Below are 56,927 nucleotides of genomic sequence, written 5' to 3' on the forward strand. Positions count from 1 at the left end.
GTCGACCTTGGCGCGCTCGAGGGCCGCCCTGATGGCCACCGCGCCGAGCTCATGGGCCGGCGTGTTGGCGAAGGCGCCGTTGAACGAGCCGACGGGGGTGCGCGCCGCGCCGACAATGACGATGCTGTCTCGGGCCATTCCTCTCTCTCCTGTGCTGATGATTTGACGTTGGAATGAATGTAGGGCTCGCCTGATCAAATCCCCAGAGGGTGGGATGTCAAGGATCGGATCGTGCAGCCCAGCCCCGCGTGCCTTAGACTTTTGGCGCTTTGATCGTTCGGCATAAGGCTTATAATTATTGAACGCTGGCATCCCGCGGATCGGGATGAAGGATGCTGGGCACGGTGAATCTCCCGGGAGTGTATCGGGCAACATGGCGACGGACAAACAACCGACTGTCATCAAGAAATATGCCAACCGCCGCCTCTATCACACGGGTACTTCGACCTACGTGACGCTGGAAGATCTGGCCGGCATGGTGCGCAAGGGCGAGGACTTCGTGGTCTATGACGCGAAGTCGGGCGAGGAGATCACCCGCTCGGTCCTGGCCCAGATCATCTTCGAGCAGGAGAACAAGGAGGGCCCGAACCTCTTGCCCGTCACGGTGTTGCGCCAGCTCATCCGCTTCTACGGCGACAGCATGCAGGCGCTGGTGCCGAGCTATCTCGAATTCTCCATGAACAACCTGTCTCAAGAGCAGCAGAAGCTCCGGGAGCAGATGGCCCAGGCCTTCGGCCCGGGAGCCTTCCAGGCCATGGAGGAACAGGTGCGCAAGAATATGGGCTTCTTCACGGAAGCCATGCGCATGTTCTCGCCGTTCCCTCAAGCCTCGTCGGGTGCGTCCGAGACGAAGTCCACTGCGAAGGGTGAGGAAACGAACGATCTCGATCATCTGAAGCAGCAGATGGCCGACATGCAGGCCAAGCTCGACAAGCTGGCGAGCAAGTAGCGCTGATTTTTAGCCGCGCGCCTTCTTCAGCATCTGATGCAGCGTCGAGGGCTGCAGCAGCGCCTCGGGCTTGCCGAACAATCCGCCCTGCAGATAATCCACGCCCCAGGACGTCAGCAGGCGGGCAGTCACCTCGTCGTCCACCCAATCCGCCGCGGTGGCGATGCCGAGATGCTGAGCCATGTCGATGAGAGTTCGGACGTGGAGGCGGTCATCGGTCGAGCGCTTGAGCGGCTGGATGAAGACGCCGTCGATTTTGAGAAGATCGATGGGCAGCACCCGCAACTGGGAAGGCGTCACATAACCTGCGCCAAACCCGGTCAGCGCGAGTCCGATGCCCAACGCCTTCATGGCATGGAGACGGCCCAGGGTCTTCCAGCACTCGGCCAGGGCAGCCTCTGGGATTTCGATGACGAGCCGCGACTCGATGCCGGGGCGAGCGCCGAGATGGGCCGCCAGCATGGGCAGCCATTCGGTATCCTGCAGGGTTTTAGCCGAGACCGGCAGCGCCAAACGCACGCCCGGGTGATCCTTCAGATGATCGGCCGCCAGCTCCAGCAGGCGCCCATCGACGAGGAGGGGGAGGTTTGCCTCCTTCAGCCCCGGCGCCGGGCCAAGCGGGATCGTATGGCCTTCGGAGCCGGAGAGCGAGGCGCAGGCCTGCATCAGGGCGGGAGCACGGCTTCGGGCCTCTATCATCGGCTGGCAGGCGAGGGTCAGGCTACGGCTGTTGAGGGCAGCGACCCAATCGAATGGCGCCTGTTCGGCCGCCGGTGAAGGCACTTTCGAACGCGCATCATAGAGTTTACAGATCTCTCCACACTCCAGGCCCGAGGCCAGAGCCTGCTCGGCAAAGCGCAGCAGCTTCGTGGCCTTGAAGGTGTGATCCGGGGCGCAGGCAGCGCCCAGATGGAGCGAGGCACCGGCCGGGTGATCCTTCACGAGACTGGAGAGCCGCCTCATGGCACTCACCGCATCCGAGGCTGGGCAGCAGGTCAGGGTCAGGGCAAAGCGTTGGGGGCTGAGAGCGGTGAAGAGATCGTGGCGACGCATCATTGGGCGCACCTTCCGGGCAATCTCCGCCATGGAATCGGCCTCGTCATCGTCGAGCGCGCCGACGATCAGGGTGCAGGTCTGGGATGCCCGCAGCGCCTCATTGATGCCGTTCTGAATGCTGCACAGAAGCTCCGAGCGCCGCTTCAGTATCTCAGGCAGCAGATCCCGTGCCCCCGAAGCCGGATCGAAACGCAGCTGGCCGCGGGCGAAGGCCGGGCGGCCCTGGACATCCGGCTGCCAGCGGCCCGCATCCTCGACCATCACCACCTGGTCCGGCTCGAAGCGCAGGGCATAGCGGGTCTCATAGGCGCCACCCGCGCCCTCGCCGATGGCATCCTGGCGGGACAGGCCGCAACCGGGCTCGACCAGTTGGGAGAAGGCATGTCCGGTCCTCGGCAGGTCTCTCGACGACAGGCCGAGCGCCTCGGCGGCACCGGGTCCCCAGATCAGGGCGTCGGAGAGCATGTCCCAGGCGTAGATGACGCCTGCAAGAGAGGCGCGGGGAGTGCGTGAGGCTTGGCGTTGGCGCGAGGATCGGGATACGCCCTTGAAAAGTCCCGTCCGCCCCTGCCCCTTCGTCGCCATCACTCTCACCCTTGATACGCACAGATCGGGCAGAGGCGTCAGTCGCAGCCAATCTCAACCCGGGACCCGAGGGTGCAGGATCGGCTTTCAGGCTTAATGAAGGGTAAAAAGCGATGGAAAATCAGTGCTGTTGGGGATTATGGGCATAAAAAAACCGGCGCTTGGGGCGCCGGTTCGGATCATTGCTCGTCGCGTCAGATTACGCGTCGGTCTTCACCTTCAGGACCTGACGGCCACGGTACATGCCGGTCTTCAGGTCAACATGGTGAGGACGGCGCAGCTCGCCGGAATCCTTGTCCTCGATGTAGGTCGGGGCCTTCAAGGCATCCGCGGAGCGACGCATTCCGCGCCGCGAAGGCGACGTTTTTCTTTTTGGAACGGCCATATCTCGTCTCCGGTTAAAATAGCGGAGCGCCCGCTCAACCGGGGAACGCTCACATCTCAAACTTGATGAGGTTGCGCCTCATACAAGGTCTTTGGGCAAATATCTAGCCCCTCAAAGCAATCCGAGGGTTTTTCATTGCCGCAGGGAGGTGTCTTCACGGCTTCAGGCAGTCGCTGAAGGGCGCAGCTCTCTCCATGCGCGCCTGCAACTGCCCCGCCAGGGCCCGATGGCCGGGCCTTGGGCGAGCCGGATTGCGGACCAGGGGATTGGGCAGGGCCCGCGCCATCAGGGCCGCTTCCTGGCGGGTCAGGTTCTTGGCCGACTTGCGGAAATACTTTTGGGCGGCCGCCTCGGCTCCGAACACCCCGTCACCCCATTCGGCGATGTTAAGATACACCTCCATCATCTTCCGCTTCGACCAGATCAGATCGAGGTAGAGCGCGACCGGGATCTCAAGGCCCTTGCGGACATAGGAGCGGCTCGGCCACAGAAAGAGGTTTTTCGCCACCTGCATGGGGATGGTCGAGGCTCCTCGGGACGGCCCATCCTCATCAGCCGCTTCCACCACGTCCCAAAGGGCATCCCAGTCGACGCCGTTATGGTCGCAGAAGCGACTGTCCTCGGCTGTCATGACGGCGAGCGGCAGGCTGGGCGAGATCTCGTCGAGGCGGACGAAATCCCGCTCGACCGGCTGCAGCGTGAGCCAGCGGCCGAGCATCAGCGTTGAGACCGGTGGCACGGCCCAGTACAAAAGGCCTAGCCAAAAGACCGCGCCGACCCATAAGAGGATGAGACCAAGACCGATCTGAACGAGGCGGCGGAAAATGCGGGTGACCGTCATCGGCTCCCGCGGCCGTCCCGACCGCAGCGTCCATTTCGGCTTCCATCGTTCACCGGCATTCCCCTCGGACGGGGCGGTAGCCCCTTCCGTATTCAGGCTCGTCATGGCGCCATCCACCAGCACTTTCACAACGCGGCTCTCTGACGCCGCGAGGATTGTCGAAGCAAGTCTTGAAGCCTTGCTATCAGACAAAGCCGCTCCCGGCGAGCTTGCCCGGCCGCCTCGCCTTATGGCGGCCATGCGTCATGCGGTCCTGGGAGGCGGCAAGCGCCTGCGCCCATTCCTGACCATTGAGGCGGCGCGCCTCTTCGGGGTGGAAGGACAGGGGCCCCTGCGGGCAGGCTGCGCCGTCGAGCTTCTCCATTGCTATTCCCTGGTGCATGACGACCTGCCATCCATGGACGACGACGATCTGCGCCGGGGGCAGCCCACCGTTCACAAGGCCTATGACGAGGCCACTGCCATCCTCGTGGGCGATGCCCTCCAGACCTTCGCCTTCGAGGCTCTCGCCGATCCGGCGACGGCCGGGGATCCTGCCATCCGCTCCGATCTCGTCCTCGGCCTCGCCCGCGCATCCGGCCTCGGCGGCATGGTCGGCGGCCAACTGCTCGACCTGACGGCGGAGGGGCGCTACGGAACCGCCGAGATGGACGAGGCCGATGTGCGTCTGCTCCAGATGATGAAGACAGGAGCGATCCTCACCTTCTCGGTCGAGGCGGGTGCAATTCTGGGACAGGCTGATCCAGCTGCGCGCCGAAAGCTGGTCGAATATGGACGTGCGCTCGGCGCAGCGTTCCAGGTTGCGGACGATATCCTCGACCGCGAAGCCTCTGCTGAGGCGCTCGGCAAGCGTACCGGCAAGGACCAGGACAAGGGCAAGGCCACCCTCGTGGACCTGCTCGGCATGGACGGCGCCCGCCGCGAATGCCGGCAACTCGTCGAGAAGGCGGAAAGCGCTCTCGATGATTTCGGACCGCAGGCGCGGACCCTGCGTGAGGCTGTGCACTTCGTCGTGGAACGGCAGGTTTAAGCAACGCTCTGATTTCCAGCATCTCACAGCGGGCAGGATTGCCGTTTTGCCAAATCATGCAGAAGCGAAAGTAGATGTGGCTCGGATTTCGCAGTCTCTCATCCGGAGACCATTTGCGTGCAATGACGCATTTGTCCTTTTGGGGGGAAGCCAAGCAGTTGGACTATTATGGATGATCACGTAGGCAAGTGTTGAAGCGATGTGTGTGGAAGGATCTTCATCGCCGCAATTTCTTGACCCGCTTCGGAATGGTGACGGCAATCGGTTCGGATGTGTTGTCACATGTATGAAAAGATCAGATCCACAAAGATTCATTGTGTAATAAGCGACTTCTTCGCACTGACTGCAACGATCCATTGTTTGCTGAAAGATAATTTCATTAAGTAACAGTAATCGCCATTTTGTTCTTTGATACAGGGAAATCACGATACTCAATCACTCACGACGAAGGCGTAACTCGAAAGCTTTCCTCTGTGAAAATCACACGAGTTGTTTCACACTCTTTTCGGCTCAGCACCAACACATAAGACGCGGTGGTGAGGTGCGTCCGAACGCCAACTAGACGCGTATTCGGGGGCAATGGGCTGGGCTTCTTACCCGGGGGCATGGATCAACGGGAGGAACAGATGGCCACAGCGTTCCGCGTAATCATGACCGGAAACCAAGAAGTGCCGCCGACGGGTTCAGCGGCAAGAGGCGTTGGCACGGTGATCTATGACAGCAATACAATCACGGCGCCCTACTCGATCAATATAACCGGACTGGACTTCGGGCCCATCACGGGCATTGGGCCACAGACGGCGGATACTGGCGACGATGTCACCAGCTTTCACGTCCATTTTGGCGTAAGGGGTGAGACCGGCGATGTCATCTTCGGTCAGATCAACCCGGACCAGGATCCCGATCTGCAGATCAGTCTCAACAGCGACGATTCTTGGACTTTGAGTGGACGATGGGATTCAGCTGATCCGGCCAACGTCTGGATCGTGGTATTCGGCAGCATCCTCAACTTGCATCCTCCTGGGTTGGATGCACCTTTCTATTTCAACGCCCACACTTCGGAATTTCCCTCAGGCGAAATCCGTGGCCAGTGGACCGTCATCTCCAACGATAACAGCAATACAGTCAGGGGAACGGCCAGTGCCGATTTCCTGCCAGGGCTCGGCGGCAGTGACCGTATCTTCGGCAGGCAGGGCGATGATCGGCTGGACGGGGCAACGGGCAACGACCGTCTGTTCGGCGAAAGCGGTAACGATACTTTGATCGGTGGTGCTGGGAATGACAGGCTCGATGGCGGGATCGGCGATGACAACTTGTCCAGCGGCAGCGGCAACGATCAACTGCAAGGCCGCAGCGGCGATGATCGGCTGAATGCCGGTGCAGGCCGCGATACTCTGAACGGTGGTCTTGGAGATGATATCCTGATCGGTGGCAGCGGCGCGGATGCTTTCACGTTCAACAGCACCTTGGGCAGCAGCAACATCGACACGGTCCGAGGCTACAACTCTGCCGCCGATACGATCCAACTGGACAATTCCGTCTTCACGGGGCTCCCAACGGGAGTTTTGTCGGCCGATGCTTTCCAGATCGGGACAACGGCCATCGATGCTACCGATCGCATCATTTATGATGATGCGACGGGAGCCGTCTTTTTCGATGCCGATGGCAATGGCACCGCGTCGGCTCAGATACAATTCGCCACGATCCAGGGAAGCCCGACACTGACTAGGTTCGACTTTCTTGTCATCTGAAGAGATGCCAGCCTTCGCCGCGGGGCTATACCGGCCTCGCGGCTAACCTTTGCTGATACCGGTCGTCAATCCGTCGGTACCCAGAACATGAGCTTCACGTGGCCAGGACGATGGTTGTGTGGGAGGGAGCCTGCAAACTCGCCGCCATTGGCGAGAATGACCTTTCGCGACGCTTCGTTGTCGTCGTCGCAGGTAATCATGACTCGTGAGAAGCCTTCCGACCGGCAGACGGGGAGGATCAGGCGCAGGGCCTGCGTGGCGTAGCCGCGCCGCTGCTTCCAGGGCACAACCGTGTAGCCGATATGGCCGTAGATCACCGTGGGCAGATCTTCCGTTCCCCGTTGGAAGCGAAAGCCGATGCGGCCGCAGAACTCGCCGTCGCTGATCCAGAAATCATGAGCGGGCAGGCGCGCCACCTCGCGTCCGTCCGGCAGCCGGACCATCGGGCTGTTGTAGAGATCATGGAGAAAGCGCTCGGGATTGCGCCGGAACTGCAGAAGCTGCTCGCGGCTCACATCCTGGTCAGTGTTGGGGGACCAGCCCCGCTCGAGGGCATGAGCATAGAAAGGAAGCCAATCGAGGCTCGGACGAATGAGGGTGATGTCAGTCATGGATCGCCAAAACTGACATCGAGTGAAACGGAGGGCAACAGGCTTACACCGTCACCTGCGTGCCCACCTCCACCACACGTCCGGTCGGGATCTGGAAGAAGTCCGTGGCGTCGCTCGCCGATTTCGCCAGGCCGATGAAGAGTTTGTCCTGCCAGAGCGGCATGCCCGACTGGCTGGCGGGGCGGATCGAGCGGCGGGAGAGGAAGAACGACGTCGCCATGATGTCGAACTTGAAGCCCTGCTTGCGCAGGATCGCGAGGCCGCGCGGGATGTTGGGCGTTTCCATGTAGCCGTAGCTCAGGCGGATGCGCCAGAACGAATCGCCCACATGCTCGATGGCGACGCGGTCATCGTCCTCTACGCGGGGAACATCCGCGCTGTTGACGGTGAGGATCACGTTCTTCTCGTGCAGCACCTTGTTGTGCTTGAGGTTGTGCAGAAGCGCTGCCGGCGCGGTATCCGGATCGCTCGTCAGGAAGACGGCGGTGCCCTTGACCCGGTGCGGCGGGCTCTTCTCGAGCATCTGCACCAGTTCGAGGAAGGGCACGTCGATCTTGCGGGTCTTCTCGAACAGGATCCGGGTTCCCTTCACCCAGGTCCACATGAGCACGAAGAAGACGCCTGCGATGACCAGCGGGACATAGCCGCCGTCGAGAAGCTTGACGAGGTTCGAGGACAGGAAGGTGAGATCGATCAGCAGCAGGGGCACCATGACCAAACCGGTCTTCACCGGACCCCAGCCCCAGCTCCGGCTGATCACCAAGCAGGCGAGCAGGGTGGTGACGACCATCGTGCCGAAGACGGCGATGCCGTAGGCGCTGGCCAAGCTGCTGGAAGAACCGAAGAGCAGCACGAGGCCGACCACGGCGGCGAGCAGCAGCCAGTTCACGCGCGGCAGATAGATCTGCCCCTGATGCGTCTCCGAGGTGAAGCGGACTTCCAGGCGAGGCAGGAGGCCGAGCTGCACCGCCTGCCGGGTGAGGGAATAGGCGCCGGTGATGACGGCTTGGCTTGCCACGATGGTCGCGAGCGTGGCGAGGATCACGAGCGGCAGGAGCAGCCAGGGCGGTGCCAGCAGGAAGAACGGATTGGCGATGGCATCCGGGTTCGACAGGACGAGGGCGCCCTGACCGAGATAGTTCAACGCGAGAGCCGGGAACACGACGGTGCCCCAGGCCATGCGGATGGGCTTGCGGCCGAAATGGCCGAGATCCGCGTAAAGCGCTTCAGCGCCTGTGACGGCAAGGCAGACGCTGCCGAGGATTGCGAATGCCGTGCCCGGATGGGTGACCAGGAAGGACACGCCATAATAAGGGTTGAACGCGAACAGAACCTCCCAATCGTCAGCGATATGGAGGAGACCGAGGCCCGCCATGGTGATGAACCAGAGGAGCGTGAGGGGTCCGAAAAAGGCCGCGACCCTGCCTGTGCCGTGGCTCTGCGCAGCGAAAAGGGCAATCAGGATCGCCAGGGCGCCGGGGAGAACATAGGCCTCGAAGGAGGGGGCGACGAGCTTCAGGCCTTCGAGGGCCGAGAGAACGGAGATGGCGGGCGTGATGGCGGCGTCGCCATAGAACAGGGCCGCTCCCGCCATGCCCATCATGAGCACCGGGAGGCTCCGCCGTCCAAGAGCACGCTGGGCGAGTGCCACCAAGGTCAGCGAGCCGCCTTCGCCCTTGTTGTCCGCGCGCAGCAGCAGGACCACGTATTTGACGGAGACCGTCAGGATCAGCGCCCAGATGAGGAGCGACAGAATGCTGATCACCAGTTCGCGCGTGAGCGGGACGGGGGTTCCGTGGTGACCGCCAGTGGCGGCGGCGACCGTCTCACGCATCGCGTAAAGCGGGCTGGTGCCGATATCGCCGTAGACGACGCCGATGGCTCCAAGGGTGAGAGTCCAGAAGCTCGCCTTGAAATGGCTGTCCGGTAAGGTGGCCTCGGGGGCTGCGGAATCTGCATGTCCCGGCGCGACGGCGTGCTGTTCTGCCATGTGTGCTTTTCTTTGCGGATGTGCCCGCGGACGGCCCTGGTTGAAACTCTCTATAAACGACAAAGGGCGGCTTCTTCTCCGCCCCTTCTTCAAGAGCGCAGCGGCCGTCATCGCCGGCGCGGCGGGCTCTCTAGCACATCGCGCTTTAGCTTAAAAACGGAATTTCGCTTGGGGTTCCATGGTCACGCTTGCAGCCTCATTCGGCGGCATCGCGTCCGGGCTGGCCGTAGTTCTTGTCGATATAGTCGAGGACGATCTTCTGGAAGTCCTGGGCCAGCGTCGGGCCGCGCAGGGTCATGGCCTTCTTTCCGTCGATGAAGACGGGGGCTGCCGGCTGCTCGCCGGTGCCGGGCAGCGAGATGCCGATATTGGCGTGCTTCGACTCGCCCGGGCCGTTCACGATGCAGCCCATCACCGCCACATTCAGGTTCTCGACGCCCGGATGGGTGCGGCGCCACTCGGGCATGGAGGTGGAGATCCAGCCCTGGATGTCCCGTGCCAGCTCCTGGAATACGGAGGAGGTGGTGCGTCCGCAGCCGGGGCAGGCAGCCACCAGCGGCACGAAGGTGCGAAAGCCCATGGTCTGGAGCAGCTCCTGGGCCGTCTTGACCTCGAGCGTCCGGTCGCCGCCGGGCTCCGGGGTCAGGGAATAGCGGATCGTGTCGCCGATGCCCTGCTGGAGCAGGATGCCCATGGCGGCGGATGAGGCCACGATCCCCTTCGTGCCCATGCCGGCCTCGGTGAGGCCGAGATGGATGGCGTAGTCGGAGCGGCGGGCGAGGTCCTGATAGACGGCGATCAGGTCCTGAACTGCGGAAACCTTAGCCGAGAGAATGATACGATCTTTCCCCAAGCCGATTTCCTCGGCGCGGGCGGCGGAGAGAAGCGCCGACTGGATCATGGCCTCGCGGGTGACCCAACGCATGTCGCGCGGATTGGCCGAGGCTGCGTTCTCGTTCATCAGATGGGTCAGGAGCTCCTGGTCGAGCGAGCCCCAATTGGCGCCGATGCGCACCGCCTTGCCGTGCCGGATCGCCTGCTCGACGATGGCGCCGAACTGCCGGTCCTTCTTTTCCTTGAAGCCCACGTTGCCGGGATTGATGCGGTACTTGGCCAGCGCCTCGGCGCAGGCCGGATGATCGGCGAGGAGCTGGTGGCCGATATAGTGGAAGTCGCCGACGAGCGGCACCTCGACGCCCAGCCGGTCGAGGCGCTCGCGGATCTTTGGCACGGCGGCGGCGGCCTCGTCGCGGTCGACGGTGATGCGCACGATCTCAGAGCCCGCCCGGGCAAGCGCAGCGACCTGTTTCACGGTCGCGTCCACATCCGCCGTGTCCGTGTTGGTCATCGACTGGACCACGATCGGAGCGCCGCCGCCGACCATGACGGCCCCGACGCGCACGCCCACTGTCCGATGGCGCGCGGCGGGGCCGGCGAGGTCCTCGGAAGCGGAAGCGGTCTCGGAAGGCGAAGTGAAGGACATGCTGCAATCCACGACGGCAGCTCCGGGCTGCCGCCGTTTAGCTGATGCCAAAAGCCCTCGTCGTCAAGCGCGGCTTAATGGAACGGAGTTGGGGGCGGTCAGTGAACGTCCCGGCAATGGGCGCAGCGGCCGGTGATCTCCAGAATTCTCGTGCGCGGCTGATAACCCTGCTCCTGCAGGACCTTGAGCACCGTATCAGCCACATCCGGGGACGTGATCTCGTTCACGTCGCCGCAGCCCTCGCAGATCAGGAAGGCCGTGGTCTTGCGGCTGCTCGAGACATTGGAACTGGCGATATAGGCGTTCCGGCTGGCGAGCCGATGCACCAGACCCTGCTCGATGAGGAAGTCCAGGGCGCGATAGACGGTGATCGGCGCCATGCGCCTTCCCTGCGAGCCGAGCAGGTCCACCAGATCGTAGGCGCCAAGCGGCTTGTCGAAGCCATGGAGCACTTCGAGCACGCGGCGGCGGATGGGAGTCAGACGTGCTCCCTTGGCCCGGCAGAGGGCCTCCGACTGGGCAATGGCCTGTTCCGTCTTCTCAGAGGCTCTGGGAGCGCGGATCAGGGCGCCCTCGTTGGGAAGTCTGTGCTGAAGAGACGGTGTATGAGCCATCGGATCACTCCTCGATTAAGTTGCTTCTTGTGCCCCCGTCGTCTTCGCGTCCGGCATGCACGGCGCGAATCCACTTCGTTCATGTAGGTTATAACGCTACATATTTGAAGAGGGAAAAATTGCAAGGGCTGCAGGAAATCGATGCAGATTTGCAGAGGAGTTCGGTGGCTCAAGAGGGCCGGAAGCGCCAGACGCTGGATTTCTTGATGTCCGAATCCTCGAGCGTCCGGGCGACGGGCACCTCGTAGACGGCCAGGTTTTCCAAGCGATCCTTCGGCAGATAGCTGCGGCCCGGATCGCCGATCAGGACCGTGGCGCCCCTTTCGCTCAGGTCGAACAGCCAATGGATGACCCTGTCGGCGAGATCGCGCTCATAGCAGATGTCCCCGGCGAGCACCGTGTCCCAGCCCCCACCCTGCCCGACGATGTCGGCCTGGAGCGGAGTGATCAAGACGCCGTTGGCCTCGGCATTGAGGCCGATGGCCGCGATGGCGAACGAATCGATATCGCAGGCGACCGCCTCCGCGGCACCGGCCTTCATCGCCGCGATGGCGACGAGGCCTGAGCCCGAGGCGAAATCCAGCACGCGCCGGCCCCGCACCGTTTCCGGATGGTCGAGAAGGTAGCGGGCGAGCGCCTGACCGCCCGCCCAGGCGAAGGCCCAGAAGGGAGGCGGCAGACCGATCTCACCCAGTTCCTCTTCGGTCTTCTGCCAGAGCTCCGTGGCTTCGTCCGCCACGTGCAAGGAGATCTCCGGCGCATGGGGCACAGGGCGAAGCCGGGTCTCGGATTGGACGAAGGCGGCGGGGTCGGGAATCATGAGGCCAAAAGGGAGCGGTACAGCTGTTTGACGCTCTCGATCACGTCCCGTTCCGTGAAACCGTCGAGAATGCGGGCGCGAGCCGCCTCGCCCATGCGGGCCACCTCGTCCGGCTGGCGGGACAAGGCCAGGAGTGCCTCAGCGAGGCTCGCCGAATCGTTGGCCGGGACGAGGCGTCCCTCGATGCCCTCCCGCACCAGGGTGCGGCAGCCGGGAACATCGGTCGTGACGATGGCGCGGCCGCACGCGGCGGCCTCCAGAAGCGTCCGCGGCAGACCCTCGCCCCCGCGCGAGGGCAGGCAGGCCACGTGATGCGCGTGCCAGACGGCGGCAACATCCCGTGTCGCGCCATGCCAGGAGATGCCAGGCTCGGCGCTCCAGGCTTTCAAAGTCTCTTCCGGAATCGCCTTCGGATTCGACGGGTCAGGGGCGCCGTAGAGGGACAGTTCGATGGCAGCACCCCGGGCCCTCGCTGCCCTCGCCGCCTCCACCGCCAGATCAATGCCCTTGGACCACAGCATCCGGGCCACCACCGCGACCTTGAGCGGCGGCTGGTGGGGCAGGGGGGCAGGCTTGAGAGCGTCCGGATCGATGCCGGCGCCGCCAAGGATGGTGACGCGGTCGCTTGTGGGATCGAGGCCGAGAAGCTTGGGATCGTCCGTATTCTCGAAGACATAGCGGGTCTGGCGGGTGTCCAGGCCGCGCACGAGCAGGCGCACGGCCCGCTGTGACAGCCGTGCGACCGGATCCGTCCGGGCACCCAGGAAGCCGGAGCCGGTCAGGGCATAGACCCGGCGCCCGATGCCCGCCATGGCGGCCGCGAAGCCCCCGACCAGGATGCCCTTGAGGGCGATGCAATGGACAAGATCCGCCTGCTCGGCCTTGAGAATCGCCGCGAGTTGTCCAGCGGCATAGCCGGCCGCCATGGGATTCAGGCTGCGCCGCTCGGCCTCAAGCGGAATCACTCTGGCGCCCGTGGCCTCGATGACCTCCCGGTGAGAGCGCACGCGGCACACGACCGTGACTTCGAACCCGAGCTCGCGGGCGGCTCTGGCCATGGGCAGGAAATGGGAGGCGAAGAACCAGTCTTCGGTAATCACGAAGACGAGCTTGCGGCCTTGGACGTCAGGCAGGGACAAGGAAGACAAGGGATCATCCGGGTGGAACGGTTGCGCTCTTGTAACCTCGGCATGGGGCGAAAGGGAACTCCCCATGCCTGCAACCGTTGCCGTCATCTCGAAGCATGGGAGACTCTCCCAGGGAACCCGGGATGGCGCAGCCCGGTTGACGTCTTGCTTTGTCAAAGGCCGCTCATGCTGGAACCGAACGCCACTGCCGAGAATATCATCGATCCGCGCGATGCCGCCGAGACGGCGGGCCTGCGCTATGTCTCCGACGAGGAGCCCGGCATCCGGCGCAAAAAATCCGGCAAGGGCTTCACCTACACGGGACCTGACGGCAGGAAGGTGGATGACAAGGCGACGCTTGAGCGCATCAAGTCACTGGCGATCCCGCCTGCCTATACGGATGTCTGGATCTGCACCAAGGCGAACGGCCATATCCAGGCGACAGGTCGCGATGCCAAGGGGCGCAAGCAGTATCGCTATCATCCGGCCTTCCGCGAGGTCCGCGAGAGCACGAAATACGAGCACATGCTCGAATTCGCCCGCGGGTTGCCGGCCATCCGCAAGATCATCGACGAGCATATGAGCCTGCGCGGCCTGCCGCGCGAAAAGGTGCTGGCGACGGTGGTCAATCTGCTCGAGAGCACGCTCATCCGCGTCGGCAATTCCGACTACGTCAAGCAGAACCGGAGCTATGGCCTCACGACATTGCGCGATCCGCACGTGAAGGTGGATGGCGGCGATCTGCGCTTTCAGTTCAAGGGCAAGAGCGGAAAGACCTGGCGCCTGCAAGTCAAGGATCGGCGCATCGCCAAGATCGTGAAGGCCTGCCAGGATCTGCCCGGGCAGGATCTGTTCCAGTATCTCGACGAGAATGGCGAGCAGCAATCGATCACGTCGGCCGATGTGAACGCCTACCTGAAGGAAATCACCGGAGGCGAGATCACGGCGAAGGATTTCCGCACCTGGGCCGGAACGGTGCTGGCGGCATTGGCGCTCTCCGAATTCGAGGAATTCGACAGCGAGGCCAAGGCCAAGAAGAACATCCGCGCGGCCATCGAGACGGTCGCTTCACGGCTCGGTAACACGCCGAGCATCTGCCGCAAATGCTATGTGCATCCGGAAGTCTTCGCCTGCTATCTCGACAGAGGCCTGCTTCTCGATATCAAGGAACAGGTCGAGGCGGAGCTGCGTGAGGATCTGTCCAGCCTCAAACCCGAGGAGGCTGCCGTTCTCGCGCTGCTGGAGCAGCGCCTCTCCCGCGAGGTGGAAAAGCAGGCGGAGAAGAAGCCGGCAAAAAAACGCCGTGTGTCGTCGGGCAGGAGGCGGGAGAAGGCTCCGCCTGAGATGCGGGTTTGAAGACACACGGTCATCCCGGACGGCACAGCCGATCCGGGATCGCGTGCAAACAAGGCGCTTGAACCTCAACGCTGTCATTCCCGCGGAGGCGGGAATCCATCGCCGCTGACGGTGCCGAACTGGTCGAAGGTCGTGGTTATGGATCCCGGGCTCAGCTTACGCGGCCCCGGGATGACAGTGCTTTACTCGTCCAACGATCCCGGATCTGCGCTCCGCTTCGTCCGGGATGACAGCCTGCATTGAGGGCCGCTTGACCCAACCCTCTCTCATGGTCCATCGCATCCGCTCCAAACAGGACCCATGTGAGATGCGACGTTTACTGACATCCGTCATCGCCATTGCAACATTGCTGGCCAGCAGTGTTGCACCCACTATGGCGCAAACCCCTCAATCTCAGAGCTGGCCCGAGGTGAAATGCGCTCGTTACAAGAAGGCGTGGTCGGACGCCCTCGCGCATCGCGGGACGAAAGGGTTGGGCCAGGAATTTCTCGACCGTCATGAAGCCTTCATCGCATCGGGCTGCACCACGCAAGGCGATGTCTGTCCTCGCTCCGCAGAGGAACTCGACCTCGCCAACATGATGGTGGTCGCGGCCATGAATGCGGGAACGGCGAGCACCTTTCCGCCTTTCGCCTGCCGCAGGTAATCTGAAGGCTTGTAGGCTCTCGCGCAGCGCCTCAGCACGCGATGGCACCCGCGTCGTTCAGAATATATTCTCGTCACGCAACCCCACCAGGATCCCAGGCCACTGGTCCAGGCCTCCGTTCCGCCCTAAAAGCAAAGCTGGTAGGTCGATGATGGGGAAGCGGATATGGAATTCGATGCCCTGATGCTCTCACGCATCCAATTCGCATTCACGATTGCCTTTCACATCATCTTCCCGGCCTTCACCATCGGCCTCGCCAGCTGGCTTGCGGCGTTGGAATTCAACTGGCTGCGCACGGGCAACCCGCTCTACCGCAATCTCTTCCGTTTCTGGGTGAAGGTGTTTGCGGTTTCCTTCGGCCTCGGCGTCGTGTCCGGTATCGTCATGAGCTACCAGTTCGGCACGAACTGGTCGCGCTACTCCGAATTCACCGGCAATGTTTTGGGCCCCGTCATCGCCTACGAGGTGTTCACGGCCTTCTTCCTGGAAGCGGCCTTCCTCGGCATCATGCTCTTCGGCTGGGAAAAGGTTGGCGACCGGCTGCATTTCTTCGCCACCTGCATGGTGGCCTTGGGCACGCTGATTTCCGCGTTCTGGATTCTGTCCGCCAATTCCTGGATGCAGACACCCGATGGGTTTGCCATCGAGAACGGCAAGGCGGTGCCGGTCGACTGGTTCAAGGTCGTCTTCAATCCGTCCTTTCCGTTGCGCTACGCGCATATGGTGCTGGGCTGCTACCTGACGACGGCTTTCGCGGTAGCTGGCATGTCCGCCTGGATGCTGCTCCGCCATCCGCACGACGCGCCGGCGGCGAAGCTCGCCGGATCGCGGCGCTCCATGTCGATGGCCTTGTGGTTCGCCACTATCTTCGTGCCTGTTCAGATCCTCATCGGCGATCTGCACGGTCTCGGCGTGCTCAAATATCAGCCGACCAAGCTCGCCGCCATCGAGGGCAACTGGGATCGCATGGACAACATGCCCCTGCGCTTCTTCGCCATTCCGGACGAAGTGGCGGAGACGAACCACTACGAGATCAGTATTCCGAAGATCGGGAGCTGGATTTTGACCCATGCCTACGACGGAGTCGTGCCCGGATTGAAGGATGTGCCGCCGGACGAGCGCCCGCCGGTCTGGCCCGTCTTCTTCTCCTTCCGCTTCATGGTCGGCATCGGTCTCGCAATGCTCGGTATCGGCCTGTGGAGTCTTTACCTACGCTGGAAGGGCACGCTCTTCACCAACAGGCTGTTTCTCACCGCTGCCATGATCATGACGCCCTCGGGTTTTGGCGCGGTTCTCTTCGGCTGGTTCGTCGCCGAGATCGGCCGTCAGCCTTACGTGGTGTACGGACATCTGCGCACGGCGGATGCGGTGTCTCCCGTCTCGACCGGAGCCGTGACCACATCGCTTCTGACCTTCATTGTCGTCTATGCCTTCGTGTTCGGCTTCGGCTCCTATTATCTCGCCAAGCTCCTGCGGCGCGGGCCCGATCCCGTCGAGGACATCCGCGAAGACGATCTCGGCAAGAAGCCGAAGCGCCCATTCTCGGTACCGGACGAAGGGCTCGAAGGCGAACCGGGGCACAAGGCGCTACCAATACGATAGGAGCTTGAAGATCATGTTCGGCTTCGGAATGGAATACGAAGGACTGGCCTTCTGGCTGCCGCTGATCTGGGCTGGGCTGATTGCGGTGGCGGTGGCCATGTACGTGATCGCCGACGGTTTCGATCTCGGCGTCGGCATTCTCTTCAAGGCGGCTGGCAGCGAGAACTGGCGCGACCGGATGATGTTTTCCGTCGCTCCCATCTGGGACGGCAACGAGACCTGGCTCGTCCTCGGCGGTGGCGGTCTCTTCGCCGTGTTTCACATCGCCTACGCGGTTCTCATGCCGGCATTGTATCTGCCGATCATCTTCATGCTCGTCGCCCTCATTTTTCGCGGTGTCGCCTTCGAATTCCGCTTCAAGGCGGAGCGGTCGAAATTCCTGTGGGACAATGCCTTCTTCTTCGGCTCGCTGCTCGCGACCTTCTTCCAGGGCATGGTGCTCGGCGCCTTCGTGCAGGGCTTTGCCACCGACGGACGCCAGTTCACCGGCGGCACCTTCGATTTCCTCACCCCGTTCAGCGTGCTCACGGGCATCAGCCTGATCTTCGGTTATGGCCTTCTCGGCGCGACCTGGTGCGTGATGAAGACCACGGGCGAACTGGAGATCTGGGCGCGGCGGATGGCGGTGCGCTTTCTCCTCGCCACCGTCCTTGCCATTGCCATCGTGTCGGTGTGGGTGCCGTTCCTAGGAAGGCAGATCGAGACGCGCTGGTTCTCCTGGCCCAACATTGCGTTTCTCGCGCCGATTCCATTGGTGACCGCGTATGTGGCCTACAGGCTGTTTCGCGATCTCGATGAGGGACGCCATTACCGCCCGTTCTTCCTGGCAATCGCCCTGTTCCTGCTCGGCTATCTCGGCCTGGGCGTCAGCCTCTTCCCATTCATCGTGCCGCCGAACCTCACGATCTGGGACACGGCGAACACTGTGAATTCTCAGCTCTTCGCGCTTGTTGGCTTCGCCATCGTGCTGCCGATCATCTTCGCCTACACGGCCTATTCCTATTACGTCTTCCGCGGCAAGGTGGCAGACGAGATCTCAGGCGGCGGCTACGGATATCACTGATGCAAGCAGAAACGCATCCTCCGCCGGAACGACGCTCGAAACGCCTGCTCTGGTTCGTGTTCCTGTATGTCGCAAGCCTCGCGATCTTCGCCGCGCTGGTCTATGGCTTGAGAGGCATCATTCCCCATTAACGATAGGTGCCGATAAAGCCTTTGTCGGTGACGACGACCCAGCGCGCGCCGCGGCGCTCGATGGCCTCGATACGGCCGACACCCGGGAGCACGCCGCCGGGCATGACCTCGTAGAGGCGCCGGTTCCGGTTCTCGACGAGAGCCGCACCGTCATAGACCTCGCGCAGCACCCATCCGTCGACGGGTTCGCTCTTGACCGGCTTGGGAGCCGGGGCCTCCTCGCGCGCGGCAGCCTCGGTGGCCGGAGGCGCGACCGGAGTTGCAGGTTTCGTGTTCAGTCCCGCCAGGGTGGTCAGGATCTGGCTCTCCATCCGGTCGAGCCGGCCTTCAAGAGCGGAGAGCTTCTTGCCGGGCTCATCGAGGCTGATGGCGAGGCGTTCGATCTTTTCGGTGAGCATCGTCCGTTCCGACGCAGACGATGTGGACGCGGTGTGCTCGATATCCTTGAAAGCGACGACTGTCTCTCTCAGCGCATCCAGATCGGTACTCAGCCGGGCAAGGATCTCCTGGCTGCGAGCCGTCTCGGTTTCCAGGCGTCGAATGGCATCCTGGTTGGCCAGGGTTCCCATATAGGAGGCCGACCAGCCGACTCCGACGAGGAGCAGGGCCATGGCGGCCTGGCTCAGGAGCGTGGTGGGAAAAGTTCGGCCGCGGGTTGCAATGCCGTCATTCGTCGCCACATCAGGGGAGGTGGACTTGAGGCCAAGCTTCGCGCTTTTGATGGCCTCTTCCAAGGCTGCGTTGGCCATGGGGTCGATCTGGACATTGCCGGCGGATGATGCGCCAGCCTGTTTCGCCGCTTCGCTGCGATCCTGAGAACGTATGTTGATGTCCATATTCCGACCTCATTTTCAGGTCAGAGACAGTTAACCCTAAAAGTTTACCAAAGCGTTATCTTTAAAGTTAAGTGCTTACGTTACATGCCCGCCCAAATAGAGGGGACATGTAACATTGCGCACATACAGCAAGAACTTTTTGTTGACATAGTTACATATAATAGGGTTACAAAAGGTGGCGTAACGGAAAGCGACCACCTTAGGGGCATCTCGATACCCATAAGAGTGCTGATAAACTTGGGCTCGCAGGCCTAACTATAACGAGATACTCTTGTGGGGCCATCCCCGACATCGCGCCATCGCCAGATGGCAAACGCTGTGATAAGGTATAACCTTTCGCAACGGCTCTACAACCACGACGGCGCCGGGTGACTGGTCGGCCTATGGAAAGAAGACATGAAGCAGGCATCGAGAAATCGGGAAGAAAGCACAGAGGTCCAAGACGCTCTGAAGTCCTGCCTTCCCTCCTTTACCGGGGTTGCCGTATTTTCGGCGGTGGTCAACCTCCTGGCTCTCACGGGCTCCATTTACATGCTCCAGGTCTATGACCGGGTGCTGTCGAGCCGGAGCATCCCCACTCTGATCGGCCTTTCTCTGATCACGCTCGCGGCTTTTGCCCTCTCGGGCGGTCTCGACATGTTGCGCGGCCGGATGCTGGCGCGCATCGGCGCCCGCTTCGACGAGCTGCTGTCGCACCGGGTCTTCGATCTCGTGGCCACGATGCCGCTCAAGGGCGCCAAGCAGGCCGAAAGCATGCAGCCGGTCCGGGATCTCGATACGATCCGCGGGTTTCTCTCGAGCCTGGGTCCCACGGCCCTGTTCGACATGCCGTTCATGCCGATCTTCCTCATCGGCTGCTTCATGATCCACCCCGGCATCGGCGTCATGTCGGTGGTCGGTGGCGTGGTCATCATCCTCCTGACGCTCTACACGGACGCCAAGAGCAAGGGTCCCTCCTACGAGGTGACCAAGAGTGGTGCCGAGCGCCACGCCATCGCCGAGACCAGCCGCCGCAACGCGGAAGCCATTCGCGCCAACGGCATGCTGGGCTTCCTCTCCAAGCGCTATGACGAGGTGCATGTCCGTCACGTCAATGACGGCCTGCTCGCCAGCGAATCCTCGGCCGGCATCAGCGCCTTCGCCAAGGTCTTCCGCATGGTGCTCCAGTCGGCCATTCTCGGCCTCGGCGCCTATTACGTGATCCAGGGGCAGATGTCGGGCGGCCTTATGATCGCCGGCTCGATCCTCATGTCCCGTGCGCTCGCTCCGATCGAGATCGCGGTTGCTCACTGGAAGGGTTTCACCGCCTCCCGCCAAGCCTATCGCCGTCTGCAGCACATCATGTCGCTCGTGCCGGCTCAGGGCCAGCGCATGCCGCTGCCTGCGCCGAAGGCTGCTCTGGCGGTGGAAGACGTCTATATCGGCGCTCCGGGCGTTTCGATGCCGATCGTCCAGGCCGCTTCTCTCCAGCTTCAGGCTGGTCAGGGCCTCGGCCTCATCGGTCCCAGTGCCTCGGGCAAGTCGACCCTCGCCCGTGCCCTCGTCGGCGTCTGGCCGACCCTGCGCGGCGAAATCCGCCTCGACGGCGCGGCCCTCGATCAGTGGGAGTCGGATTCGCTCGGCCGTCACATCGGCTACCTGCCGCAGGATGTGGAGCTGTTCGAAGGCACCATTGCCGAGAACATCTCCCGCTTCCAGCCGGACGCCAAGCCGGACGACATCATCGCCGCTGCTCAGACGGCCGGCGCCCATGAGCTCGTCCTCAACCTGCCGGAAGGCTATGATACCCGCATCGGCGAAGGCGGAGCCTCCCTGTCGGGTGGTCAGCGCCAGCGCGTGGCTCTCGCCCGCGCCCTCTACGGCAACCCGTTCCTGGTCGTGCTCGACGAGCCGAATGCCAGCCTCGACGGCGCCGGCGACGAGGCCCTGAACCAGGCCATCCTGTCGGTCCGCAAGCGCGGTGGCATCGTGGTCGTCATCACGCACCGCCCGGCTGCTCTCGGCCAGGTCGATCAGGTCGCCATCGTGGAAGAGGGCCGAATCAAGGCCATGGGACCGCGCGACGAGGTTCTGCAGTCCGTCATGAAACGCAATGCGACGCCAGCACCGGCACCGGTGCGGCAGCAGCAGGCGCCGGCAGCTCCGGCTACGAACCTGCGAGAGGTTGGTTAAATGTTAGTCGTTCAAGCTCCCCCGAAGAAACCCTCCGTCCACCAGCGGATCCTGCGCCAGTCGACCATCGGCGGCGTGGCCATGATCGCCCTCTTCGGAGGCACGATCGGTCTCTGGGCGGCCACCTCGACCCTGTCGGGCGCCGTCGTCGCCGGCGGTCAGTTCGTGGTCGATACCAGCGTCAAGAAGGTTCAGCACTCGACCGGCGGCATCGTCGGCGAGCTGAAGGTCAAGGAGGGCGACCGCGTCGCCCAGGGCGATCTTCTGGTCCGCCTCGACGAGACGGTCACCCGCGCGAACCTTCAGGTCGTGTCGAAGCAGCTCGATGAATATATCGGCCGCCAAGCTCGCCTGGAGGCGGAGCGCGACGGTATTTCCACGATCGACATGCCGGCGGAGTTCGCTGCTCGTCTCAATGAGCCGGCCGTTCAGAAGATCGTGTCCTCGGAGCGCACCCTGTTCATCGCACGTGCCGCCTCCCGCGATGCGCAGAAGGACCAGCTCAAGAAGCGCATCGCCCAGTCCCAGGACGAGATCGTGGGATTGAAGGCTCAGCAGACAGCGAAGACCCGCGAGGCCGAGCTGATCGTGGCTGAGCTGAAGGGCGTTCGCGACCTCTATGAGAAGAACCTGGTTCCGATCACACGGTTGAATGCGCTCGAGCGCGACGCTGCCAGCATCGAAGGTCAGCGCGGCCAGCTCATCGCTGCTGTCGCTCAGGCCGAGAGCCGTATCGCCGAGACCCAGTTCCAGATCATCCAGATCGACGAGCAGATGCGCGCCGAGGCGATGCAGGAGCTGCGCGAGATCCAGGGCAAGGTCGCGGAATACACCGAGCGCCGCGTGGCGGCCGAGGATCAGCTGAAGCGCATCGACATCCGTGCGCCCAGCGACGGTTATGTCCACCAGCTCAACGTCCACACGATCGGCGGCGTCATCTCTCCCGCGGAGCCGGTGATGAACATCGTTCCGGTCAACGACAAGCTCGAGCTCGAGGCCAAGGTACTGCCCAACGAGATCGATCAGGTGAAGATCGGCCAGAAGGCGACGGTGAAGGTCCATGCCTCCAATGCGCGCATGATGCCCGATCTGCACGGCTCGGTGAGCCGGATCTCGGCGGACGTGTCGCGCGACCAGCAGACCGGCACGACCTTCTACACGATCCGCATCGAACTGCCTCAGGAAGAGCTCAAGAAGCTTGAAAACCTGCATCTGATCGCCGGTATGCAGGCCGAGGTGTTCGTCCAGGTCAATGAACGCACGCCGTTCGAATACTTCTTCAAGCCCATGCAGGAGCAGATCGCCCGCGCCTTCCGCGAGCACTGATCTTTTCTCCTTGAGCGGCCGAGAGCCGCGGCCGGTGCTGACTGCACCGGCCGCGGTTTTCATTTGAATCCTCTCCGATGCCCTCTCGAGTCCGGTCAAGCCTGGAAAGTTCGACGCACAAGCCCATAACAGGGGCGAAGGCTACCTTTCTCGGTCGCTTTCCATCGAAGTTGAAATCTGACGTCTCGCCGCAAGGCCCGTTGCGCCCGCTTCGATGAAAGTGTTGATTTTTCTTGAGGAACTTAGCGTTTTGAGGATCATCTTCCGCTTTGGCGGTATCGCAATGCTCGTGGCGGCCATCGTCATCCTGGCCGTACTGCCCTTTGCTACATCCTTCGTGGAACAATGGTCGCGCCGTGATGTCGAGCTGCGATCCCGCCTCGTGTTCAATTCCGTCCGGGATCAGGTCAGCGGACTTCTGGCCCGCAACGACGCTCAGCAGGCCGGCATCCTGTTCGAGCGCATCGCCACCGACGAGCGTGTGCTCGCCATCGGCTATTGCGACGGGCAGGAACTGCGCTTCCCCACCAGCAACATGCCCCCGTCCTTCTCCTGCTCCGAGGCTTCCCGGTCCGATGCGGAAAGTTTTTCGGTTGTCAGGAGTCAGGATCGCAACATCCTGGTCAGCTCCTTCCCTCTGAATGCAGGAGGACGGCGAGGGCACCTCGTGGTGCTGCACGACCTGAGCTATGCCGACCAGCGCGGCGGGGAGGCAAGAAACTATCTCTTCCTGGCGCTTGCCGGCGTCGCCTTCGGGGCTGCAGCGCTTGCGGCGATGATCGCAGCCATCATCATGCGCCGATGGCTGGCCTCCATCCGGCAGGCGCTTGAGAGCGCCCGCGCCGGGAATGCCAATCCGCCCCCGGAGGAGAACATCATCCCGCTCGGCCAGGAAATCCGCGATGTGCTCCAGGAGCTTGAAGCCTCGAGGCGGACCATCGATGCGGCGCATACGGATTGGAGTCCGGAGACCCTGCGGGCGGCCTTGTCCAACGAACTGTCGGGCTCGGAGGTGATCGTGGTCTCGAACCGCGAGCCCTATATCCACAACCGCACTGAGGGCAGAGAGATTTCCCTGCAGATCCCCGCCAGCGGCCTCGTCTCTGCCCTGGAGCCGGTGGTGCGCGCCTGCGGCGGCACCTGGGTGGCCCATGGCAGCGGCACGGCGGATAGGGACACGGTCGATGCCTATGATCGGGTGCCCGTGCCCCCAAATCACCCCTCATACACCCTGCGCCGCGTCTGGCTCTCGGAGGAGGAGCAGGACGGATACTATTACGGGGCGGCCAATGAGGGTCTCTGGCCCCTGTGCCATATTGCCTTCGTCCGGCCGGTCTTTCGCGAAACGGATTGGCAGCTCTACCGGTCCGTTAACGAGAAGTTTGCCGAGGCGGTGGTCGCCGAGGCCAAGCGCGAGGATCCGATTATCCTGGTGCAGGATTATCACTTCGCGCTCCTGCCGCGCATGATCCGCGACAGGCTGCCCCGGGCGACCATCGTCACCTTCTGGCACATCCCTTGGCCGAATGCCGAAATCTTTGGGATCTGCCCCTGGCGGGAGGAGGTCATCGACGGGCTCCTGGGGTCCTCGATCCTCGGCTTCCACACCCAGGCCCATTGCAACAATTTTCTCGACTCCGTCGATTCCTACGTGGAAAGCCGCATCGACCGGGAGCGGGATTCGGTGATCTTCGGCGGCGAGGAAACCCTGATCCGTCCCTATCCGATCTCCATCGAATGGCCGCCCACGGCCATGGAAGGCCAGAGGCCCGTAGAGGAATGCCGCAGGATCGTACGTGAGCGTCTGGGACTGCCCCCGACCATGCGCATCGGCGTCGGCATCGAGAGGTTCGACTACACGAAAGGCATCATCGACCGCATGCAGGCCATTGACACGCTCTTGGCCGAGCATCCGGAATGGCGGGGCAATTTTGCTTTCGTTCAGGTGGCAGCGCCTACCAGAAGTAAGCTTTCCAATTATCGCCAGCTCCAGGAAGAGGCCGAGGCCTTGGCGCGCGACATCAACGAGAAACATGGCGGCAATGGATACGAGCCCATCAAGCTCCTCATTCGCCATCACGAGCCCCACGAAGTGTTTGAGCTTTTCCGTGCGGCGGATCTGTGCATCGTGTCGAGCTTGCACGACGGCATGAATCTCGTGGCCAAGGAATTCGTGGCAGCGCGGGACGACGAGCAGGGCGTGCTCATTCTGTCGGCATTCGCCGGCGCTTCCCGCGAGTTGTCGGAGGCACTGATCGTAAACCCTTACAATGCCCATGCCATGGGCGAGGCCATCAATCGCGCACTCACCATGCCGCAGCCCGAGCAGCGCGAGCGGATGCGGCTGATGCGCGATCAGGTCAAGGAACGCAATGTTTATCGCTGGGCCGGGCAGATGCTGCTGGCAGCCTCGCGCCTGCGCAAGCAGCAGAGGATCAGGCGGTTGATCGCCAGGGGACGGAGGCTTGCGCCGGCCAATGCGTGAAGCTCCTGCAGGACAGAGTCCGATGGCTGACGTGAATGAGGATTACGCTCTCTTTCTCGATTTCGACGGAACCCTCGTCGACATCGTCGAGCGTCCCGATGCGGTTGCAGTGGACCCGGCCCTGCCGGAAGTCCTCACCAGGTTGCAGGAGCGGCTCGGCGGTGCGCTCGCGATCATCAGCGGACGTCCCGTCGATTTTCTCGATGGACGTTTCGTGCCCCATGTTTTCGATATGGCGGGGCTTCATGGGCTCGAGCACCGCATCGCAGGGCAGCTCTCCATGTGTGACCAGGACGAGCATCCCGCCCTGCGCGAAATGGTCGAATGCCTGTCCAGGACCGTTGCCGACAAGGAGGGCGTCCTGATCGAGGACAAGGGGTGCTCCGTTGCCATTCACTGGCGCCTTGCCCCCCATGAGAAGGATTTCGCCCTGGCCATGGCCCATGCCGCAGTCGAGGCGCTGGGCGCGGATTACCGTGTTCAACACGGGAAAGCTGTGGCAGAAATCCTTCCTTCGGCGGCGGGGAAGGGGAAAGTGATCGAGAGATTTCTCCACGAATCTCCCTACAAGGGACGGCAACCGATCTTCGTCGGCGACGATCTCACCGACGAGAACGGTTTCAAGACCGTGAATGCACATGGCGGCCTGTCCGTCCGCATTGGCGCGGGAGAAACCATTGCCAAGGTTCGCCTTGGAACGCCCGCGGAGCTGCGACATTGCCTGTCCGCATGGGCTTTCGAAGGGGTATTGCCTTTCAAAGGGGATAATTGCTGACATGAGTTCATTAGACCTTGCCGTCATCGGCAATTGCACGATCTCGGCGCTGGTGGATCGCCGGGCCCAGATCACCTGGAGCTGCTTCCCGCGGTTCGATGCCGACCCGGTCTTCTCCGCCCTGCTCGACAGCCCCGAAGGGCGGAGTGACGCGGATCAGAAGGGCATCTTCGCCATCGACATGGTCGGCATAGTCAGCTGCGAACAGACCTATCTCGAGAACACGGCGGTCCTCGTCTCGCGCATGACGGATTCCTTCGGCAATATCCTCGAGATCACGGATTTCGCACCGCGCTTCAAGCATTACGACCGCACCTTCCGCCCGCCGATGCTGATCCGTCGCGTCTCTCCCGTGAAGGGCCGTCCGCGCATCCGCGTCCGCTTACGGCCTCATTACGACTGGGGCGGTTACACGCCAAACCTGACCCGCGGCAGCAACCACCTGCGGTTCGTCGGCCCTGCCTACTCATTGCGACTCACCACCGATGCGTCCGTGTCCTACGTACAGGAGGAGCGGCCTTTTGTCGTCGACCGGCCCTTGTCGTTCTTCTTTGGCGAGGACGAGCCGCTCCGGTCCGAGACGGACTCCACGGCCCGGGCCTTCCTCGACAGCACGGTCGATTTCTGGCGCGACTGGGTGCGCTCCCTGTCCATTCCTTTCGACTGGCAGGAGGCGGTGATCCGCGCAGCCATCACGCTCAAGCTGTGCAATTACGAGGAGACCGGCGCCATCGTGGCGGCGCTCACCACCTCGGTGCCGGAAGCGCCCCACACGCAGCGCAACTGGGACTACCGCTATTGCTGGCTGCGTGATGCCTATTTCGTGATCCAGGCCCTCAACCGTCTCGGCACCACCAAGACGATGGAGGAATATCTCACCTACATCACGAACATCGTCGACGACATGGAGGCCATTCCCGACCAGAAGGACATGCCGCCGCTCTTCAGCATCACACGATCGCCTTACCTCGAGGAGCGGGAGGCCACCGCTCTGGCGGGCTATCGCGGCATGGGCCCCGTGCGCGTCGGTAACGCGGCCTATACGCAGATCCAGAACGACGCCTATGGCAGCGTCGTCCTGGCCTCCGTTCACGCCTTCCTGGACAGGCGCCTGATCCGCACCGGCAACAAGGCGTTGTTCGCGCATCTGGAAAAGCTGGGGCACAGGGCCATCGAGGTCTTCGACCAGCCGGATGCCGGCCCGTGGGAGCTGCGCACCAAGGCGGCCGTGCATACCTTTCCGAGCGTGATGTGCTGGGCGGCCTGCGATCGCCTCGTCAAGATCGCCGAGGCCATGGGGCGCGAGGATCGCGCTGCCTTCTGGCGCGAGAATGCCGACCGCATGCACAGGGTCATCAACGAACGCGCGTACAATCCGGAGCTCGGCACCTTCGTCTCTTCCTTCGACGGCGAGCATCTGGATGCGACGCTCCTTCTTCTGGCGGAGCTCGATTTCGCGAAGGCCGACGATCCGCGCTTCATCGCGACGGTGGAGGCTTGCGGCAAGGCTCTGCGGCGCGGCGACCTTCTCCTGCGTTATGATGTGGAAGACGATTTCGGCCTCATGCATACGGCTTTCATGATCTGCGGCTTCTGGTACGTGGATGCCCTGAACGTCATCGGGCGCAAGGACGAGGCGAAGGAACTGTTCGAGCACATCCTGAGCTTGCGCAATTCCTTCGGGCTCTTCTCCGAGGATGCGGATTACACGACCGGGGAACTGTGGGGCAATTTCCCCCAGACCTATTCCATGGTCGGTCTCATCAACTCCGCCGTGCGCCTGAGCCGGAGCTGGGAGGAAGCGTTCTGATCGTAACTCTTCGGTGTTGCGAGAGGCAGAAAGGACGATAGGTTTCGATGTTCGCATTTCCTGTTCTGCTCGGGGATATCGGCGGGACCAATGCCCGCTTCGCCGTGTTGCCCGCGCCCGGTGCGCTGGTTCAGCTGTTGCCGCGCACGCTGACGGCGCAGACGCCCGATCCGGTCGGAGCCATCAGGATTGCGTTCGAAGCCTTTGAGGGACCGGCACCCCGTTCCGCCATCATCGCGGTGGCGACCCGGGTGGATGCTCCCGCGATCCGCCTCACCAACGCCCATTGGGTGGTCGATGCCGAGGCCATCGGCACGGCGCTGAACTTCGAGCGCGTGACCCTCGTCAACGACTACACGCCGGTTGCCGCTTCGGTGACGGTGCTCGACGAGGCCAAGGGCGATCTCGCCCCCATCGGCACGTTTCCGCCGGCCAAGCCCGGCGCGCGTGTCGTGCTCGGGCCCGGAACAGGCCTTGGGGCAGGGGCGCTCGTGCCGGTCGAGGATCGCCTGGCGATCCTCGCGACCGAGGCAGGTCACATGGAGTTCGGGCCGACGAATGACGAAGAAACCGCCATCTGGCCGCACCTGGAGCGGGTCGGCGGGCGGATTTCGGGAGAGGTCGTGCTCTCCGGCCCAGGCCTGTTCCGCATCGCCAAGGCGCTCGCGGCGCATCGCTGTGTCGATTGTCCCTTCACGATTCCCAACGACGTCCTGGCGGCCGCTCGTGAGGGCAATGAGCTGGCGATGGATTCGCTGACGCATTTCGCCCGCTTCCTCGGACGCTTCGCCGGCGATCTGGCGCTGACCTTCGAATCCTCCGGCGGCGTCTTCATCGCCGGCGGCATCGCGCCGCGCATGGTCGATATCCTCCAGGCCGGCGATTTCCGGGAGGCCTTCGACCGCAAGGCTCCGCACGATGCCTGGGCCAGGAAGGTGCCGGTTTACGCTATCGTCAATCCGGAACCGGCCCTGCAGGGGCTTGCCGCCATCGTCTCGAGCCCGCAGCGTTTCGTCTTCCAATCTCAAGGGTGGCAGGCTACCTGACAGGTCCTGCCTGAAGCATTTTTCGGCGAAGTGGATCCGGTTCGCCGTCAAAAAATGCGGAGAAATAAAGAAGAGGGCTGATTCCACGTCAGTGGAAACAGCTCTAAAACCTTGATTGACGGAACATGAGAACAGAAAATATCGCCCTTTCGCCTCTCGCTCCCGGAGCGAACCTGTCGCTGACGGTTCAGCGCTTCGGCGCGGAAGGTGCCCGTCCGCGCATCTATGTCCAGGCCTCGCTCCATGCCGACGAGATCCCCGGCATGATCGCGGCTCACCATCTGCGCGAGCGCTTGGCCGCCCTTGAGGCTGAGGGCAAGATCAAGGGCGAGATCATCCTCGTGCCCTCCGCCAATCCCATCGGCCTCGCGCAGCGGGTCATGGGGGACCATATCGGCCGCTTTCATCTCGCCGACGGGGTCAACTTCAACCGCGGCTATCCTCACCTCGTGCCGAAGGTCGCCGAGCGGATCGAGGGCAAGCTCACGAAGGACGGGGAGGCGAATGTCCGCCTGATCCGCGAAGCCCTGCGAGCCGAGCTCGAAGCCTGGAAGCCCTCGAACGCAGCCGAGGTCATGAAGAAGGCCCTGCTGGGCTTGGCCCAGGAGGCGGACATCGTGCTCGACCTGCACTGCGATTCCGAGGCCGTGGTCCATCTCTACACCCATACCCGCTCGGCGGAGGAATTCTCAGCCCTCTCGGCGTTCATCGGCTCCCATGCCTATCTGCTGGCCGACGAATCGGGCGACGAACCTTTCGACGAGGCCTGCAGCCGTCCCTGGGCGGAGCTTGCCGACCGATTTCCGGATTATCCGATCCCGTTCGGCTGCCATTCGACGACGCTGGAGTTCCGGGGCGAGCAGGACGTGACGCATGAGACGGGAAAAGCCGATGCAGCGGCGATGATCGATTACATGATCCTGCGCGGCGCGATAGCCGGCGAGGCTCCCCAGATCCCTGAGGCTTTCTGCTATGCAACTCCATTAGCGGCCTCCGAGCCGGTCCAGGCTCCAGCCAACGGCATCTTGGTGTTCAGGACCGAGGTGGGCGCGAAAGTGAAGGCAGGCGAGGTGATTGCCGAAGTGATCGATCCGCTGACCGGCGCAGTGACGCTGGCCGAGGCCCCATCCGACGGTACAATGTTCGCCCGGGTCGCCGTGCGCTTCGTCACCCAGGGCATGCGGATCGCCAAGGTCGCCGGCACCACAGCCAAGCGGACCGGCAAGCTGCTGGGGGCATAAAATCCTTTGAAAACAAAAAAGAAAGGCCGCCCCTGCGAGGCGGCCTTTCCATTGTCGGTTCCACGGCCCTTGAGGAGCCGCTCCTTGACGTGCGTTACGCACCAATCTCGGCAGAGGCCAAGATCCAGGTCACGGCAACCGGGGACCGTAGGGTATGACAATGAGACACTGGATCACCTCCTTTCACTGTTGACGGGAAACCCCCATATGGGGTGAGAAGAGCCCAGCAAAAGGACGGGGCGCTGCGGCGTTCTGTCCCCACCTTCGTTCCCAGAGAATTTTAAAAGCGCCATGACCGACCTTCCGGCCCCCGTGGGCCGCCGCCGAACCTTTGCGATCATCTCCCACCCGGACGCGGGTAAGACCACGCTGACCGAGAAGCTCCTGCTCTTCGGAGGCGCGATCCAGCTTGCCGGTGAGGTGAAGGCCAAGAAGAACCGCGTCTCGACCCGGTCCGACTGGATGGGCATCGAGAAGGAGCGCGGCATCTCGGTCGTGACCTCGGTCATGACCTTCGAGTATGGCGGCTGCGTCTTCAACCTGCTCGACACGCCGGGCCACGAGGACTTCTCGGAGGATACCTATCGGACGCTCACCGCCGTCGATTCCGCCATCATGGTGATCGACGCCGCGAAGGGCATCGAGGCGCGCACCCGCAAGCTCTTCGAGGTGTGCCGCATGCGCGACATCCCGATCGTGACCTTCATCAACAAGATGGACCGCGAGGCGCGCAATCCCTTCGACCTGCTCGACGAGATCGAGAAGACGCTGGCGCTGGACACCTCGCCCGTCACATGGCCGATCAGCCAGGGCAAGAGCTTTGCCGGCACCTTCGACCTGCACCGCAACATGGTCCGTCGCATCGATACGGACGATGAGCCGACGCCGGTCTCCGGCCCCGACGATCCGAAGCTCACGAGCCTGCTGCCGCCGGAAGAGGCCGATGCGTGGCAGGAAGAGGTGATGCTCGCGCAGGAGGCCTGCAAGCCCTTCGACCTTCAGGCCTTCCGCGAAGGCCATCTCACGCCGGTGTTCTTCGGCAGCGCCTTACGCAATTTTGGCGTGCGCGACCTGATCGATGCGCTGGCTGCCTACGCGCCGCCGCCGCGCGGCCAGGAGGCCGACAAGCGTCTGGTCGAGGCAGGCGAGCCCAAGATGTCGGGCTTCGTGTTCAAGATCCAGGCCAACATGGATCCGAACCACCGCGACCGCATCGCCTTCATGCGCATCTGCTCAGGAAAACTCCAGCGCGGCATGAAGGCGAAGCTCGTGCGCACGGGCAAGCCCATGAGCCTGAACTCGCCGCAATTCTTCTTCGCCCAGGACCGCGCCATCGCGGACGAGGCCTGGGCCGGCGATGTGGTCGGTATTCCCAACCACGGAACGTTGCGCATCGGCGATACGCTGACAGAAGGTGAGGACATCATCTTCCGCGGTGTGCCGAGCTTCGCGCCGGAAATCCTGCGCCGCATCAAGCTGCAGGATGCCATGAAGGCGAAGAAACTGCGCGAGGCCCTGCAGCAGATGGCTGAGGAGGGCGTGGTGCAGCTCTTCGTGCCGCAGGATGGTTCCGGCGCCATCGTCGGTGTCGTTGGGGCGCTGCAGCTCGATGTGCTGAAAGAGCGATTGGGCGCCGAATACGGCTTGCCGATCGATTACGAGCCGACGCGCTTTTCCATCTGCCGCTGGATCACGGCGGGCGATCAGAAAGAGCTCGACAAGTTCATCGACAGCCACCTGTCGTCGATGGCGCGCGATCTCGACGATGCGCCGGTCTTCATGGCGCCGAACATGTTCAACCTTCAGTACGAAGTCGATCGCTACAAGGCGATCCAGTTCTCCGACGTGAAGGATTATCAGAAGAAGGCGGCTTAACAGCCGCCTTTTCCTTATGACAGTTATATCTGAGGAAGATTACGCCGCCAGCTTGCGCTCGATATAGCGCTCCTGCACCTGCGCAATGTCCCCGATGGTCGGCAGGCTCGCCTCGTTGCCGAGATGCTGGATGGCATGAGCGGATGCTGCGCGGGCGAAGATGAAATGCTCGCGCCAGGGCAGGTCGGGTCGGGCCATGGCGGAATAGACATAGGCGCCGTGGAAGATGTCGCCAGCGCCGTTGGTGTCGACCACCGCCTCACTCGGGACGTTCAGAGCCGGCAGGATGCTTTCCTGGCCGGTCTCGTCGTACCAGACGAGGCCGCGCTCGCCCAGGGTCACGCCGCCGATCTTGCAGCCGCGGCTCTTGAGATAGCCCAGCATGCCGGCCGGCGTCAGGTCCATCTGCTCGCATAGGCGCTCGGCCACGATGGCGACGTCGATGAATTCCAGAAGCTCGTGCGTGTTGGAGCGTAGGCCGCCGCCATCGAGCGAGGTGAGGATGCCGGATTCGCGGCAGATCTTGGCGTAATGCATGGCCGCATCGGCCTGGTGGCCGTCGAGATGCAGGGCCTTGCAGCCCTGGAGGTTCAGCGGCGGCACAGGATGCAGGTAATGGTCGTCACGGCAGCGGACGATGGCACGCTTGCCGCCACGCGGCATGATGAAGGACAGGGACGATTCGTGGACCTTCCGGTGGTGGACCGAGATGCCGTATTTCGCCGCCATGTCGATGAACATGCGGCCGAGCCAGTCATCGGCGATCGAGGTCAGGAGATCGGGCGCTAGCCCAAGCTTGGCGCAGGCGAAGGCGGCCGTGACCGCGTTGCCGCCGAACGAGATCGCATAATCCCGCGCCACGGTCTTCTCATCTCCCGTCGGAAGCTCGTCCGCCAGGAAGGTCACGTCGATATAGGTCTGGCCCACGAAGAGAGCATGCATCGGAAAATTCGTCTTGGATCAGATTTCGCCGCTGAAGTCTTGGACGAGCGGGGCCGATTAGGCAAGGTCTTCCGGTCCCTCTGAGGGTCTGCCAGCCTTGACCGCTCGTCACACCTTGTTGAGCGTCGCCGCCAGCCGCGCTGCCGTGAGCGCGGCGTCGAGATCGGTGGCGATGAACTCCACGGGCGCCACCAGTTGCTTCCGGAAGGCATCGGACAGGACAGGATGGAGCCGCGCCGAGCCACCCACCAGGGCCACCGGCCTCGGGCCGAGTCGCTTGATAAGAGCGTTGGCGAGGCGGGCGAGCTCCTCGCCGGCTTCCTTCAGGATCCGAAGCGCGATTCCGTCGCCTGCCTGGGCCGCTTCGCCCACGGCACGGGCCAGCGAGCCGATCTTGCCGCGGTCGCCGCCATAGACGAAGGAGCGGACGATGTTCCAGTCCGTGCCGCCGAGCGCCTTGGCGAGGCAGGTGCCGAGCGTCGTGGTCCAGCCCTGGCCGGGGCTTTCCTCTTCGGTACGAAGGGTCGACTTCAGGGCCTCGCGGGCGATCCAGAAGCCGGAGCCGCCATCGTCGATCAGGTTGCCGCGCCCGCCGACCCGGATCACTTCCTTGTTCTCCGACAGGTAATAGCCGATGGAGCCGGTGCCGCTATAGACCAGGATACCTTCGCCAAGCGCAAAGTAGGACAGGTAGGCGATCCACATGTCCTCTGCGACGAAGACCTTGTCGGGCGCGAGCTCGAAGGTCTCCGCGAATAGGGAACGCATGGTGGCTTCCGCCGGCGTGTCGCGGGTCAAGCCCGTGATACCGGCGATGATGCCGAGAGGCCGCCCGGTCTTCATGACGGCCTGGGCCATGTCGAGAACGATCTGCCGGGCGCGCTCCTCGGCGGCGGCGGAGAAGAGGTGGCCGGTCAGCGGAGCGACGGAGCCTTGAGCGATGCATTGGCCGCTCGCATCCGCCAGCCGCCAGCGCGTGGCGGTGCCGCCCGCGTCGATGCCAAGCCCCAGCCCCATGACCCTTCGCCTTCTTCCTGCCAGCGATGCCGCCGGCTTTGTTATGACGTCTTCCTTGTTAGGGAGACTTGGAAAAGTCTGCCAGGGCTTTGCGCAGATTGCCACCGTTTCGCTCGAGCGCACTGCGTGCTTCCGCCGGGCTTGCGCCGAGCGCGATGAGAACGGCGGTTTTCAGGTCGCCGTCCGATTGCCGGATGGCCTCGATGGCGGTGGCGTCGTCGCAATCGGTGATCTGCGAGACCATGATCTCGCTGCGGCGGCGCAGCTTGGCGTTCGTCGCGCGCATGTTGACCATCAGGCCGCGATAGACCCGGTCGAGGCGCACCATGATCAGCGTCGAGAGGAGATTGAGGATGATCTTCTGCGCCGTGCCGGCCTTCATGCGGGTCGATCCGGCGATCACCTCCTCGCCGGTATCGGCGAGAATCGGGTGGGAGCAGGCGTCGAGAATCGGCGCGTCGGGATTGTTGGAGATGCCGATGGTCTGCGCCCCGCGGGAGGCTGCTTCCTTCAGGGCTGCGATAGTGAATGGCGTTCGGCCACTGGCCGCGACGCCGATCACGACGTCATCAGGACCGACCTTGTTGTTGCGGATACCGGCGATGCCTTCCTCGACCGAATCCTCGGCGTTTTCGACTGCCTGCATGATGGCGCCCGTGCCGCCGGCAATGAGATAAACCACCCGGTCGTCCGGCCAGTTGAAGGTCGGCGGCAGTTCCGTTCCGTCCTGGACGCCGATGCGGCCCGAGGTGCCGGCGCCCGCATAGACGAGCCGCCCGCCCCGGCGCAGGCGCTTGACCGCCTCTTCCGCCGCCGCCGCGATGGCGGGAAGGGAGGGCCGGACGGCGGCCACTGCCGCAAGCTGACCTTCATAGAAGGCCGAGAGGACGTCGAGGCTCGGCCAGGTATCGAGGTCTTGGTAGCGGGTACTGAAATGTTCTGTCGCCATTGTGCCAACTTTCTTCCAGACCAGTATAGGACCAGTTGAGAACCCTAACAATGGCCTGCAGAGAACCGGACGAGGGCAGCGGCCAACTTTCTGTTGGCATCCTTAAAGCGGCCGCCGCCGGTCGATCAACGCGATCACCTGCTCGCCCGTTGCACGGCGCAAGCTCAGGATTCCGCTGTCCTTGTGCCGGCTCGGATGGACGCGGTTGGTGAGCAGCGACCAGGCAAGACCGCGCTCGAAATCGAGCCATAGCCCAGTGCCCGTGAATCCCGTATGACCGATGGTATCTGGTGAGCAGGCATCGCCTCCATGCCAGCCGGGATAGAAGCCCTCCCAGCCCACCGTACGCTTTTCCGATTCGCGCGTGCGGATGGCCTTGATGGACTCGGGCGAAAGGCCGGAGCCGTCGAGAAGCGAATGGGCGAAATCGAGCACGCCGTCGATGGTGCCGAACAAGCCCGCATGACCCGAGGCGCCGCCGAGCGCATAGGCGTTCTCGTCATGCACCTCGCCGCGCATCACGCGCCCGCGCCAAGTGCAGCGCTCCGTTGCCGCGCAGAGCTTCGGGTCGGGCCGGAAGGAGAATTGTTCAGGCAACGGCTGATCGATCAGCTTCTGCCCGGTGATGCGCTCGATGGCGATGCCGAGCAGCTTGAAGTTGATGTCGGAATAGACCGGCGGACCGGGTTGCCACACGCGCTGCAGAATGAAGGCGCGCAGCGTCTCGGGATCCTGGCCATAGGTATAGAGCGGCTCGACGGCGGGCAGATGCGTCTGATGCGTAAGGCACTGGCGGAAGGTGAGGCGCCGCTCCGCCGCGTTCATGTCGTATTGGCGCAGATCCGGAATCACCTTCACGAGAGGATCGTCGAGCGAAATTTTTCCCGCTTCCACCAATTGCAGGATGCGCGTCGTCGTGAAGATGACCTTGGTGAGAGACGCGAGATCGAACCATGTTTCGCGGGAAAGAGGCTCGCGCTCCGGCTCGATCTGCGCGTGGCCGGCCCATTGCACGGCACGCTCGCCATCGGCGGTGACGATGCCGAGCACGGCACCGGGAATGTTGCCGTCTCGAACGGACGCGGCAGCGGGCGCGAAGGCCTGTTCGATCAAGGTCTTGAGAGGCATGGCAGGCTCAGGCGGCGCGATGCAGTTCGCCGCCGGGCATCGGATGCGGCACACCGGTCGTCGTGGGAAGGCTCAGCGGCAATCCGAGCGTGGAGCGCACGGCGAGATAGCCGAAGGCCTGGGCCTCCAGGAAGTCGCCGTCCCAACCGACCGCCTCGACCGGGTCGACGGCCACACTCAGTTCCTCGTGCAGACGCCTCATGAAATGCGCATTGCGCCGGCCGCCGCCAGTGACGAGCCAGCGCTGCGGCGCGCGCGGAACGTGGCGCAGGGAGGCGATGACGGATTGGATCGTGAACTCCGCCAGGGTTGCGGCTCCATCGGCATCGGGCAAGGCCTCGACGCCCTTGGCGCGGGCATGGAAGTCCTGGCGATCGAGGGATTTCGGGGCGGGGCGGTCGAAGAACGGATTGAGCATGAAGTCCATGACGAGCTTCGCGTCCGCCCTGCCGGAAGCGGCAAGCTGTCCGTTCTCGTCGAAGCTGAGGCCGCGGCGGCGCAGGATGAAATCGTCGAGCAGGGCGCTTGCCGGGCCGGTGTCGAAGGCAATCACCGTATCGCCGTCGATATAGGTGACGTTCCCGACACCGCCGAGATTGAGGATCATGACGGGTTGGGGGAGTTTGCTCGCGAGCGCGCGGTGATAGAGCGGAACGAAGGGCGCCCCTTCGCCGCCCGAGGCCACATCGGCATGGCGGAAGCGATAGACCGTATCGATTCCGAGCGCCTCGGCGACACGGTCGCCGAGGCCGAGCTGGCGCGTGAAGCGGACCTCCGGCCGGTGATAGACGGTCTGGCCGTGAAAGCCGATCAGGCTCACATCACCGGCCGGAATCCCCGTTTCCGTCATGAAGCGCTGGATCGCCGCGATATGCGCGTCCGTCACCGCCTGTTCGAGATCCTGCAGCGGCTCGCTCTGCGCCCGCTCTGGCTCGGCGATCAGCGCCTGGAGAGTTTTCCGCAAATCCTCCGGATAGGAGAAGGTCCGCCCCGGTCCCGGCCGCACGACGGTGTCGCCGTCCGTCTCCACGATGGAGACATCGATGCCGTCCATGGACGTGCCGCTGATCGCGCCGATGGCTTTGACGGGGGGGCGTTGCGACATCTGCTGCTCCGGGATGCATTGTTCGGAGCTGACCATAGCACAGGCGGTGAATGGGTCTAGAGTGGTATGATATTGGACCATGACAGGTCCGTGGCGATGGCCTATAAATCCCCTGCGGCTTCCAAGGGAGAAAAGACGCATGGTCAGGTCAGCACTGCGCAGCGCAATCGGTGCAGGTTTCATGGTGGCGGCGACGGCCTCCGCCTCGGCTCAGGTTCTGGAGATCGGGGCGGATAACAGCCCCACGGGTCTTGATCCGCATCTCATCACCGCTTTTCCGAGCTTCATGGTGGTGAACGGCAATATCTATGAGGGCCTCACGGCCATCGACAAGGACCTGAAGATCGTCCCCGGTCTCGCCGAGTCCTGGACCGCCTCGCCGGACGGCAAGACCTACACCTTCAAGCTGCGCTCGGGCGTGAAATTCCATGACGGCTCGGCCATGGAGGCCGAGGATGTGGCGTCCACGATCAAGCGCGTGCTGAGCAAGGATATCGCTTCGCCGCTGGCAAGCCGCCTGTCGGCCATCGACAGCGCCAATGCCGTCGATGCCACGACCGTGGAGCTGAAGCTCAAGGAGCCGTCCGCGGCGCTCCTTAGCTCGCTTGCCACCATCGCCATCGTGCCGAGCGCCATGGAGGCGAACAAGGACGCCCTGCAGAAGGCGCCGGTCGGTACGGGCCCGTACAAGTTCCAGGAGTGGCAGCCGAACGGCTTCATTCTGCTCGCGAAGAACGATGCCTATTGGGACAAGGGCATGCCGAAGCTCGCGGGGCTGAAATTCAACATCGTGCCTGAATCCGCCACCCGTCAGGTGGGCCTGAGCAACGGACAATACGCGCTTCTGCCCAATATCGACGCGGCCACGGCGCTGCAGCTCAAGGGCAAGCCGAACGTGAAGCTCTCCGAGACGATGGATCTGGCCTACACGCTCATTGGCATGAACGTGTCGAAGCCGCCTTTCGACAACCCGAAGGTGCGTGAGGCCGTAAACTACGCCATCAACCGCCAGGAGATCGTCGATGCGGCTCTCTTCGGTGCCGGCGTGCCCGGCGGACCGCTGTCGCCGGCCCTGAAATCCTGGGCGCTCGATGTGAACCAGTTCGCCTGCTACAAGCCCGATCCCGCCAAGGCGCAGGCGCTCCTGAAGGAAGCAGGCGTTGCCACGCCGGTTGCCGTCACCCTGAAAGTTCTGCCGCGCCAGGACGTCAAGGACATCGCCCAGGTGGTGCAGGAGCAGCTGAACAAGGCTGGCTTCAAGGTGGAGCTGATCAACCAGGAGCAGGGTCAGTTCATTCAGGACTGGCGCAACAGCAACTTCGACATGTTCGCCTCGATCAATGCCGGCCAGCCCGATCCGGATGATTATTTCTACCGCACCTTCCGCACGGGTGGCTCGACCAACGTGTTCAAATATTCGGATGCGGAGATCGACGGACTGCTCGATCAGGCCCGCACCCTGCAGGACCAGGCGGCGCGTAAGACGGCGTACGATAAGGTGCAGCAGAAGCTCGCTTGCTCGGGTCCCGTGGCGCACCTGACCTATGGCACCCTGTTCTCGGCCATGAACAGCAAGCTGCAGGGTTTCGACACGATGCCGAACCGGTCGCTTCTGACCCTGCGCAACGCGTCCTACTAATTCGCAACATTCGCCCTGGCGCCGCATTCGCGCGGCGCCAGGGCTTTTTTCAAAGAGCCCTTTTGCATGAACCGAGTCCTGCTCGCGCGCCTCATCGATCTCGTTATCGTCCTTTTCGGCGTATCGATCATCGTGTTCCTGATGATCCGGATGATCCCCGGGGATGCGGTTGCGATCATGCTGGGTGCGAACACCGAAATCACTCCTGAGCGCATGGCGGAACTCAACCGCCGCGTCGGACTCGACCGGCCCATCGTCGAGCAATATCTGGTCTGGGCCGGATCGGCTCTTCGCGGCGATTTCGGCACCTCTCTCTGGACGGGCCGTCCGGTCTCGACCGAGATCCTTCTGCATCTGTGGCCGACGCTGGAGCTCACCTTTCTCTCGCTTGTCATCGGTGCGGTATTGGCCGTGCCGGTCGGCTGCCTGATGGCGCAGACGCGCGGCGGTGCGGCCGATGTCGCCATGCGTGTGAGCGCTATCGCAGGTCTGACGATTCCCTCCTTCTGGCTCGGGATCGTGCTGATCCTTCTCCTTTCCAACTGGGCGCCGGGCTTCGCCTCGCTCGGCTATGTGCCCTTCTCGGAGGATCCCGTCGGCAATCTCCAGCGCATGGTGCTGCCGGCCTTTGCGCTGGCGTTGCCGATCCTGGCCAATCTCTCGCGTCTCGTGCGTTCGGCCATGCTCGACGCGCTGGGGCAGGATTATGTCCGCACTGCCCGCGCCAAGGGATTGCCGGAGCGGCGCGTCGTCTACAAGCACGCCCTGCGCAATGCGCTGATCCCGTTTCTCACCAGCGTCGGCATCATGACGGGCTATCTGCTCGGCGGCGCCATCGTGGTCGAGCAGGTCTTCGCCATTCCGGGTCTCGGCCGCCTGATCCTCGGCGCCATCGCCGAGCGCAACTATCCGCTGATCCAGGCCACGATTCTCGTGGTGACGGCGGGCTTCGTTTTCGTGAACTTTCTGGTCGACTTTCTCTATATCATCGTCGATCCCCGCGTGAGGGCTTGAGCCGTGTCGCGTCTGGCCAAGAACAAACTTCTGACTTTCGCCGTCATTCTGGTGGCGATCCAACTGATCCTCGCCATCGGCGCGCCGCTCGTTGCGCCTTATGATCCCATGGCGCAGAGCGTCGCGCGGCGCCTGCGCGCGCCATCAGAGTTGAACTGGTTCGGCACCGATCAGCTCGGCCGGGACGTGCTGACCCGCATTCTCTACGGCTACCGCACCTCGCTCATCGCCTGCCTGCTGGCCGTCGGCATTGCATTGTTCGCCGGTGGAGCGCTCGGCCTCGTGGCGGCTTACTACCGCGGTTGGCTCGACCGCATCATCATGCGCGTCATGGATGTTCTCTTCGCCTTCCCGGTGATGCTGCTCGCCATCGGAATCATCGCCGTTCTCGGGCCTCACACCTACAGCGCGGCGGCCGCTATTGCGGTGGTCTACACGCCGATTTTCGCGCGGCTCCTGCGCGGTCCGGCGCTGGTCCTGTGCGAAAGCGAGTACGTGGCGGGTGCCAAGGCCATCGGCGCCTCGGATCCGCGCATCATCTTCCTGCATATCCTGCCGAACCTCGCCTCCGTCATCCTGGTCCAGACGAGCCTGCTGCTCTCCGCCGCGATCCTGGTCGAGGCTTCGCTCTCGTTCCTCGGCCTCGGCACGCAGCCGCCGACGCCGTCACTTGGCCTGATGCTGTCGGAAGGCCGCAACTTCCTCATGCTCTCGCCGTGGAGCGCCATCTTCGCGGGCTTTGCCATCCTGTTCCTGTCCTTCGGCTTCAATCTCTTGGGCGACGCATTGCGCGACACGCTCGATCCGCGCCTGAGAGGGCAGCCGTGATCGTGCGACCCGCCAGGGTAGAGGATATTCCGGCCCTGGCCACGATTGCCGAGCGATCCTATCGGGCAGCCTTTGCAGATATTTTGGAAGAGAGCGTGCTCGCGGGTCGGGGCGTGGCGTTCTTTGCCGAGCGGTTCAATGCCTCATGGGAACGCATGCTGATCGCACTCTCCGGCGATACTCCCATCGGTTTTCTGCTCATGACCGACGGGCATATCGACATGCTCTTCATGGATCCCACCGCCAGCGGCAAGGGGGGCGGGGCGCTTCTTTTGCGGCAGGCGGAAGCGTTGGGAGCGAAGAGTCTCGAGTGCTTCCGCGACAATCACAGCGCCCGCCGATTCTACGAGCGTCATGGCTGGCGGGTGACGCGGGAATACGAGCGAGAGTTCTCGGGACGAAATCGCAGCTTCGTCTTCTACGAGAAGAACTGAGAGCTCTTTAAAGCGAGACGGCGCGGCCCGTCCGCACGGCCTCGTCGGCAGCCAACACGATGCGCAGAGAGCGGACCGCATCGTTCATGTGATCCGTCAGGTCCACATCTTCCTGGATCGCCTGCAGGAGGAAGCGCTGTTCCCGCTCGCAGAGGGCATCGTGGTCCGGCTCGTCCGTGGTGCTGATGCGCTCGTCCGGTTTCGCGAAGGTGCTGTCCCCTTTAAGCGCGGCATGATGGAGCAGGATCTGATTGGTCTTGGTATGGGCGTTGATGTCGTCCGAGCGAATGTCGCCGGCGGTCTCGGCCATGACGATGCTCACGCTGCCCTTCGGGCCGATCACGTCCTTCACGAAATAGGCCGTTTCGCTCATCATCGGCCCCCACCCGGCCTCGTACCACCCAACCGAGCCGTCATCGAAGGTCACATGCAGATGACCGTAATTGTACATACCGTCCGGCATGTCATTCGTCAGGCGCGTGCCTATCCCATGCACCTGCACCGGTTTGGCACGGGTGATCTGGCACATCACGTCGACGTAATGCACGCCGCAATCGACGATGGGCGAGAGGGACTGCAGCAGGCGCTTGTGCGCCTCCCAGGCCGCTCCGCTCGATTGCTGATTGAGATTCATGCGGAAGACGTGGGGCGCACCCAGGGTCCTGGCGATCTCGATGAACTTGATCCAGGAGGGATGGTGGCGAAGGATATAGCCGATGACGAGCTTGCGTTTCGTCCGGATCGCCGTTTCGACCACGCGCTCGGCTTCCTTCACCGTGTCGGCGAGCGGCTTTTCCACGAAGACATGCGCGCCTGCTTCCATCGCACGGATGGCGTAGGGAGCGTGCGTGTCGGACCATGTGTTGATCGACACCACATCCGGCCTCAAAGCGGCGAGGGCATCCTCGAAATCGGTGAAGCGCGGGAGACCCTGCAAAGCGGCAGGAAGCTCCATGCTTTCGATGTTGCGCGTACAAAGCCCTGCGATCTCGAAGCCCTCGATCCGCGTATAGGCGAGGGCATGGGACAGGCCCATGTTGCCGAGCCCGACCACGAGAACCCGTTGTGCGCCCATCGAAAGCCTCTCGCTCAGTTGCTGTCCCCGGCGATCCAAGTCTGCCGTACCTGCAGGCCGTCATCGAGCAGAACGAGGTCGGCGCGATAACCAGATGCGATCCGGCCCAATTCGTGATCGAGACGCAGGAACTGGGCCGGAATCAGCGATGCCATGCGCAGCACGTCCGGCAGTGCAAGGCCCAGCCTCTCAACGCTGTTGCGCACGGCGCTCGCCATGTCGAGATCCGAGCCGGCGAGGGTCCCGTCCGCCGTAGTGAGGCGGCCGTCCTTGCGGTAGATCGTCCGGCCGTGCAGTTCGAAGCTGGTGAGATCCGTGCCGGTCACCGACATGGCATCGGTCACGAGCATCATCCGTTCCGTACCTTTGGCGTCTATGGCAATCCGCAAGGCGGCATCGCTCACATGATGGCCGTCGACGATGAGGCCACACCAGGTATCCTTGCTGTCGAGCGCCGCGCCCACGGGACCGGGGTCACGCCCGGCCATGGGCGGCATCGCGTTGAAGAGATGCGTGAAGCCGCGAAGGCCGCGGCGGGTGGCGTCCATGACCGTCTCATAGTCGCTGGCCGTGTGGCCGGCGCAGATCAGTACGTCCGCTGCAGCAAGACGCGCGATCGCCTCCATGCTGTTTCGTTCCGGCGCCAACGTCACGAGCGTGCGGCCCTCGGTGAGGGAGGTCATGATCGCAATATCCTCCTCCTCCATCGGGCGCATGAAGGCGGGATTGTGCACGCCTTTACGCTCCGGACTGATGAAGGGGCCTTCGAGATGGATGCCAAGAACGCCGGGAACGCGTGCGGCGAGCGCCGCGCGCATAGCCTCCACGGCTTCGGCCATTTTTTCGCGGGTATCCGTGATGAAGGTCGGCAGCAGGCCCGTCGTGCCATAGGTCCTGTGGGCCTCGGCAATGGTCATGATGCCGTCGAGTGTGCGCACGTCGTTGTAGAGCACGCCGCCGCCGCCATTGACCTGTACGTCGATGAAACCGGGTGCCAGCAATCCCTCGATCCGGCGGCGCTCTACGCCGCTGCCTAGATCTCGTTCATGTGGCAGGCCGAGGATACGGCCGTTCTCGATGACGACGGCGCGGCCGTCGAGCATATGCGCGCCGTCGAAAACGCGGGCTCCAACGAGAGCAATGGACATCAGACGGTCTCCGTCACCTTGCGCAGGCGCGGAGGATTGTCCGGATTGCGGCCGCGCGCCAGGGCTGTGGCATTCACGAGAGGATAGAAGCTCTGGATGAGCGCGATGGGCGCGAGATAGGGATGAGCATCCTCGATCCCTGGCAGTGTGACGGAGGCGGGACCTTCCGCGGCGCCCGCGACGATGACAGGAACGCCCTGTTCATTCAGCTTCGTCACGAGATCGTTGACGCCGCTCAGGGTCTCATCCCGCTGGCTGAGAACCAGGATCGGGAAGTGATCGCCCGCAAGCGTCCAGGGACCGTGCATCAGCTCGGCGGCGCTCATCGCTTCCGCGTGAATGCCGGAGGTCTCCTTGAGTTTGAGCGCGGCTTCCTGCGCGACGGCGAAACCGACGCCTCGCCCGACGACGAAGAGATCATCGGCCTCCGTCAGCATGGGAAGCGCGGCCGACCAGTCGGTGGCCGAGGCCTTGGCAAGCACGTCGGGCAAGGTGTCGAGCGCGTCGAGAAGCTCTCGGTCCTGCGACCAGTGCGCCACAAGCTGCAGTCCTGCAGCAAGCGCCGCGATAAAGGACTTCGTGGCGGCGACGCTCTTCTCAGGCCCCGCATGCAACGGCAGCACGACTTCGCAGGTGGAAGCGAGCGGCGAGGTCGTGTCGTTCACGAGCGCCACCGTGAGCGCGCCATCGTCCCGACCGGCCTGGGCGAGGTTGAGAATGTCCGGGCTGCGGCCCGATTGCGACACGGCGAGGAACAGAGCATCGCGCATGCGCGGGCGCGCTTCATAGACGGAGGTCACGGAAGGACCGACGGAAGCCGTCACGAGGCCGGAATGGATCTCGAGCAGATATTTGACGAAGGTCGCCGCATTGTCGGAGCTGCCACGCGCGCAGGTCACGGCAAAAGGCGGCGGGGAGGCGCGCAGACGCTCGCCCAGTTCGCGGCACAGGGGCGCGTTGCTCTTGAGCAGGTGCGCAACCACCTGCGGCGCTTCCTGCGCCTCGCGCAGCATGGCCGTCAGGGGAGAAGCATTGGTATCAGGCATCATCGTTGTGCATCCGTTCGGGCTGGCTGATGGTCAGTTCGGCCACGAAATCATAGGCATCGCCCCGGTAATAGGACGAGGTGAATTCGACAACTTCGCCCGCAGCGGTGAACGAGCGGCGTTCGATGTAAAGGGCAGGACTCTGAGGCGCAACGCTGAGCAGAGAGGCCTGTTCCTCGTTGAGCAGAACCGCATGCAGTCTCTGCAAGGCGCGCGTGGGCATGAAGCCCTGGTCGTGCAGCACCGCATAGAGCGATTGCTTGACGAGAGAAGGGTCGGGCAGGACTTTTGATGGAATGACCGCGTTCTCGATCGCCATGGGAATGCCGTTGGCAAGGCGCAGGCGGTTGACGCGGCTCACCAGGTCGCCGGGCGAGAGGCCGAGTGCCATGAGCTCATCCGTGGAGGCCGGTCCCGTCGACTGGCTCAGCATCACGGCCGAGGATTTCAGGCCCCGGGCCGACATGTCGTCGGTGAAGCTCGAGAGCCGGGAGAGCGGCTGTTCCAAGCGCATCTGCGGCGCGATGAAGGTGCCCGATCCCCAGCGCTGGACGAGAACCCCCTTCTGCACCAGGCCCGTGATGGCCTTGCGGACGGTGACGCGCGAAATGCCGAGCTGCTTGGCCAGATCGCGCTCGCCGGGCAATGCGGCATCGGCCTTGAGCGCGCCCTTGCGGACAGCCTCCTCGATGGATTGCTGAAGCTGCAGATAGAGGGGAGTGGGATTGCCCTCGTCCAGGGGAAGGAATGACAGTGCCTCGCCGGAATGCTCGTTCATGATCGCCTCCCCTGGAGGGCCATGCTGGCAAGGAGGATGGCGCCATCGAGTGCGTCCGCCGCAGGGGGGACGATGGTTCGCTGAACGGGCGGTGGAAGCCAGGGCCGAAGCGGCTCCGCCAAGCCTCCGAACAGACAGATTGACGGAGCGCCGAGATCGAGCAGGCGCGTGGCGATTCTCCCCAATCCGGCAACCGCATCCTCGATGATCGCGATGCCGAGCGGATCGCGCTTCTCGGCATGCTGCAGAACGACCGGCGCATAGCGGCCATAATCTGCCGGGCGGGCCTTGCCGACCCAGTCCACGAGAATTTCGAGATCGTTGTTGAACTCGGCGAGAACCGCATCCGAGAGCGGCGTCGAGACTGCGCGCCCATCATGAGCCCAGATGCAGCGGCGCAGGAGCTCGCGCCCGATGGCGCCACCGCTGCCTTCGTCGGACACTTCGTAGCCCCAGCCGCCGACATAATGGCATTGGCCGCTGGTGCCACCATAGCCGCAGGAGCCCGTGCCGACGATCAGGATGGCGCCGTCGCCGCCCTTGAAGGCGCCGAGCCAGGCGGTATGTGCATCCGTCTCGATCTCGAAGGACGCGAAGGGATGATGACGCGACAGCAGACGCTCGACGGCGCTGGTCTGCCCGGCGCCGGCAGCTCCCATGCCGGCATGGATTCGCTTCAGGTCGCCCTCATGGAGCCCCGCTTGGGCGAGAGCTTCGCGGCAAGCTGTCAGAATCGAGTTCCAGACCAGATCGGGATCGAGGCGGATGTTGGAAGGTCCGCCCGTTCCCTCCCCGAGTAAATGTCCTTGAGCATCGCGGAGCCGGGCCCGGCACTTGGTGCCGCCGCCGTCAATGCCAAGGAACAAAAGGTCGGTCATGCGAAACGGATCTCGGGAAGTATCTTACGGACAGGCACCATGCCACTTAATGTCCAGTTCGGGAAGAGGCATGGACATGGAATACCCAGGCGCGTTGTCAACAGGCCGAGTGAGCGTCAATGGCAGAGAGAGCAACGAGTTGGAAAAAGGAAGCCGGCAAATTGTGGCGAGTGCCGTCAAAGAGGAGTTGTCTTTGAATTTTGCCGATACCAATATGAGGTCACTTGTCCAAAGCGCTTTCCGATGGAACAGTCAAGCTCGCCCGCTGGGATGCGCAAGAATGCAATAAAATCGGCACGGGACAATCAGAGGGCCACATTGTCAGGGGCGTTTCCAGACGCCTCTCGGTCACGGAGGAAAAAGACGATGACGAAACCCCATTCGAAAGCCGTCCTGCGCCGCGCAGGACAGTTGCTCGCGACCGCCTCGGTGGCCGCGGCAGCTCTTGCTTTCGCCAATGCCGCCACGGCCCAGACACTCACCATCGAGAGCTGGCGCAACGATGATGCGGATGTCTGGAACACCAAGATCATTCCGGCCTTCAACAAGACGCACCCCAACATCAAGGTGCAGTTCAAGGCCGATCCGCCGACCGAATACAACGCCGCCCTCAACGCGCGCCTTGCCGGCGGCACCGCAGGCGACCTCATTACCTGCCGCCCGTTCGATGCCTCGCTCGACCTGTTCAAGAAAGGCAACCTGGTTTCCGTCAACGACGTGAAGGGCATCGAGAACTTTTCCGACGTGGCTAAGAGTGCCTGGTCGACCGATGATGGAAAGACCACCTTCTGCATGCCGATGGCCTCGGTGATCCACGGCTTCGTCTACAACAAGGAAATCTTCGACGAGCTGAAGCTCACGCCGCCGAAGACGGTCGCCGAGTTCCACGCGGTGCTCGACAAGATCAAGGCCGACGGCAAGTACACGCCGATTGCCATGGGCACGGCCGACCAGTGGGAGGCCGCCACCATGGGCTTCCAGAATATCGGCGTGAACTACTGGAAGGGTGAGGAAGGGCGCAAGGCGCTCATCGAGGGCAAGCAGAAGTTCACCGATCCGGCCTATGTGGACGTGTTCAAGGAGCTGGCGACCTGGGCGCCTTACATGGGCGACGGCTACAAGTCTCAGAAATATCCGGATACGCAGAACCTGTTCACTTTGGGCCGTGCGGCGATCTATCCGGCGGGCTCCTGGGACGTTCCGATCTTCCGCAAGCAGGCTGATTTTGAGTTTGACGCTTTCCCACCACCCGTCGTGAAGGCCGGCGACAAGTGCTACATCAGCGACCACACCGACATCGCGGTCGGCATCAATGCCAAATCGAAGAATGTCGATGCCGCGAAAACCTTCCTGTCTTGGGTGGCCTCGCCTGAATTCGCCGAGATCTACGCCAACGAGCTGCCGGGCTTCTTCCCGCTCTCGAAGGCCAAGGTCGAGGTGAAGGATCCGGTCGCGGCCAAGTTCGTCGGCTGGCGCGGCACCTGCGAAAGCTCGATCCGCAACTCCTACCAGATCCTGGCCCGCGGCACGCCGGACCTCGAGACCGAGCTTTGGAATGTGAGCGCCCAGGTCATGAACGGCAGCATGAAGCCTGAGGAGGCGGCCAAGAAGGCCGAGGACGGTCTTGCGAGCTGGTACGAGCCGCACAAGAAGTAAGCGCTGAAAGCATCAAGGCGGGCCACCCATGGGTGGCCCGTTATCCCATTCTCCTTCTGCCTGGAGCAGCATGACGGATCTCACGGCTTCAAGCGCCCAGCCGGCGGATGTGATTCCCACCCGCTCGCGCTTTCCTGTCCATATCGCGGTGTTCCTGGCGCCGGCACTTGCGATCTACACCCTGTTCTCGATCTACCCGCTCGTCGATACGATTCGCCTGAGCCTTTATGCTGGCGACGAGACGGGCGCGCTCAGCTTCACCGGCCTCCAGAATTTTCATACTCTTCTGATGGATCCCAACTGGTCGAGCCGGTTCTGGAATGCATTCACCAACAACCTGATCTTCTTCGCCATTCACATGGTGGTGCAGAATGGCATCGGCTTAGGGCTCGCCATGCTGCTCAGCCTGCCGCGGCTGACCGGCGGCAGCCTTTATCGCACGCTCATCTTCCTGCCGACCATGCTGTCCGTGGTCATCATCGGCTTCATCTGGCAGCTCATCCTCAATCCGCTCTGGGGCATCGCGCCGAGCCTCTTGAAGGCTGTGGGGCTCGGCAGCCTCTTCGGACCCTGGCTCGGCCAGGAATCGACGGCCCTGCTGACTGTCTCCCTCATCTCGGTCTGGCAGTTCGTCGGCATTCCCATGATGCTGATCTATGCGGCACTGCTCAACATTCCCGACGACCTGCTCGATGCGGCGACCGTCGACGGGGCGGGGCCCTTCAGCGTGTTCTGGTTCGTGCGCCTGCCCCTGATCCTGCCGACGCTCGGCGTCGTCTCGATCCTCACTTTCGTGGCCAATTTCAACGCATTCGACTTGATTTACGCCATTAAGGGCGCGCTCGCCGGGCCGAATTTTTCCACCGACATCCTCGGCACGTTCTTCTACCGCACCTTCTTCGGCTTCCAGCTTCAGGTCGGCAGCCCGACCATGGGGGCGGCGGTCGCGACCGCCATGCTCATCATCATTCTGGTGGGCGTGCTGATCTATCTCTTCGGCGTGCAGCGGCGGCTGCAGCGGCATACGTTCTGAGGGTGCTATGGGAACAACCGTTCGGCCAAGCCGCATCGCCGTCCATATCGCACTGATCCTCTACACGATCCTGGCGCTCGGTCCGATCTTTCTGATCCTCATCAACGCCTTCAAGACAAGGCGGGCGATCTTCGCCGATCCGCTCGGCCTTCCCAACGGCCAGACCTTCACCACTATCGGGTTCGACCGGGTCTTCGCCAATGCGGATTTCGGGCTTTACTTCTTCAACAGCCTGACGGTGACAATCGTCTCTCTCGTGCTGATCGTCCTCATCGGCGCCATGGCCGCCTGGGCGCTGACCGAGTACAAGTTTCCAGGCAACACGCTGATCGCGCTCTATCTGGCCATCGGCATCATGGTCCCGATCCGCCTCGGCAGCGTCAGCATCCTGCGCATGATGGTGGAGTTGAACCTCGTCAACACCTTGACCGCGCTCATCCTCGTCTACGTGGCGCAAGGGCTGCCGCTCGCCATCCTCATCCTCGGTGAGTTCATCCAGCAGATCCCGAAGGATCTGCGTGATGCGGCCCGGTGTGACGGGGTGAGCGAGTATCGGATCTTTTTCAGCATCATCCTGCCCCTGATCAGCCCGGCCATCGCGACGGTCGCCGTCTTCACCATGGTGCCGGTCTGGAATGATCTCTGGTTCCCGTTGATCCTGGCGCCCGGCGACGGCAAGCAGACGATCACGCTCGGCGTGCAGCAATTCATCGGGCAATACGTGACGGATTGGAACGCGGTGCTCGCCTCCCTGACGCTGGCGATCGCGCCGGTCCTCGTCCTCTATCTTCTGTTCTCGCGCTATCTCGTGCGCGGCCTGACCGCCGGCGCCGTGAAGTGACGTCTTAATTCCAGGAATTGACCGCCATGGCCGACGTTTCCCTTCAAGGTGTTGCCAAATCCTTCGGAACGACCGAGATTCTGCGCGACATCAATCTCGCGGTGAAGGATGGAGAGTTCGTTGTCTTCGTCGGCCCATCGGGCTGCGGCAAATCCACGCTTCTCCGCATCATCGCAGGCCTGGAAAATGTGAGCGGCGGCGAGATCAGGATCGGCGACCGGCGCGTGAACGAGCTGCCGCCGGCGGATCGCAAGATCGCGATGGTGTTCCAGTCCTATGCGCTCTACCCGCATATGAACGTCTACAAGAATATGGCGTTCGGCCTGAAATTCGCCAAGACGAACAAGGCGGAGGTCGACCGGCGCGTGCGACAGGCAGCGGAGATCTTGAAGCTCACCCCGCTCCTCGACCGCAAGCCGCGGGAATTGTCAGGCGGACAGAGGCAACGCGTCGCCATCGGCCGCGCCATCGTGCGCAACCCGAGCGTTTTCCTGTTCGACGAACCCCTCTCGAACCTCGATGCAGCGCTTCGCGTCAACACGCGCCTCGAGATCGCCAAGCTGCACCGGGATCTCGGCGCGACGATGATCTACGTTACCCACGATCAGGTCGAGGCCATGACCCTCGCCTCCAAGATCGTGGTGATGAACCATGGCCGGATCGAGCAGGTGGGAGCGCCGCTGGAGCTCTATCGTTCTCCGCGCAATCTCTTCGTCGCCGGCTTCATCGGCTCGCCGAGGATGAATTTCATTAAGGGGCAGGTTCTGCGCATGGAGGGGGACAGCGCCACCATCGGCTTTGCAGGCACGGAAGCCGCTTTGACGGTGAGGCCCGGCAACCTGAAGTCGGGTGATGCGGTCACGGTCGGCATCAGGCCCGAGCACATGGAAGAGGGCGGTGCCGATGCCGCTTCGCTCAGAGGCACCATCGACGCCGTCGAGCAGCTCGGCGAGTCGAGCTATGTCTACATGAAGCTCGCGAGTGGCGACGACGTGATCGTCCGCGCGCCGGGAGAGACCAATGCCGCGCCGGGTGGATCCTACACCGCCCATGTACCGCGCAAGGCCTTGCATGTGTTCGATGCGGCGGGCGTGTCGGTTCTAGCTGAGCGGAGTTGATGCCCGCACTGTCATTCCGGGGCGCCGAAGGCGAGCCCGGAATCCATAACCATAACGTCTCAGGAAGAGACGAGCGGCGTCACGCTTCGTGCGGCTTCGCTAGCGGTTGTGGATTCCGGGCTCCGCTGCGCGGCCCCGGAATGACAGCGGCTGCCCCCCGCTCACGAATCCGACACGGCCGCCGCAATCCTCGGCGCGAGCGTGCTGTTGAGGATGTCCGAGGGGCGTCCCGACGCCACAACCCGTCCATCCGCAACGAAGGCCATCTGGTCGGCGACATCCGCCGCATCCTCCGGCGTATGGATCGTCATGAGAATGGTGACGAGGCGCCTGCGGCGCATCTCGTCGACGAGCAGGATCATGTCGCGGCGTAAGGACGGATCGAGGCTGCTGAAGGGCTCGTCGAGCAGGATTAGCGGCCGGCCGGAGATGAGCGCGCGTGCCAGTGCCACGCGCTGACGCTGGCCTCCCGACATCTCGCCAGGCTTGCGGTCATCGAAGCCCTCGAGGCCGACCGAGTCGAGCATGTCGCCCACGAGACGTTTCTCATCCGCGCTCAACCGCAGGGAAGGGCGAAGTCCCAGCGCTACGTTCTGCGACGCGCTCAGGTGCGGAAACAGGTTGTGATCCTGGAACACGATGGCGGCGGGGCGCTTGGCTGGTTCGAGCGGCAAGAGATCCTGTCCGTTGAAGGTGAGCGTGCCGCTTTCAGGCTTTTCGAAGCCGGCGATCATGTGAAGTAGAGTCGTCTTGCCGCCACCCGACGGGCCGATGATGGCACAGAGATTTCCCTTCTCGACCGTGAGCGAGTAATCGGCCGTGAAATCCGGCCAGGTCAGGCGGCAATTCTCAATCACCAGCATGGGACAGACGACCTGAAGCGTGTGCGAGGAGAACGGCGAAGAGGACGATGACGAGACCGATGCTTGCCGCCTCGTCGAGCCGGTACGCGCCGAGACGCTCATAGAGGAGATAGGGCAGGGTGACCAGTTCCGTGCCGCCAAAGAGAGCGATGATGCCGAAATCGCCGAATGACAGGGCCATCGCGAGGGCAAAGCCCGCAGCGAGCGGTCTCTTGAGAACGGGCCAGTCCATGATCGTCAGCTTCGACCAGCCGGTGATGCCAAGCGATGCCGCGACGCGACCATAGCGCTCTTCTGTGGTGAGGAGATGAGGCGCTACATAGCGATAGGCGAAGGGAACAGCGGCCAGTCCGTTGATGAGCGGCAGCAGGATGAGGCCTGCCGTCGAGGGATCGCCGAAGCGCTGGATCAGCAGGAACAGGCCTGCTGTCAGCGCGAAGGGCGGCACTGCGAGAAGTGTGTCGGGCAGGAAATCGTAGAAGGCGGCAATCCGTGGCGAACGCAGGACGATCCGCCGCCGCCGCGCTGCGGAAGCAAGCGCAAAGGTCAGGACGCAGGCCAGAATGGCCGCCGCGGTCGCGATCACCAGGCTCGTGACGAAAGCCCGAAGAAGATCGGCATCGATCACAGCGAGCATTGAGCGAAAGCCCGTCAGCACGCTGAAGGCGAGCGGTGCGATGAAGATAGCGCTGACAAGGAGCACGACGGCATCGAGGATCTTCAGACGCTCGTTCTTCGCATCGGGGCGCTGAATGAGGCTGCGGATCGTGTGGCCGACTGGCGGTCGAGTGAAGGCCCAATGGAGGAGTGCCGTCATCGATAGGCAGATCGCAAGCTGGATCAGGGCGAGCCATGCGACGCGGCCGAAATCGAGATCGATCTTGAGCGCTTCGAAAATCGCCACTTCGAGCGTGGAGCGACTAGGCCCCCCGCCGAGCGCCAGCACGATGGCGAAGCTCTTGAAGCACATGAGGAAGATGAGGCCGGCGACCCCGGGCAGTTCCGCGCGCAGAACCGGCCAGTCGAGATGGCGGAAGATCTGGAAGGGCGTGAAGCCGAAGGCGGTGGCGAGGCGCCAGTGCTCGGCGGGAACCTGGTTCAATCCGTCGAGTGTGATCCGCGCGACGAAAGGCCCATTCAGGAACACATGGGCGATCAGGATACCGGGATAGCCGAAGATGCTGAAGCCCTCGGTCCATCCGAGAAATGCGAGAAGTTCGGCGAGCCATCCACTCCGGCCATAGACGGCGAAGACCGCGAAGACGGCAACGATGGTGGGCATCACCATCGTAGAGCCCAGGATCGCCAGAACGATGTCGCGTCCCGGAAACCTGCGGCGTGCAAGCGCGAGCGCGAGGCCGATCCCAAGACCAAGAGACAGCACGGTCGAGAGCAGCGCCTGGATGACGGAGAAGGCGAGCACGCGCCAGAGATAGGGGCCGATGGAGAGAAGCGTCGGTGTCCCTCCATCGAAGCTGGCAAGAGCGATGAAGCCACCCGCGACCAGACTCACGATGGCCAGGGCCACCAGGCTTCCGGGATGGGGCAGCCTCACGATCATGCCGGGCGGTCAGCGCGCCGTGGCGTTGAGCCAGGCATCGGTGAAGGCGCGGCGGTTCTGCTGCACCTCCTCGGGGGTGAAGAGCAGCGCCTGGCTCGGCTGCACGAGATCCTTGAATGCGGCCGGCAGACCGGCGGCAGGGGTCTTCGCCGGCATCATCCAGTTGCCTTCCGGCATGGCCGACTGGAACGGCTCGCTGAGGATGAAGGCCATGAACTTCCTGGCAAGTTCAGGCTGCTTCGTGGTGCGGGTCATGCCAGCGAGTTCCACGTGAAGGTAATGGCCCTCCGTGAAGGCCGCAGCCTTGTAGTTGTCTTTCTTCTCCGCAACGATGTGATAGGCCGGCGATGTGGTGTAGGACATCACCATGTCGGCCTCGCCTTTCAGGAACAGGCCATAGGCCTCCGACCAGCCCTTAGTGAAGGTCACGATGCGGGGTTTGAGCTTGCCCCAGGCCTCGCCGGCCTTGTCGCCATAGACCTTCTGTATCCAGAGCAGCAGGCCGAGGCCCGGCGCGCTGGTGCGAGGATCCTGCAGAACCACCTTCGGGCCATTGGGATTGTCGACCAGCTCCTTCAGGCTCTTCGGCGGATTGGGAAGCTTGTTGGCATCGTAGACGAAGGCGTAGTAGCCCCAGTCGAAGGGGATGAAGGCCTCATCGTTCCATTTGATAGGAAGTGTCAGATCTTTTACCTCAGCGCCATGAGGGGCAAAGAGGTTGAGGGATTTCGCCTCGGCCATGAGGTTCATGTCGAGACCGACGACTGCATCGGCCTTGGTGTTCTCGCCCTCCAGCCGCAGCCGTCCGAGCAGGCTGCCCGCATCCTCGGCGGAAACCCAAGTGAGTTCGCAGCCGCAGGTCGCCTCGAAGCGTTCCTTGACGGTCTTGCCGGGGCCGTATTTTCCGGAAAACGAGCTGTAGGTGTAGACGGTCAGCGTCGGCTTGCTCTGCGCCTGGGCGAGGCCGGTGGCAAGCCCGAGCGAAATGAGAGTGAGAAGCAATTGGCGTAACATCAGGAGCGCTCCCATGCATGAGGCAGGCCGAAGCGGCGGCGCAGATTGCACGGGGCATGGCTTTTGTGGCAATGTCGCATGCTCATTCCCTCCGCCGGCATGACCCGGATCAGGTTCGACGGGTCGGTGGCCTCGCCACCTCTCAGCCCCGTGTGAGGCTCCCCGTGAGACGCTTTGCTTCTAGAGCAGTTCGGAGGCGGCTACAAGCCGCCCCTTCTCTTGGCTAGCGCATCGTTCGGAGCGGACCCAGCGGGCCGCGCCGGCGAAAATCGGATCCACTTTTCCGCACGATGCGCTTGGGTCACTTCCGGCCGCTCTTGTCCATGCCGGCTCGGCGCAGGGCATCGGCGAGGGCGCCGCCAGAGGAGGCCTGTGGGGCCGATTTCCTGTCGGCCTGAGCCCGGTGCTTCTGGAAAGCCGCCCGGTTGTCGTCTTGGCGGCCGGCCGGACGCTTCTCGGCCGGATCGCTCATGCGCATGGAAAGCGAGATGCGCTTTCTCGGAACATCGACCTCGAGCACCTTCACCTTCACGATGTCGCCCGGCTTCACGACCGTGCGCGGATCCTTCACGAAGGTGTCGGCCAGCGCCGAGATGTGCACGAGTCCGTCCTGGTGCACGCCCACATCAACGAAGGCACCGAAGGCCGCCACGTTGGTGACGACGCCTTCCAGCATCATGCCAGGCTTCAGGTCGCTGATCTTCTCTACGCCTTCCATGAAGGTGGCGGTCTTGAACTCGGGGCGCGGATCGCGGCCGGGTTTTTCCAGCTCGCCCAGGATGTCTCTCACGGTCGGCACGCCGAACTTCTCGTCCGTGAAGCTCTGCGGGTTGAGCTTCTTCAGGACGGCGCCATTGCCGATCACCACCTTGATGTCGCTTTTCGTGGCCTCGAGAATGCGGCGCACGACCGGATAGGCTTCCGGATGGACGCCGGAGGCATCGAGCGGGTCGTCGCCGTTCGGGATGCGCAGGAAGCCTGCCGCCTGTTCGAAGGTCTTCGGACCGAGGCCCGACACTTTGGTCAACGCCTTGCGGGTCTTGAACGGACCGTTGGCATCGCGGTGCGAGACGATGTTCTGCGCCAGCCAGTCGCCGAGGCCTGAGACGCGGGCGAGGAGCGGGGCCGAAGCGGTGTTGAGATCGACGCCGACCCCGTTCACGCAATCCTCCACCACCGCGTCGAGGGAGCGGGAGAGCTTGTACTCGGCGAGATCGTGCTGATACTGCCCGACGCCGATGGATTTCGGGTCGATCTTCACGAGTTCCGCGAGCGGATCCTGCAAACGACGCGCGATGGAAACGGCGCCGCGCAGGGACACGTCGAGATCGGGCAGCTCCTGGCTCGCATAGGCGGATGCGGAATAGACCGAGGCGCCAGCTTCCGAGACCATGATCTTGGTGAGCTTCAAGTCTGGGTGCTTCGAGACTAGCTCGGCGGCGAGCTTATCGGTCTCGCGGGAGGCTGTGCCGTTGCCGATGGCGACGAGCTCGACCTTGTGGACACGGCAGAGACGCGCCAGCGTCGCGATGGATTCGTCCCATTGGCGCTTCGGCTCATGCGGGTAGATGGTATCGGTTGCAACGACCTTTCCGGTGGCATCGACCACGGCTACCTTCACGCCGGTACGGTAGCCCGGATCGAGGCCGAGGGTCGGGCGGGCGCCGGCGGGGGCGGCGAGCAGCAGGTCGCGCAGGTTGCCCGCGAACACCTTCACCGCCTCGTCCTCGGCGAGCTGCCAGAGCTTCATCTTCATGTCGAGCTCGATGGAGAAGCGCAGCTTCGTGCGCCAGGCCCAGCGCACCGTCTCCAGAAGCCACTTGTCGCCGGGGCGGCCCTGATCGACGATACCGAAGGCGAGCGCGGTGCGGCCTTCGTAGCGGCTGACATAGCCCGGCTCGGCGCTGTCCTTGTCCTCTTCCATGCGCAGATCGAGAATCTCTTCTTTCTCGCCGCGGAAGAGCGCGAGGATCCGGTGCGAGGGCAGCTTGGTCAGCGGCTCGGCGAAGTCGAAATAGTCGGCGAATTTCGCGCCGTCGTTCTGCTTGCCGTCGCGCACCTTCGAGGTGAGGCTGCCGCGCTCCCAATAGGTTTCGCGCAGAGCGCCCAGCAGCTCCGCATTTTCCGCGAAACGCTCGACCAGAATCGACCGCGCTCCCTCCAGTGCGGCTTCCGACGTGGCGATCTCCTTCTCCGCATTCACGAAGGCGGCGGCTGCCTCCTTCGGCTCGCGGGCCGGTTCGCTCAGGAGCAGGTCGGCCAGGGGCTCCAGGCCCGCTTCCTTGGCGATCTGGGCCTTGGTGCGGCGCTTGGGCTTGTAGGGCAGGTAGAGATCTTCGAGCCGCGCCTTGGTGTCTGCGGTATTGAGCTGGAGCGCCAGCTCGTCGGTGAGCTTGCCCTGTTCGCGGACGCTGTCGAGGATCGTCTTGCGCCGGTCCTCCAGCTCGCGCAGGTAGCGCAGGCGCTCCTCCAGGGTGCGGAGCTGCGCATCGTCCAGGGTGCCGGTGACTTCCTTGCGGTAGCGCGCGATGAAGGGAACGGTGGAACCGCCGTCGAGCAGATCGACAGCCGCCTTGACCTGCCATTCCTGAACATTCAGTTCGTTCGCGATGCGCTGACCGATGGATAGCATGGAAGTCTCCGAAAAAGCGTAAGGCGCGGCTTCTACGGTGCGGGGCGCCCCCCGGTCAACGGGCCGTCCACAGCGCCGGGGTTGCAGTGCCGATAGGGAATATCGGCCCATCCGACATTTCCGCTTGGCTTGGCAGGCCTTGGCGTATAGACCGTCCGGCCCTTCAAGCTGTGCTCCGAGGTCGCCATGCCCCCGTCCCACGATCTATCCATTGGCATCGATTTCGGCACCAGTAACACGGTCGTGGCCATCGCAGGCCCTGACGGGCATGTGGAGGCGCTGACCTTCGAGCACGGGGGCGAGCGGCTCAAGGTCTATGTCACCGCGCTCTGTTTCTGGGACGAGCGGCACGGCAACGGCCTGAGGACACAGGTCGAGGGCGGGCCCTGGGCCATCGACCAGTTCCTGGAGGGACTCCACGCCCACCGCTTCATCCAGTCCTTCAAGACCTTCGCGGCGAGTGCGACCTTCAAGGAAACCCGGATTTTCCGCGAGCGCTACGCCTTTGAGGATCTCCTGAGCGCCTTCCTGCGCACGCTCATGCGCCATGGCGGCTCGCACCTCGATTGGGGCGCCCGCAACGTCGTCGTCGGGCGGCCGGTCCAGTTCGCCGGCTACAATC

Annotated in this window: 50 protein-coding genes and 1 riboswitch (1 of these 51 running past the window's edge); of the genes, 25 read left to right on the forward strand and 25 right to left on the reverse strand. The window is 63.2% G+C overall.

The window, feature by feature from the left end; genetic code table 11:
• Positions 1–138 (reverse strand): thiolase family protein (locus tag ACS5Q1_RS19970; RefSeq protein ID WP_473099863.1); only part of this gene is annotated, 138 nt, incomplete at its 3' end.
• Positions 139–373: 235 nt separating this feature from the next.
• Between ACS5Q1_RS19970 and phaR the strand changes: the two genes are divergently transcribed.
• Complete coding sequence (gene phaR, locus ACS5Q1_RS19975; protein WP_473099822.1) at positions 374–949, forward strand: polyhydroxyalkanoate synthesis repressor PhaR; 576 nt, start codon at positions 374–376, stop codon at positions 947–949.
• 9 nt (positions 950–958) lie between these two features.
• Here phaR and ACS5Q1_RS19980 read toward each other — a convergent pair whose 3' ends face one another.
• The 3 genes from ACS5Q1_RS19980 to mtgA all read right to left on the reverse strand — a co-directional run bounded on the left by ACS5Q1_RS19980 (position 959) and on the right by mtgA (position 3,816).
• Positions 959–2,590: an EAL domain-containing protein gene (locus tag ACS5Q1_RS19980; protein ID WP_473099823.1), complete on the reverse strand. Its 1,632-nt coding sequence runs from the start codon at positions 2,588–2,590 to the stop codon at positions 959–961.
• Positions 2,591–2,789: 199 nt separating this feature from the next.
• The gene (rpmF, locus tag ACS5Q1_RS19985; protein WP_152712060.1) at positions 2,790–2,975 is read right to left on the reverse strand and encodes a 50S ribosomal protein L32; all 186 of its coding nucleotides are present in this window, start codon (positions 2,973–2,975) and stop codon (positions 2,790–2,792) included.
• A 154-nt stretch (positions 2,976–3,129) separates the two neighbouring features.
• Positions 3,130–3,816, reverse strand: coding sequence for a monofunctional biosynthetic peptidoglycan transglycosylase (gene mtgA / locus ACS5Q1_RS19990; protein ID WP_203442281.1), 687 nt, complete (start codon positions 3,814–3,816; stop codon positions 3,130–3,132).
• A gap of 103 nt (positions 3,817–3,919) precedes the next feature.
• On the opposite strand from mtgA, the gene ACS5Q1_RS19995 reads away from it, so the two are divergent.
• Together ACS5Q1_RS19995 and ACS5Q1_RS20000 are read left to right on the forward strand one after the other, a co-directional pair.
• On the forward strand, positions 3,920–4,846 hold the full coding sequence (locus ACS5Q1_RS19995) for a polyprenyl synthetase family protein (protein ID WP_473099864.1): 927 nt from the start codon (positions 3,920–3,922) through the stop codon (positions 4,844–4,846).
• Positions 4,847–5,472: 626 nt separating this feature from the next.
• On the forward strand, positions 5,473–6,597 hold the full coding sequence (locus ACS5Q1_RS20000; RefSeq protein WP_473099824.1) for a calcium-binding protein: 1,125 nt from the start codon (positions 5,473–5,475) through the stop codon (positions 6,595–6,597).
• 65 nt (positions 6,598–6,662) lie between these two features.
• Here the strand turns inward: ACS5Q1_RS20000 and ACS5Q1_RS20005 are convergent, their stop codons facing one another.
• The 6 genes from ACS5Q1_RS20005 to ACS5Q1_RS20030 all read right to left on the reverse strand — a co-directional run bounded on the left by ACS5Q1_RS20005 (position 6,663) and on the right by ACS5Q1_RS20030 (position 13,263).
• The gene (locus tag ACS5Q1_RS20005; RefSeq protein ID WP_473099825.1) at positions 6,663–7,208 is read right to left on the reverse strand and encodes a GNAT family N-acetyltransferase; all 546 of its coding nucleotides are present in this window, start codon (positions 7,206–7,208) and stop codon (positions 6,663–6,665) included.
• 43 nt (positions 7,209–7,251) lie between these two features.
• Positions 7,252–9,198, reverse strand: a complete 1,947-nt coding sequence (locus tag ACS5Q1_RS20010; protein WP_203442284.1) for a potassium transporter Kup — start codon at positions 9,196–9,198, stop codon at positions 7,252–7,254.
• Positions 9,199–9,394: 196 nt separating this feature from the next.
• Positions 9,395–10,681: a flavodoxin-dependent (E)-4-hydroxy-3-methylbut-2-enyl-diphosphate synthase gene (gene ispG, locus ACS5Q1_RS20015; RefSeq protein WP_473099826.1), complete on the reverse strand. Its 1,287-nt coding sequence runs from the start codon at positions 10,679–10,681 to the stop codon at positions 9,395–9,397.
• Positions 10,682–10,779: 98 nt separating this feature from the next.
• Complete coding sequence (locus tag ACS5Q1_RS20020; protein WP_203442286.1) at positions 10,780–11,295, reverse strand: Fur family transcriptional regulator; 516 nt, start codon at positions 11,293–11,295, stop codon at positions 10,780–10,782.
• 169 nt (positions 11,296–11,464) lie between these two features.
• On the reverse strand, positions 11,465–12,115 hold the full coding sequence (locus ACS5Q1_RS20025) for a class I SAM-dependent methyltransferase (RefSeq protein ID WP_473099827.1): 651 nt from the start codon (positions 12,113–12,115) through the stop codon (positions 11,465–11,467).
• A complete protein-coding gene (locus ACS5Q1_RS20030) occupies positions 12,112–13,263 on the reverse strand; it encodes a glycosyltransferase family 4 protein (protein WP_473099828.1) in 1,152 nt (383 codons plus the stop codon). Before ACS5Q1_RS20030 ends, ACS5Q1_RS20025 begins: the two co-directional genes overlap by 4 nt.
• Positions 13,264–13,428: 165 nt before the next feature.
• Between ACS5Q1_RS20030 and ACS5Q1_RS20035 the strand changes: the two genes are divergently transcribed.
• The 5 genes from ACS5Q1_RS20035 (at position 13,429) to ACS5Q1_RS20055 (ending at position 18,040) form a co-directional block, all read left to right on the forward strand.
• Entirely contained in the window at positions 13,429–14,598 is a 1,170-nt protein-coding gene (locus ACS5Q1_RS20035) for a DNA topoisomerase IB (RefSeq protein WP_473099829.1), read from the forward strand.
• Between the two features lie 307 nt (positions 14,599–14,905).
• Positions 14,906–15,244 (forward strand): hypothetical protein, encoded by a 339-nt coding sequence (locus ACS5Q1_RS20040; RefSeq protein ID WP_203442290.1) that lies wholly within the window; start codon positions 14,906–14,908, stop codon positions 15,242–15,244.
• Positions 15,245–15,409: 165 nt separating this feature from the next.
• Positions 15,410–16,846, forward strand: a complete 1,437-nt coding sequence (locus tag ACS5Q1_RS20045) for a cytochrome ubiquinol oxidase subunit I (RefSeq protein ID WP_473099830.1) — start codon at positions 15,410–15,412, stop codon at positions 16,844–16,846.
• Between the two features lie 13 nt (positions 16,847–16,859).
• Complete coding sequence (gene cydB, locus ACS5Q1_RS20050) at positions 16,860–17,909, forward strand: cytochrome d ubiquinol oxidase subunit II (RefSeq protein WP_473099831.1); 1,050 nt, start codon at positions 16,860–16,862, stop codon at positions 17,907–17,909.
• A complete protein-coding gene (locus tag ACS5Q1_RS20055) occupies positions 17,909–18,040 on the forward strand; it encodes a hypothetical protein (protein ID WP_256451907.1) in 132 nt (43 codons plus the stop codon). The genes cydB and ACS5Q1_RS20055 overlap by 1 nt, the downstream gene beginning before the upstream one ends.
• On the opposite strand, the gene ACS5Q1_RS20060 is transcribed toward ACS5Q1_RS20055, so the two are convergent.
• Entirely contained in the window at positions 18,037–18,876 is an 840-nt protein-coding gene (locus ACS5Q1_RS20060) for a hypothetical protein (RefSeq protein WP_473099832.1), read from the reverse strand. The genes ACS5Q1_RS20055 and ACS5Q1_RS20060 overlap by 4 nt on opposite strands.
• A gap of 396 nt (positions 18,877–19,272) precedes the next feature.
• Between ACS5Q1_RS20060 and ACS5Q1_RS20065 the strand changes: the two genes are divergently transcribed.
• From ACS5Q1_RS20065 to ACS5Q1_RS20100, 8 genes are all read left to right on the forward strand, one after another.
• The gene (locus tag ACS5Q1_RS20065; protein ID WP_473099833.1) at positions 19,273–21,048 is read left to right on the forward strand and encodes a type I secretion system permease/ATPase; all 1,776 of its coding nucleotides are present in this window, start codon (positions 19,273–19,275) and stop codon (positions 21,046–21,048) included.
• The gene (locus ACS5Q1_RS20070) at positions 21,049–22,374 is read left to right on the forward strand and encodes an HlyD family type I secretion periplasmic adaptor subunit (RefSeq protein ID WP_473099834.1); all 1,326 of its coding nucleotides are present in this window, start codon (positions 21,049–21,051) and stop codon (positions 22,372–22,374) included. It abuts the gene before it with no gap.
• A 214-nt stretch (positions 22,375–22,588) separates the two neighbouring features.
• Complete coding sequence (locus tag ACS5Q1_RS20075; RefSeq protein ID WP_473099835.1) at positions 22,589–24,859, forward strand: alpha,alpha-trehalose-phosphate synthase (UDP-forming); 2,271 nt, start codon at positions 22,589–22,591, stop codon at positions 24,857–24,859.
• A 22-nt stretch (positions 24,860–24,881) separates the two neighbouring features.
• Positions 24,882–25,634 carry a trehalose-phosphatase gene (otsB, locus tag ACS5Q1_RS20080; protein ID WP_473099836.1) on the forward strand — a complete coding sequence of 251 codons (753 nt, stop codon included), beginning with the start codon at positions 24,882–24,884 and terminating at the stop codon, positions 25,632–25,634.
• A 1-nt stretch (position 25,635) separates the two neighbouring features.
• Complete coding sequence (locus ACS5Q1_RS20085; protein WP_473099837.1) at positions 25,636–27,444, forward strand: glycoside hydrolase family 15 protein; 1,809 nt, start codon at positions 25,636–25,638, stop codon at positions 27,442–27,444.
• A gap of 104 nt (positions 27,445–27,548) precedes the next feature.
• Positions 27,549–28,490 carry a glucokinase gene (locus ACS5Q1_RS20090; RefSeq protein ID WP_473099865.1) on the forward strand — a complete coding sequence of 314 codons (942 nt, stop codon included), beginning with the start codon at positions 27,549–27,551 and terminating at the stop codon, positions 28,488–28,490.
• Between the two features lie 125 nt (positions 28,491–28,615).
• Positions 28,616–29,731, forward strand: a complete 1,116-nt coding sequence (locus ACS5Q1_RS20095) for a succinylglutamate desuccinylase/aspartoacylase family protein (RefSeq protein ID WP_473099838.1) — start codon at positions 28,616–28,618, stop codon at positions 29,729–29,731.
• A 291-nt stretch (positions 29,732–30,022) separates the two neighbouring features.
• Positions 30,023–31,606 (forward strand): peptide chain release factor 3, encoded by a 1,584-nt coding sequence (locus ACS5Q1_RS20100; RefSeq protein ID WP_473099839.1) that lies wholly within the window; start codon positions 30,023–30,025, stop codon positions 31,604–31,606.
• Between the two features lie 39 nt (positions 31,607–31,645).
• Here ACS5Q1_RS20100 and ACS5Q1_RS20105 read toward each other — a convergent pair whose 3' ends face one another.
• The 5 genes from ACS5Q1_RS20105 to ACS5Q1_RS20125 form a co-directional block, all read right to left on the reverse strand.
• Positions 31,646–32,548, reverse strand: coding sequence for a sugar kinase (locus ACS5Q1_RS20105; protein ID WP_473099840.1), 903 nt, complete (start codon positions 32,546–32,548; stop codon positions 31,646–31,648).
• 108 nt (positions 32,549–32,656) lie between these two features.
• Positions 32,657–33,565 (reverse strand): N-acetylglucosamine kinase, encoded by a 909-nt coding sequence (locus ACS5Q1_RS20110; protein WP_473099841.1) that lies wholly within the window; start codon positions 33,563–33,565, stop codon positions 32,657–32,659.
• 58 nt (positions 33,566–33,623) lie between these two features.
• Positions 33,624–34,514 carry an N-acetylmuramic acid 6-phosphate etherase gene (locus ACS5Q1_RS20115; RefSeq protein WP_473099842.1) on the reverse strand — a complete coding sequence of 297 codons (891 nt, stop codon included), beginning with the start codon at positions 34,512–34,514 and terminating at the stop codon, positions 33,624–33,626.
• A 102-nt stretch (positions 34,515–34,616) separates the two neighbouring features.
• Entirely contained in the window at positions 34,617–35,642 is a 1,026-nt protein-coding gene (locus ACS5Q1_RS20120; RefSeq protein WP_473099843.1) for a serine hydrolase domain-containing protein, read from the reverse strand.
• A gap of 7 nt (positions 35,643–35,649) precedes the next feature.
• Complete coding sequence (locus tag ACS5Q1_RS20125; protein ID WP_473099844.1) at positions 35,650–36,747, reverse strand: anhydro-N-acetylmuramic acid kinase; 1,098 nt, start codon at positions 36,745–36,747, stop codon at positions 35,650–35,652.
• Positions 36,748–36,886: 139 nt separating this feature from the next.
• Between ACS5Q1_RS20125 and ACS5Q1_RS20130 the strand changes: the two genes are divergently transcribed.
• The 4 genes from ACS5Q1_RS20130 to ACS5Q1_RS20145 all read left to right on the forward strand — a co-directional run bounded on the left by ACS5Q1_RS20130 (position 36,887) and on the right by ACS5Q1_RS20145 (position 40,662).
• Positions 36,887–38,386 carry an ABC transporter substrate-binding protein gene (locus ACS5Q1_RS20130; protein WP_473099845.1) on the forward strand — a complete coding sequence of 500 codons (1,500 nt, stop codon included), beginning with the start codon at positions 36,887–36,889 and terminating at the stop codon, positions 38,384–38,386.
• A 66-nt stretch (positions 38,387–38,452) separates the two neighbouring features.
• A complete protein-coding gene (locus tag ACS5Q1_RS20135) occupies positions 38,453–39,400 on the forward strand; it encodes an ABC transporter permease (RefSeq protein WP_473099846.1) in 948 nt (315 codons plus the stop codon).
• A gap of 3 nt (positions 39,401–39,403) precedes the next feature.
• On the forward strand, positions 39,404–40,228 hold the full coding sequence (locus ACS5Q1_RS20140) for an ABC transporter permease (protein ID WP_473099847.1): 825 nt from the start codon (positions 39,404–39,406) through the stop codon (positions 40,226–40,228).
• Complete coding sequence (locus tag ACS5Q1_RS20145; protein WP_473099848.1) at positions 40,225–40,662, forward strand: GNAT family N-acetyltransferase; 438 nt, start codon at positions 40,225–40,227, stop codon at positions 40,660–40,662. The genes ACS5Q1_RS20140 and ACS5Q1_RS20145 overlap by 4 nt, the downstream gene beginning before the upstream one ends.
• 7 nt (positions 40,663–40,669) lie before the next feature.
• On the opposite strand, the gene ACS5Q1_RS20150 is transcribed toward ACS5Q1_RS20145, so the two are convergent.
• Genes ACS5Q1_RS20150 through ACS5Q1_RS20170 form a run of 5 tightly spaced genes read right to left on the reverse strand, consistent with a single transcriptional unit; the run spans position 40,670 to position 45,587 of the window.
• The gene (locus tag ACS5Q1_RS20150; RefSeq protein WP_473099849.1) at positions 40,670–41,737 is read right to left on the reverse strand and encodes a Gfo/Idh/MocA family oxidoreductase; all 1,068 of its coding nucleotides are present in this window, start codon (positions 41,735–41,737) and stop codon (positions 40,670–40,672) included.
• A gap of 14 nt (positions 41,738–41,751) precedes the next feature.
• Complete coding sequence (gene nagA, locus ACS5Q1_RS20155; protein WP_473099850.1) at positions 41,752–42,885, reverse strand: N-acetylglucosamine-6-phosphate deacetylase; 1,134 nt, start codon at positions 42,883–42,885, stop codon at positions 41,752–41,754.
• Positions 42,885–43,934 carry an SIS domain-containing protein gene (locus ACS5Q1_RS20160; protein ID WP_473099851.1) on the reverse strand — a complete coding sequence of 350 codons (1,050 nt, stop codon included), beginning with the start codon at positions 43,932–43,934 and terminating at the stop codon, positions 42,885–42,887. The genes nagA and ACS5Q1_RS20160 overlap by 1 nt, the downstream gene beginning before the upstream one ends.
• Entirely contained in the window at positions 43,924–44,709 is a 786-nt protein-coding gene (locus ACS5Q1_RS20165) for a GntR family transcriptional regulator (protein WP_203442314.1), read from the reverse strand. The genes ACS5Q1_RS20160 and ACS5Q1_RS20165 overlap by 11 nt, the downstream gene beginning before the upstream one ends.
• On the reverse strand, positions 44,706–45,587 hold the full coding sequence (locus tag ACS5Q1_RS20170; protein WP_473099852.1) for a glucosamine kinase nucleotide-binding domain-containing protein: 882 nt from the start codon (positions 45,585–45,587) through the stop codon (positions 44,706–44,708). Before ACS5Q1_RS20170 ends, ACS5Q1_RS20165 begins: the two co-directional genes overlap by 4 nt.
• Before the next feature lie 366 nt (positions 45,588–45,953).
• Between ACS5Q1_RS20170 and ACS5Q1_RS20175 the strand changes: the two genes are divergently transcribed.
• The 4 genes from ACS5Q1_RS20175 to ACS5Q1_RS20190 all read left to right on the forward strand — a co-directional run bounded on the left by ACS5Q1_RS20175 (position 45,954) and on the right by ACS5Q1_RS20190 (position 50,235).
• Positions 45,954–47,243: an ABC transporter substrate-binding protein gene (locus ACS5Q1_RS20175; RefSeq protein ID WP_473099853.1), complete on the forward strand. Its 1,290-nt coding sequence runs from the start codon at positions 45,954–45,956 to the stop codon at positions 47,241–47,243.
• Between the two features lie 70 nt (positions 47,244–47,313).
• Positions 47,314–48,276 (forward strand): carbohydrate ABC transporter permease, encoded by a 963-nt coding sequence (locus ACS5Q1_RS20180; RefSeq protein WP_473099854.1) that lies wholly within the window; start codon positions 47,314–47,316, stop codon positions 48,274–48,276.
• A 7-nt stretch (positions 48,277–48,283) separates the two neighbouring features.
• Positions 48,284–49,117 (forward strand): carbohydrate ABC transporter permease, encoded by an 834-nt coding sequence (locus tag ACS5Q1_RS20185; RefSeq protein WP_473099855.1) that lies wholly within the window; start codon positions 48,284–48,286, stop codon positions 49,115–49,117.
• A 26-nt stretch (positions 49,118–49,143) separates the two neighbouring features.
• The gene (locus tag ACS5Q1_RS20190; RefSeq protein ID WP_473099856.1) at positions 49,144–50,235 is read left to right on the forward strand and encodes an ABC transporter ATP-binding protein; all 1,092 of its coding nucleotides are present in this window, start codon (positions 49,144–49,146) and stop codon (positions 50,233–50,235) included.
• A 161-nt stretch (positions 50,236–50,396) separates the two neighbouring features.
• Here ACS5Q1_RS20190 and ACS5Q1_RS20195 read toward each other — a convergent pair whose 3' ends face one another.
• The 4 genes from ACS5Q1_RS20195 to ACS5Q1_RS20210 form a co-directional block, all read right to left on the reverse strand.
• On the reverse strand, positions 50,397–51,098 hold the full coding sequence (locus tag ACS5Q1_RS20195; RefSeq protein ID WP_473099857.1) for a thiamine ABC transporter ATP-binding protein: 702 nt from the start codon (positions 51,096–51,098) through the stop codon (positions 50,397–50,399).
• The gene (locus ACS5Q1_RS20200) at positions 51,085–52,659 is read right to left on the reverse strand and encodes an ABC transporter permease subunit (RefSeq protein ID WP_473099858.1); all 1,575 of its coding nucleotides are present in this window, start codon (positions 52,657–52,659) and stop codon (positions 51,085–51,087) included. The genes ACS5Q1_RS20195 and ACS5Q1_RS20200 overlap by 14 nt, the downstream gene beginning before the upstream one ends.
• Positions 52,660–52,668: 9 nt before the next feature.
• On the reverse strand, positions 52,669–53,673 hold the full coding sequence (thiB, locus tag ACS5Q1_RS20205) for a thiamine ABC transporter substrate binding subunit (RefSeq protein WP_473099859.1): 1,005 nt from the start codon (positions 53,671–53,673) through the stop codon (positions 52,669–52,671).
• Positions 53,674–53,741: 68 nt separating this feature from the next.
• Positions 53,742–53,848, reverse strand: a riboswitch (TPP riboswitch).
• 126 nt (positions 53,849–53,974) lie between these two features.
• Positions 53,975–56,305 carry a Tex family protein gene (locus ACS5Q1_RS20210; protein ID WP_473099860.1) on the reverse strand — a complete coding sequence of 777 codons (2,331 nt, stop codon included), beginning with the start codon at positions 56,303–56,305 and terminating at the stop codon, positions 53,975–53,977.
• Positions 56,306–56,491: 186 nt separating this feature from the next.
• On the opposite strand from ACS5Q1_RS20210, the gene ACS5Q1_RS20215 reads away from it, so the two are divergent.
• Positions 56,492–56,927: the 5' end (the start) of an Hsp70 family protein gene (locus tag ACS5Q1_RS20215; RefSeq protein WP_473099861.1), read on the forward strand. The gene runs 875 nt beyond the window's last position; the window shows 436 of its 1,311 coding nt (coding positions 1–436); the start codon lies at positions 56,492–56,494; its stop codon lies off the right edge, out of view.

The sequence above is a fragment of the Microvirga sp. GN3 genome (assembly GCF_055792825.1).

Coding starts and splice junctions, on each gene's coding strand:
- phaR (WP_473099822.1), top strand. CDS start 374: ATGGCGACGGACAAACAACCGACTGTCATCAAGAAATATGCCAACCGC.
- ACS5Q1_RS19980 (WP_473099823.1), bottom strand. CDS start 2,590: ATGGCGACGAAGGGGCAGGGGCGGACGGGACTTTTCAAGGGCGTATCC.
- rpmF (WP_152712060.1), bottom strand. CDS start 2,975: ATGGCCGTTCCAAAAAGAAAAACGTCGCCTTCGCGGCGCGGAATGCGT.
- mtgA (WP_203442281.1), bottom strand. CDS start 3,816: ATGACGGTCACCCGCATTTTCCGCCGCCTCGTTCAGATCGGTCTTGGT.
- ACS5Q1_RS19995 (WP_473099864.1), top strand. CDS start 3,920: ATGGCGCCATCCACCAGCACTTTCACAACGCGGCTCTCTGACGCCGCG.
- ACS5Q1_RS20000 (WP_473099824.1), top strand. CDS start 5,473: ATGGCCACAGCGTTCCGCGTAATCATGACCGGAAACCAAGAAGTGCCG.
- ACS5Q1_RS20005 (WP_473099825.1), bottom strand. CDS start 7,208: ATGACTGACATCACCCTCATTCGTCCGAGCCTCGATTGGCTTCCTTTC.
- ACS5Q1_RS20010 (WP_203442284.1), bottom strand. CDS start 9,198: ATGGCAGAACAGCACGCCGTCGCGCCGGGACATGCAGATTCCGCAGCC.
- ispG (WP_473099826.1), bottom strand. CDS start 10,681: ATGTCCTTCACTTCGCCTTCCGAGACCGCTTCCGCTTCCGAGGACCTC.
- ACS5Q1_RS20020 (WP_203442286.1), bottom strand. CDS start 11,295: ATGGCTCATACACCGTCTCTTCAGCACAGACTTCCCAACGAGGGCGCC.
- ACS5Q1_RS20025 (WP_473099827.1), bottom strand. CDS start 12,115: ATGATTCCCGACCCCGCCGCCTTCGTCCAATCCGAGACCCGGCTTCGC.
- ACS5Q1_RS20035 (WP_473099829.1), top strand. CDS start 13,429: ATGCTGGAACCGAACGCCACTGCCGAGAATATCATCGATCCGCGCGAT.
- ACS5Q1_RS20040 (WP_203442290.1), top strand. CDS start 14,906: ATGCGACGTTTACTGACATCCGTCATCGCCATTGCAACATTGCTGGCC.
- ACS5Q1_RS20045 (WP_473099830.1), top strand. CDS start 15,410: ATGGAATTCGATGCCCTGATGCTCTCACGCATCCAATTCGCATTCACG.
- cydB (WP_473099831.1), top strand. CDS start 16,860: ATGTTCGGCTTCGGAATGGAATACGAAGGACTGGCCTTCTGGCTGCCG.
- ACS5Q1_RS20055 (WP_256451907.1), top strand. CDS start 17,909: ATGCAAGCAGAAACGCATCCTCCGCCGGAACGACGCTCGAAACGCCTG.
- ACS5Q1_RS20060 (WP_473099832.1), bottom strand. CDS start 18,876: ATGGACATCAACATACGTTCTCAGGATCGCAGCGAAGCGGCGAAACAG.
- ACS5Q1_RS20065 (WP_473099833.1), top strand. CDS start 19,273: ATGAAGCAGGCATCGAGAAATCGGGAAGAAAGCACAGAGGTCCAAGAC.
- ACS5Q1_RS20070 (WP_473099834.1), top strand. CDS start 21,049: ATGTTAGTCGTTCAAGCTCCCCCGAAGAAACCCTCCGTCCACCAGCGG.
- ACS5Q1_RS20075 (WP_473099835.1), top strand. CDS start 22,589: ATGAAAGTGTTGATTTTTCTTGAGGAACTTAGCGTTTTGAGGATCATC.
- otsB (WP_473099836.1), top strand. CDS start 24,882: ATGGCTGACGTGAATGAGGATTACGCTCTCTTTCTCGATTTCGACGGA.
- ACS5Q1_RS20085 (WP_473099837.1), top strand. CDS start 25,636: ATGAGTTCATTAGACCTTGCCGTCATCGGCAATTGCACGATCTCGGCG.
- ACS5Q1_RS20095 (WP_473099838.1), top strand. CDS start 28,616: ATGAGAACAGAAAATATCGCCCTTTCGCCTCTCGCTCCCGGAGCGAAC.
- ACS5Q1_RS20100 (WP_473099839.1), top strand. CDS start 30,023: ATGACCGACCTTCCGGCCCCCGTGGGCCGCCGCCGAACCTTTGCGATC.
- ACS5Q1_RS20105 (WP_473099840.1), bottom strand. CDS start 32,548: ATGCATGCTCTCTTCGTGGGCCAGACCTATATCGACGTGACCTTCCTG.
- ACS5Q1_RS20110 (WP_473099841.1), bottom strand. CDS start 33,565: ATGGGGCTGGGGCTTGGCATCGACGCGGGCGGCACCGCCACGCGCTGG.
- ACS5Q1_RS20115 (WP_473099842.1), bottom strand. CDS start 34,514: ATGGCGACAGAACATTTCAGTACCCGCTACCAAGACCTCGATACCTGG.
- ACS5Q1_RS20120 (WP_473099843.1), bottom strand. CDS start 35,642: ATGCCTCTCAAGACCTTGATCGAACAGGCCTTCGCGCCCGCTGCCGCG.
- ACS5Q1_RS20125 (WP_473099844.1), bottom strand. CDS start 36,747: ATGTCGCAACGCCCCCCCGTCAAAGCCATCGGCGCGATCAGCGGCACG.
- ACS5Q1_RS20130 (WP_473099845.1), top strand. CDS start 36,887: ATGGTCAGGTCAGCACTGCGCAGCGCAATCGGTGCAGGTTTCATGGTG.
- ACS5Q1_RS20135 (WP_473099846.1), top strand. CDS start 38,453: ATGAACCGAGTCCTGCTCGCGCGCCTCATCGATCTCGTTATCGTCCTT.
- ACS5Q1_RS20150 (WP_473099849.1), bottom strand. CDS start 41,737: ATGGGCGCACAACGGGTTCTCGTGGTCGGGCTCGGCAACATGGGCCTG.
- nagA (WP_473099850.1), bottom strand. CDS start 42,885: ATGTCCATTGCTCTCGTTGGAGCCCGCGTTTTCGACGGCGCGCATATG.
- ACS5Q1_RS20160 (WP_473099851.1), bottom strand. CDS start 43,934: ATGATGCCTGATACCAATGCTTCTCCCCTGACGGCCATGCTGCGCGAG.
- ACS5Q1_RS20165 (WP_203442314.1), bottom strand. CDS start 44,709: ATGAACGAGCATTCCGGCGAGGCACTGTCATTCCTTCCCCTGGACGAG.
- ACS5Q1_RS20170 (WP_473099852.1), bottom strand. CDS start 45,587: ATGACCGACCTTTTGTTCCTTGGCATTGACGGCGGCGGCACCAAGTGC.
- ACS5Q1_RS20175 (WP_473099853.1), top strand. CDS start 45,954: ATGACGAAACCCCATTCGAAAGCCGTCCTGCGCCGCGCAGGACAGTTG.
- ACS5Q1_RS20180 (WP_473099854.1), top strand. CDS start 47,314: ATGACGGATCTCACGGCTTCAAGCGCCCAGCCGGCGGATGTGATTCCC.
- ACS5Q1_RS20185 (WP_473099855.1), top strand. CDS start 48,284: ATGGGAACAACCGTTCGGCCAAGCCGCATCGCCGTCCATATCGCACTG.
- ACS5Q1_RS20190 (WP_473099856.1), top strand. CDS start 49,144: ATGGCCGACGTTTCCCTTCAAGGTGTTGCCAAATCCTTCGGAACGACC.
- ACS5Q1_RS20195 (WP_473099857.1), bottom strand. CDS start 51,098: ATGCTGGTGATTGAGAATTGCCGCCTGACCTGGCCGGATTTCACGGCC.
- ACS5Q1_RS20200 (WP_473099858.1), bottom strand. CDS start 52,659: ATGATCGTGAGGCTGCCCCATCCCGGAAGCCTGGTGGCCCTGGCCATC.
- thiB (WP_473099859.1), bottom strand. CDS start 53,673: ATGTTACGCCAATTGCTTCTCACTCTCATTTCGCTCGGGCTTGCCACC.
- ACS5Q1_RS20210 (WP_473099860.1), bottom strand. CDS start 56,305: ATGCTATCCATCGGTCAGCGCATCGCGAACGAACTGAATGTTCAGGAA.